Below are 56319 nucleotides of genomic sequence, written 5' to 3'. Positions count from 1 at the left end.
TGAAGGGCAGGTGCAGGCTGGCGAACAGGCCGGTGCGGACGCTGCGCGGCAGGTGGGTGATCCGTCTCAGGCGCACCCAGCGCCAGGCGAGCCAGCGGGTCAGCGTGAAGGCTACGGAGAGCGTGGTGAGGATGCCGATCCCGACGGTGACGGCAAAACCGCGCATCGGCATCGACCCCAGGAAATAGAGGACGAGCACGGCGATCATCGTGGTGACGCCCGCATCGACGACTGTCGAAAACGCGCGCGTGAACCCCGCAGCCAGCGCCTCGGGAAGCGGCTTGCCGCCGGCGGCCTCCTCGCGCATGCGCTCGTAGACCAGGACGTTCGAATCGACCGCCATGCCGATGATCAGCACCAGGCCGGCGATGCCCGGCAGGGTGACGGCGGTTCCGGTGAGGGCGAGCACCGCGACCACCAGCATCAGGTTGAACAGAAGGGCGATGATCGCGATGACGCCGAAGGCGCCGTACCAGAAGATCATGAACAGGGCGACGGCGATGCCGGCCGCCACGACCGCGGTCAGCGCGGCACGGGCCGAGGCGTTGCCGAGCGCGGGCTCGATCGAGCGCTCCTCGACCACGGTCAGCGATGCCGGCAGGGCGCCGCTGCGGAGAACGACGGCCAGGTTCTCGGCGCCGGCCGCATCGAAATCGCCGGAAATCTCGCCGCGACCGTCCACCAGCGGACCGGCGACGATGAAGGCCGCCAGCACCTGATCGTCGAGCAGGAGCGCCAGCGTGCGGCCGACATTGGTCGCCGTCGCCTCGGCAAGACGCCGGGTCGCGTCGGGGCCGAGCTGGTAGACGACGGTCGCGTTGCCGCCATCGCCGCCGGACAGCACTTCGGCAGAGACGACGTCGCGCGAGGTGAAGATGCTGGAGCGGCGGACCAGATAGCCGACCGGCGGCTCGCCCAGCGTATAGACGACCTGCGTGCCCGGCGGCGGGCCCTGTTCGAGCGCCTGCTGGAGGGAGACGCCGGTTTCGACAAGGCTCGCCGAGAACTGGCCGCGCTGGTCGAGGACGTCCTTCAGCCGCTGGGGATCGTCATATCCCGGCACCTGCAGGGCGATGCGGCCGGGGCCGGCCTGTTCGACGACCGCGTTCACCCCGCCGGCGCCGGCGACGCGCTGGCGGACGACCTCGACCGCGGCGGCGGTCGCTTCGATCTCGGCTGCGGCGAGCGATTCGGCGGTGATATCGAGACGGATCTCACTCCCCGCCTCCGGCGCGCCCGAGCGCGTTCCGGCGATCGCGGCAAGGGCTGCGCGCGCATCCTCGACGCGGGCGCCGTCGGTGACGCGCACGACCACGTTCCGTCCGGTCCCGGACAGGCCGGCATAGGGGATCTGGGCACTGCGGAGCGTCTGCCCGACCTCGTTGACGACGGCCAGCAACCGGTCGTCTTCCACGTCGTCGCGCTCGATCTTGACCACGAGCCCGGCGCCGCCGCTGAGATCCAGGCCGGACGTCAGCCGCAGCGAGGAGAGCCAGCCCGGCAGGGCCGACCTCTGCGTATCCGTCAGAACGGTGGGCAACAGAACAAGAAGGCCCGCCACGACGGCGAGCCAGGCAAGCAGGGTTTTCCAGCGGGCGGGTTGCAGCATAGCCATCTCGAAATGCCCGGCACGCTGCCGGCAGACCATCCAGGCGCCATCCGGCGGAAGCCCCAGGGGCCGCCGGATGGCAGGACCATACTATTCCTTGACCGGCTCGCCCTTGACGCGGACCTCGGAGACGCCGCTGCGAACGACGCGGACCTTGATGCCCTCGGCGATCTCGACTTCGAGTTCCTTGTCGTCGATCACCTTCGTCACCTTGCCGACGACACCACCGCCGGTCACGACCTGGTCGCCGCGGCGGATGTTCTTCAAAAGCTCCTCACGGCGCTTCATGGCGGCGCGCTGGGGGCGGATGATGAGGAAATACATCACCACGAAAATCAAAAGGAACGGCAGGACGGACATCAGAAGATCCGCACCACCCGCGGAAGCAGCCGGCGCCGTCTGGGCGAAAGCCTCGGTAATCAACATTCAAAAACTCCTCGAAACTGGAAGCCGGGGGATGCATTTCCACCCGCGACAGTGGGCGCGACTATAGGCAAGACCGGCCTGAATGCAACATTCGAGCCCGGATTCTGCCGGAAATTCAGGGTTTTCTCTCTTTTCGGCCGGACCTCGCCATGCTACCGCCCATAGGGTCAGACAACGGGATGGAGCAGGCACGTGCAGGATGAACAGATTCGGTCGCTGTTGAAGGAAATCACCGGGCTCAGGGCCGCAATCGAGCGGCTGGCCGGACCGGCGCCGGCCGAGAACGACTGGAGTGCCGCCGACTGCTTCGTGTGGGTTCCGGCGCGGCACTATCTCCAGCCGGTGGCGCGGCCCAACCGCGTCGACATCGACCTCATCGTCGGCGTGGACCACGTCCGCGACATCCTGCTGGACAACACGCTGCGCTTCGCCAAGGGGCTGCCGGCCAACAACGTCCTGCTCTGGGGCGCCCGCGGCATGGGGAAATCCTCGCTGGTGAAGGCCGTGCATGCCAGCGCGGCGGCGACCACCGAAACGGCGCTGAAGATCGTCGAGGTGCACCGCGAAGACATCGCGACCCTTCCGGCGCTGATGGAGATCCTCAAGGAAGCGCCCGCCTCCGTCATCGTCTTCTGCGACGACCTCTCCTTCGACCACGACGACACCTCCTACAAGTCGCTGAAGGCGGCGCTCGACGGCGGCGTCGAGGGCCGGCCGGACAACGTGATCCTCTACGCCACGTCGAACCGGCGGCACCTGCTTCCCCGTGACATGATGGAGAACGAACAGTCCACCGCCATCAATCCCTCCGAGGCGGTCGAGGAGAAGGTCTCGCTTTCCGACCGGTTCGGCCTATGGCTGGGTTTCTACAAGTGCAGCCAGGTCGATTATCTGGCGATGGTCGACAGCTATGCCGACCATTTCGGCCTCGAAGGCGACCGCGACGCGATCCATGCCGACGCCCTCGAATGGGCGACGACCCGCGGCTCCCGCTCCGGCCGCGTCGCCTGGCAGTTTATCCAGGACCTCGCCGGCCGCACAGGCAAGACGCTCGGCCGATAGGGATGGCGCGGGCCACGGTGAAACGCCGGGTATCCTTCGTCCCGATTGCCCTGAACGCAGGAAAGCCGCCCCGTTGCCGGCGCGGCTTTTCCTGGCATCAAATATTATTTCCGCCCGGCTATTCGAGATAGGTCATCGGGTTGACGGCGGAGGCGTTCTTGCGGACTTCGAAGTGCAGCTTCGGACGGGTGGCGTTGCCGCTCATGCCCGACGATGCGAGCGTCTGGCCGCGCTGCACCTTCTGGCCGCGCTGGACGTTGAGGCTGGAGGCGTGGCCATAGACGGTCACGGTGCCGTCGTCGTGGCGAACCAGAACGGCGTTTCCGAGTTCCTTCAGGCTGCTGCCGGAGTAGATGACGACGCCGTTTTCGGCAGCCTTGACCGGGGTGCCTTCGGGAACGGAGATATCGATGCCGTCGTTGCGGCTGCCTTCGACATTCGAACCGTAGCCGGCGATCACCGCGCCGCGGACCGGCCAGCGATACTTGCCGATGCCGGTCGATTCGGGGGCTGCCTCGGTGATGTCCGTCTTGGTCTCGATCTCGCTCAGCGTCTGCTTCTTCTCGACCGGCGCATAGGCCTCGGCCTTTTCCGTCACAGGTGCGGCGGTCTTCTTGGGATCGGGGAGCGAAGCGGTCATCGTGCCGTCGGTGGCGGGCCTGGAGGCGGCGGGGATGTGCAATTTCTGGCCGACCCGGATCGAGGCTCCGTTCAGGCCGTTCGCCTGCTTCAGCGCATCGACCGAAACGCCGTTCCTGGCGGCGATCTTGGCGAGCGAATCGCCCGGCTGAACCTCGTAGCCGCCCTCCGGCTTGCCGTCGCCGCCGGCTGCGACCTTGCCCTTGCCGGCCTCGCCGGCCGTCTTGTCGCGGTTCTTGGCGGAATTCGGGAGAATGGCGACTTCGGCGCCGGTGTCCTGCGTGTTGCCGGGCCGCTTGCCGTTCGGGTCCAGAGCCGTGTCGATCGACGCCTTTGCGGCGCTGCGGGCGGTCCCGAAGACGGGAATGGTGATCTTCTGGCCCGGTTCGGCGGCGGCGGCGGTCTTCAGGCCGTTGGCCTTGAGGATCTCCTTCTCCGGCACGCCGTAGCGGGTCGATAGCGTCTTGATGCTCTCGCCCGACCGCAGCATCACGACCGGCGCATTGGCGGTCGACCAGCCATCCGTGCGCTTCGGCGCGGGGGCCGCGGCACGGGCCGGAGACTCGAAAGCATCCGAAAGCGTCGGCGCCGCATTGGCGGGAATCGGCTGGGCCATGGCGACTAGCCCGGCGGACGCGGGGGCCGCAGAGGGCTCCGACAGCGTGTTGCGCTGGACCGACATCGGCGTGCTGGCGCGGCGAACGCCCGAGCCGTCCGCGGTCTCCATGGGCATCGGCGCATTGGACACCGTACCCTGGGAGGCATAGCCCTGATTGGCGGCAACAGCGCCGCTGGCGCCATTGACATCGCCGCGCGGCACATAGCCGACATTTCCCCCGCTGCGCGGGATGGAGCCTGTCGTCATGTCGTCGGAAGAGGAGAACAACCCACCGAAGCGGGTGGCGTCGGAACTGCAGCCGGTTGCCACACCGGCCAGCAACACCGCCACGAGGACCCGTGGTACGGTTCTAGCAAAACGCGGCGATACACTCTTACGCATGTCAAACTACCCAATCGAAACACAACCAACTGCCGTGCAATGATTAAAGCGCGTTAGAGTTACCGCCCGGTTAAGACCGCTCCCGCCGATGCTCATTCTTGAGATGTTGATAACCATGCGATGCCCGCCCGGCTGCAGAAACGGGAGCGATGCAAGGCAGGATTGCGGGCCGACGAGTTCCAAGGCGCATCGCGATCCTTCGGATTCGCTACCGCGCCTTGGCTAGCTGCCTTGAAGCATGTCCTGATCCCGAAACCGGTGCCCACTTTCGGGCGACATGCTCTAGAAACTGGCGAGGTACATCGAGGTGGCGCGGGAGGCGCCGATCGCGTGGAAGGCTTCCGCGCCCCGGAGGCCTGCCGTCGCGGCGGCCATCTGCGGCACGTCGCGGTGCACGGTGTCGACGCTCGCGAGAATCGTGTCGATCACCGCCGGGGCCTCGCCGGCCGTGTCGTCGTCCATCGCCTTTTCGGCATAGGCCAGCGAGCGAAGGGCGGAGACGGCGATCTGCCGGCTTCCGGCGTAGCGCGGACTCGACTGGTCCTGCGGCTGGAGCCTGTCGTAATATTCGATATAGGCGCGGTAGTAGCTCTTCATGTCGCCTTCCTCGCGGAAGTGGCGGAAGGCCTTGTACTCGCGCTCCTCGAGCGCCTGCGATACCACGTTGTTGCGCTCGTCCTCCGACAGGGCGGGAAGGCTCTGGGTGTCCCGCGAGGCGCTGAGGATGAGCAGGGCCTCGACGGACAGCGACACCCGATCGGACGGATCATGATTGCCTGCCGTGAAGGCGCTCGGGCGCGTTGCCTCGACCGCGTCCTCGCTGGTCCGCCCGGCGGCGCGGGCTGCGAGATTTGTGAGGCTGTCCTGTGTCGCCGTCCCGGCGATCCTGTTCGAGATTTGCATGCCCATCTCCCTCGGCGGCGAGATTGCCCAAAGATCCGTGCGTCGACGTGGGTTTCGTCTCGACTATGGGAATATGGCGCGAAGCTTGCGCGAGGCTGACCGTGGTTAACGATTTGTTAACCTTTTGGGCTGGCGCCGCGCAGATTGCCGATGCGGCCGGCGCCCGTCCCGCCGAATTGCGGCCCGCTGGAGCGGACGAATGGCAAACGACGGGCGCGAAGGGACAGCGCACCGGCGGCTTCGCCGGTGCGGGGACGTGATTCTCCTGGTCTTCAGGGTTTCAGAGCGCCTGCGCCAGATGTGGCACGATCGGCAGGTAGGGAACCTCGAAGAGGTCTTCCCGGTCGAAGCGGCTGCCGGTCTTGACCAGCTTCAGCATGCGGCATTCGGTGTCGCTCACCATCACCGGAGCCAGGAGCATGCCGCCGGAGACGAGCTGTTCGGCGAAGAGCCGCGGCATGGCGGGAAAGGCGGCGGTGACGAGGATGCGGTCGAAGGTCCCCTCGCCCGGCATGCCGTTGCTGCCGTCGGCCTGGCGGACGACGACGTTGCGGATGCCGGCCTTCTCGATGCCCTGCTGCGCGCCGGTGACGAGCGTGCGATAGCGGTCGACGGTGAGAACGCGTTCGGTCAGCCGGCCCATGACGGCGGCGGTGAAGCCGCTGCCGGTGCCGATCTCCAGCACCCGCTGGCCGGACTTGAGGTTCAGCAGATGCAGGAGCCGCACGGCCAGGTCCACCCCTTCGACGAAGGAGCCGCAATCGATCGGCAGGAGGCGGCTAGAATAGGCGTCGCCGGCAAATTGCGGCGGCACGAACAGGGTGCGCGGCGTCTGCTCCACGGCCGTCAGCAGGTCGATGTCCTTGATGCCCTGGCCGCGCAACCGGAGCGCCAGTGCGGCGAAACCTTCCTTCTCAACCACCCGTGCCGTGTTCAATCGTCACCTCTTTCAGCCAGCCAGCGCGCGCTGGACGCGGTCCAGAACCGTATAGTCCGTCAGGTCGAGCTTCAGCGGCGTGACGGAGATCGCATTCTCCCGGAGCGCATGGATGTCGGTGCCGGCGCGGAAATCGCCGTGCCGGTCGCCGAAGCGCAGCCAGAAATAGGGAAAGCCGCGCCCGTCCTTGCGCTCCTCGATGGTGATACCGAAATCGAGCTTGCCCTGCGAGGTGACCTCGATGCCGCTGACCGCATCGGCCGGGCAGTTGGGGAAATTCAGGTTGAAGAAGGTGCCGTCCGGCAGTTCGACCTCCATCAGGCGGCGGATCAGGTCCGGCGCGTGGCGCTCCACCACCGCCCACGGCACGGTGTGGCCGTCGGTGTAGCGGAACGCCTGGCTGATGGCGATGGAGCGGATGCCCTGCAGCGTGCCCTCGATGGCGCCGGCGATCGTTCCGGAATAGGTGACGTCGTCGGCCATGTTGGCCCCGGCATTGACGCCCGAGAGCACGAGATCGGCGGGACCCGGCAGGATCTCGCGCACGGCCATGATGACGCAGTCGGTCGGGGTGCCGCGGAGCGCGAAGCGCTTGTCGCCGACCTTGCGCAGCCGCAGCGGCTCGGACAGCGTCAGCGAATGCGCAAGCCCGCTCTGGTCCGTCTCCGGCGCCACGATCCAGACATCGTCCGATAGGGTGCGGGCAATCCGTTCCAGGACCGCAAGCCCCTCGGCATGGACGCCGTCGTCATTGGTCAAAAGGATGCGCATGGGCGCGGTCTTCCCTTCAGTTGGCTTTTTCGATCTTCTTCAGTCCGCCCATGTAGGGCAAGAGCGCGTCCGGGATCGTCACCGATCCGTCCTCGTTGAGGTAGTTTTCCAGGACGGCGATCAGCGCGCGGCCGACGGCGGTGCCGGATCCGTTCAGCGTGTGGACGAACTTCGGGTTCCGGTCGTCCTTGCCGCGGTAGCGCGCATTCATGCGCCGGCCCTGGAAGTCGCCGCAGACCGAGCACGACGAGATCTCGCGATAGGTATCCTGTCCCGGCAGCCAGACCTCGATGTCGTAGGTCTTGCGCGCGCCGAAACCCATGTCGCCGGTGCAGAGCGTGACGACGCGGTAGTGCAGGCCGAGGCGCTTCAGGATTTCTTCGGCGCAGGCGGTCATGCGCTCGTGCTCTTCGATCGAGCTTTCGGCGTCGGTGATCGAGACGAGTTCGCACTTCATGAACTGGTGCTGGCGCAGCATGCCGCGGGTGTCGCGGCCGGCCGAACCGGCCTCGGAACGGAAGCACGGCGTCAGCGCGGTGAAGCGCAGCGGCAGCTTCTCCTGCGCCAGGATTTCCTCGCGGACGAGGTTGGTCAGCGGCACTTCCGCGGTCGGGATCAGCCAGCGGCCGTCCGTCGTCCGGAACAGGTCCTCGGAAAACTTCGGCAACTGTCCGGTACCGTACATTGCATCGTCGCGCACCAGCAGCGGCGGCTGTACTTCGACGTAACCGTGTTCCTGCGTGTGGGTATCGAGCATGAACTGGCCGAGCGCGCGCTCCAGGCGGGCCAATTGCCCCTTCAGGATGGTGAAGCGGGCGCCGGCGATCTTCGCCGCGCCCTCGAAATCCATCCAGCCGAGCGCCTCGCCGATCTCGTAGTGCTCGAGCGGCTTGTGGTTCCAGCCGGGCTTGGCGCCCCACTTGTGCTTTTCGACGTTGTCGTTCTCGTCGCTGCCGACCGGAACGTCATCGAGGGGGATGTTGGGAATGCGCGAGAGCGCGTCGGTGAGCTCGGCGGTGACCCGGCGCTCCTCCTCCTCGGCTGCGGGAAGCTGCGTTTTGAGCTCGGCGACTTCCGCCTTCAGCTTATCGGCGAGCGCCATGTCCTTCTGCGCCATCGCCGCGCCGATCTCCTTGGAGGCGGCGTTGCGGCGCGACTGCATGTCCTGCGCGGTCTGGATGAGCGTGCGGCGGGTCTCGTCGAGCGCGATCAGGCTCGCCGACAGCGGCTCGGCGCCTCGCTTGGCGAGGGCGGCATCGAGTGCCTCGGCGTTGTCGCGGATCCATTTGATGTCAAGCATTGTCGCTCCAGGCGTCGCAGGGTTTCGCCCTCTCCGCCCGACAGCGTCCGCCGGAAACCGACAACCGCTTCAGGCCTTGTCGGCTTCCTGCGATGTCGGCGCCTGCGCCGTATCCTCCGTCTCGGAGTCCGCTTCCGCGGCGGCGCCCGCCCGCTGCCGTTCTATGAGTCGGGCCGTGTAGATGGCAATCTCGTAGAGAAGGATGGTCGGCAGTGCAAGACCGATCTGGGAGACCGGATCCGGCGGCGTCAGGATGGCCGCGGCGACGAAGGCGATCACGATCGCGTACTTGCGCTTTTCGACCAGGGTCTGCGCGGAAATGAAGCCGGCGCGCACCAGAAGCGAGGAGATCACCGGAAGCTGGAACACCAGGCCGAAGGCGAAGATCAGCGACATGATCAGCCCGAGATATTCGGACACCTTCGGCAGGAGCTGGATCGAGACCTCGCCTTCGCCGCCCCCCTGCTCCATCGACAGGAAGAACCACATCACCATCGGTGTGAAGAAGAAGTAGACGAGGGCCGCGCCGATCAGGAACAGGATCGGCGAGGCGATCAGGAACGGCAGGAACGCCGCCCGCTCGTTCTTGTAGAGGCCGGGTGCGACGAACTTGTATATCTGCTGGGCGATGATCGGGAAGGCGATCACCAGCGCGCCAAACATCGCCACCTTGATCTGGGTGAAGAAGAATTCCTGCGGCGCGGTGTAGATGAGCTCGACGTTGCGGTGCGACAGGCCGGCCCACTCGACCGACCACTTGAACGGCTGCACCAGGATGTTGAACAGGGCCTTGGCAAAGTAGAAGCAGATCAGGAAGGCGACGAAGAACGCGCCCACGGCCCACATCAGCCTCCGGCGCAGTTCGATCAGGTGTTCGATCAGCGGCTGGGGCTTGTCTTCGTACTCGCCGCTCATGCCTGATCCTTCTTGGGCTTGCGGGTGGTGGCCTTCTTCGCCGGTGCGGCCGCGGATGCAGCCACCGTCTTCGCCTTCGGCGCCGCCTTGGCAGGCGCCTCGGGCTTGGCCGCAGCCTTGCGCGGCGCCGCCTTCGGCTTCGTCGCCGGAGCCTTTGTCGTATCAGGGGCCTTGGCAGCGGCTGGAGCCTTGGTCGCCGCAGCCTTGGTGGTGGTCTTCCGGGGTGCCCTGGCCGCGGCGGTCTTTTCAGCCGGGGCTGCAGGCTTGGCCGGCTCGACCGGCGCTGCCGTCACCGGCTGCACGGGCGCCGCGGGAAGCGGACTTGCCGCGGCAACCGGGGCCGCCGCAGCCGCAGCAGAGACGACGGGCGCCGGCGGGACGGCGGCAGCCGTCGCAGCTTCGCCCGACGCCGCGGACGTGCTGTCGGCGGCGGCGGTCGTGGAGGTGGAGGATGCCTTCTGCGTCGAGGTGACCTTCGACAAGTCGGCCTTGATCTCGTCGCCCATCTGCCGCAGCGGATTGACCGCATCGCGGATGGTGTTCATCGGGTTGAGCTTCTGCGCATCGCCGATGGTCTTGCGGACGTCGTCGAGATCCGCCTCGCGCAGCGCCTCGTCGAACTGCTGGCGGAACTCGCCCGCCATCGAGCGCATCCGGGTGACGACACGGCCGAACGTTCTCAGCATCTGCGGCAGGTCCTTCGGACCCACCACCAGAATCAGAATGATGGCGATGACAAGAATTTCGCTCCAGCCGACTTCAAGCATTAGGCAATGTCCTTGAGGGATCGCGACCGTGTGCCGCGTCCCGACCGATCACTTGGTCTCGTCAGCCTTGTGCTCGACAGTCTTCGACTGGTCAGCCGCAGCGGCCTCGTCGTCGGACATGCCCTTCTTGAAGTTCTTGATGCCCTTTGCGACATCGCCCATCAGTTCCGGAATCTTGCCGCGGCCAAACAGCAGCAGCACCACTGCCAGAACGATCAGCCAATGCCAGATGCTGAATGAACCCATGTGACTTTACTCCCTCTAGGATTTCGTACCCGATGTAAGACGTTCAGGCGCCTTTTTCAAACACTAGTATGTCGCGCTCGTTAGCCGAAACCGTGACATCGCGCAATCCACCGGGAAGTTGCCCGGCCCTGATTCGTGCACGCACGGGCTGGTCGGTTCCCGGCACGGCGAGTTCCAGCAATTCGACGACGCCAAGAAAACGCCGCGACAGGACCCGGGCGGGGATCGATCCCGCCGTCGCGGAGACGGCGATACCGGACAAACGCACGGCAATCCGCACCCTTGCGCCGTCTGCCAGGTGTCCGGCCGGAACGTTTCCGAGCGGCGTCTCCACCCGTCCCGACAGCACATGGCCGGGAAAGACGTTGATCTCGGAGAAGAAGCCGGCGGCGAAGAGATCGGCCGGTCGCAGGTAGAGTTCCTCGGCGGTGCCCACCTGCACCAGCCGGCCATCACGCAAAAGTGCGATGCGATCGCCCATCCGCATCGCCTCCTCGGCGTCATGGGTGACGACGATGGCGGTTGCGCGGCTATGACGCAGGATCGCCAGCGTATCGGCGCGGATGGAATCCTTCAGCCGCGAATCCAGGCCGGAGAACGGCTCGTCCATCAACAGCACCGCCGGGCGCGGTGCCAGCGCCCGGGCAAGGGCCACGCGCTGCTGCTCGCCGCCGGACAGCGCATGCGGGAATTTCTCGGCATAGTGCGAAAGGCCCACGCGCTCCAGGGCCAGATGCGCCTCGGCGATCGCCTCGGCCTTCGGGATCGCCGTCAGGCCGAAGCGGACGTTGTCGAGCACGGACATATGGGGAAAGAGCGCGAAATCCTGGAACATCAGGCCGACGCCGCGCCGCTCGGGCGGGAGGAACACCTTCGGCCCGGCGATCTCCCGGTCGTTCAGGAGCACGCGGCCGCCGGCCTGCGCCTCGATGCCGGCGGCGATGCGCAGAAGCGTCGTCTTGCCGGAACCGGACGGCCCGAGCAGGCAGAGAACCTCGCCGGGCTGGGCCGACATGGAAATGCCGCGGATCGTCTCCTTGCCGTGATAGCTGTGATGGATGTCCTCGAAGGAGAGCTTTGCCGCGAAGGTCACCGCGGACGCAGCCAGCGCCTCGATCCCGTTCAGATTCGACGAATCCGAAGCCATTCCCTGCCAATCCCCGAGTTCGCCCCCGGCACATGCTGCCCGGCGCTTCTGCCGACACGCCGTGAAGAGCGGCGGCAGTTCAGGGCGCGGCAATTCAAGGCGACGATAAGCTTCCGCTATTCGTCTTCTTTTCCGCCCGGTGTCAAGAGGCCGAGTTCCTCGAGGTCCATCTGCGTGATCGGATCCTCGTCGTCGGCGAGTTCTTCCTCGCCGATCGGCAGGGGGATCTGGAAATTGGACGGGATGCGGCCGGAGAGCAGCCCTGCCCCCTTCAACTCCTCCAGCCCCGGCAGGTCGCGCAGTTCCTCCAGGCCGAAATGGTCGAGGAAATCCTTCGTCGTGCCGAAGGTCACCGGCCGGCCCGGGGTGCGCCGGCGGCCGCGGAACCGCACCCAGCCCGCCTCGAGCAGCACGTCCAGCGTGCCCTTCGAGGTCTGCACGCCGCGGATGTCCTCGATCTCCGCCCGCGTCACCGGCTGGTGGTAGGCGATGATCGACAGCACCTCGAGCGCCGCGCGCGAGAGCTTGCGCACCTCCCCCTCGTCGCTGCGGACGACGAAGGACAGGTCCGGCGCGGTGCGGAACGCCCAATGATCGGCGACCTGGACGAGGTTGACGCCGCGGCCGGCATAGAGCGCCTTCAATTGGCGCATGACATGGCCGACATCGACGCCCGCCGGCAGGCGGTCGGCGATATAGGCTTCGGGAACGGGGCCGGCGGAGGCGAAGACCAGCGCCTCGGCGATCCGCGCCGCCTCGTGCAGCCGGCGAGGGTCGACGACGGTCGCGGCCTCGCTGGCGGCGTCCGCCCCCCCTGCGGCATCATCCTGCGGCCCGTCGACCTCAGACATGGTCGTCAACCCCCTGCTCTTCCCGCTGGCCGCCCGGCCGGGCCGGCGCGCCGCGGCGCAGGTAGATCGGCTGGAACACACCCTCCTGCCGGATCTCCAGTTGCCCCTCGCGCACCATTTCCAGCGTGGCGGCGAAAGCGCTCGCCATCGCCGTCCTGCGCTCGGAGGGTTCGGTCAGGTAGCGCAGCAGAAAGTGATCCAGCGCCGTCCATTCCTCGACCTCGCCCATCAGCCGGTGCAGGATCTCGCGTGCATCGGCGAGCGACCAGACGGTGCGCTTCTCGATCGTCACCTGGGTGATGGCGTGACGCTGGCGCAGCGACGCATAGGCGCTCAACAGATCGTAGAGCGAGGCATCGAAGGCGGAGCGCCTGTGGGTCGGGATATGCTCGGGGGCGCCGCGGGCGAAGAAATCGCGGCCCAGGCGGTTGCGGTTGACAAGCCGCGTCGCCGCATCCCGCATCGCCTCCAGCCGCTTCAGCCGGAAGGCCAGCGTCGCCGCCATCTCCTCGCCAGTCGGCCCGTCATCCTTCGGCTGCCGGGGAATGAGCAGCCGCGACTTCAGGTAGGCGAGCCAGGCGGCCATGACCAGATAGTCGGCCGCAAGCTCGATGCGGATCTGCCGGGCGCGCTCGATGAAGGCCAGATACTGCTCGACCAGCGCCAGAACCGAGATGCGGGACAGATCGACCTTCTGGGTGCGGGCCAGATGCAGGAGCAGGTCGAGCGGGCCTTCGAAGCCGGCAATGTCGACGACGAGGCCTTCCTCATGCAGCCCGCGGTCGCGATCGTCCTGCCACAGCTCCTCCATCGGCGCCGCGTCCGATGCGTCCGTCTTCTGCGGCTTGAACCTCGATCCGTACACCTGCACTCCAAGAGCGGCTTGCCGATGCGGCGCGAGATATCCTCAGGCGACCGCGATCAGCGCATTGAATTCTTCCCGCAGGGCCTGCTCGTCCGCCCCGTCGGCCTCAGGAAACCCGGTTTTCACCGCATCCGCGCGCCGCCGGCTTTCTCCTACCAGCGGTGGCACGTTTTCGGCAACCGCGATCATTTCCTCCATGTTCCCATGGCAATGCAACACCAAATCGAGGCCGGCGGCAATGATCCCGCGCGCACGGGTTGCAATATCGCCTTTCAGGGCGTTCATCGAGACGTCGTCCGACATCAGAAGCCCGTCGAAGCCGATGTGGCCGCGGATGATCTCGCGGACGACCTTCGGCGAGGTGGTGGCGGGATTGCCGGCGTCCAGTTCGGTGAAGACGATATGGGCCGACATGCCCATCAGTTCGTCGCGCAGGTGGCGGAAGGGCACGAAGTCGATCGCCTGCAACTGCTCCAGCGGCGCGTGGACCACCGGCAGGTCATGGTGGGAATCCACCATCGTGCGGCCGTGCCCGGGCATGTGCTTCATCACCGGCAGCAGGCCGCCGGCCTTCAGGCCTTCGGCGGCGGCCTTGCCCATGACGGAGACGATCTGCGGCTCCTGCCCGTAGGCGCGGTTGCCGATCACGTCGTGCACGCCCGGGACGGCGACGTCGAGAACCGGCAGGCAATCGACGTTGACGCCGAGGCGGGAAAGATCGAAGGCGAACAGCCGCGACATCAGCCAGGCCGCGCGCAGCCCCTTGTCCTCGTCCTGCCGATAGATGGCGCCAAGCGCTGCGGCGTTCGGATATTGCGGCACATGCGGCGGCCTGATCCGCTGCACCCGCCCGCCCTCCTGGTCGATGAGGACGGGGATCGCCGGATCGCCGCCGACCGTCTCGCGCAGCGCCGCCGTAAGTTCGGCCACCTGCGACGGCTCGCCGATGTTGCGGCCGAACAGGATGAAGCCCCAGGGGCGCTCGTCCCGGAAGAAGGCCTTTTCGTCATCGGTGAGGACAAGGCCCTTGCAGCCGGAAATGAAGGATTTCGATTCGCTCATGGACCGAATCATAAGCCGTGTGCCGCGAAAGGCGAGAGCGCCGGGCGACTTCTTTCACAGGAAAGCATCGCAGCCGCAGCCATAAGACGAAAATGGCGCGTCAGGGACGCGCCATTGTTCCATTTTCGCGTTCCTCGTTCCTCAGCGGGTGACGAGGCAGCTGCCGCCTGCGGCCTTGTACTTGGCGCAAAGGGCGTTGGCCTCCTCGCGCGAGCCGGCCGGAATGCGGACGCGGTAGTAGGTGCCCTTGTTGGCGATCTCGGCGCGCTTGATGTCGACACCGCGGCCGCCGATGACGCTGCCGAAGCGCGACGACAGGTTGTTGTAGGAGGTCTGGGCCTCAGCCTCGGAGGGAAGCGACGCGATCTGGATCACGTAGCCGCCCGGATTGGCCGCTGCCGGCTGTGCCTGTTCCGGCGCTGCGGCTGCGGGCTGCGCCGCCGGTTCGGATGCAAGCGCCGCCGTCTCGGTCGGGGCCGTCCCGGTCACGCGGCCGCGCTCGGATACGGTGCCGACCACATCGACGGGCTGTTCGGCCGGTCGCGAGACGGGTACCGGCGCGCCGGCCATCACCTCGCCCTGGGGCACAGGTGCTGCGGCAGCATCGGGAGCGGTGATACCGGTTGCGGCGACACTCGTGGCGGCGACCGGCGTGGTCGTCACCGTCCGCACCGGTGCCGTCTCCTCGACGGCTGCACCGGCGAGTTCCTGCAGAGCCCGTTCGTCGCCATTCGGCAAGGGAGCGCCGTTCGACGGCTCGGCCCGCAGGCCGGCCTCGGCGGATGCAGCCGGCTGGGTGGCTTCCGCGAGCGCAGGTCCGGTGGTCTCCGCGGGCGCTGCCGGTTCTTCGCGAGCGACCAGCGTCCCATCCGGCTTGACGATCATCGTCCTGACCTTGCGCGGCGAGACGACCGGGCTGTTGCCCTCGCCTGCGTCCTGCGCCGCCGCCTGGTCGTCCACGCCCGGCAGAAGCCGTTCGTCGTCGCCAGCGGCATTTTCGGCCGGTGCTGTCGCATCGTCCTCGACCGGACCATCATAAGGCAGCGATTCCGGCGTCAGCGTGCGCTGGACGACATCGACGGGCTCCTCGGTCGAGGTGACGAGTTGCTCCTGCTGCGGGCCGCTGTCGGACTTGCCGGCGACGCGGTCGTAGACGGCCTTGTCCTGGTTGGGGACGCTCTTGCCGCCGCGCTCTTCCGGAACGATCTTGACCGGTGTCTTGTCGGCGGCGATGACGCGCGGCTCTCCCGAGCCGGTGCCGACCGCGCCGGTGCCGGCCAGGAACGCGTAGACGCCGGCGCCGCCGAGAACGACAACGGTTGCGGCGGCCGCGGCGAGCATCAGGCCGCGCCCTCGGCGGGCCGGTTCGTCATAGCCGTCACCGACATAGTCGTCGTCATCGGCCTGCTGGGCGTCGAGCGGGATGGCGTGGCGCTCGGGTTGCGACAGCGAACGCCGCAGGTCTTCCTCGAGCGCCTTGTCGAACGCCTCCGCATCGCCCGTCGCGGGCTTGAACTGTACCACGTTGGCGGCGACGGCAGCTTCCGCGGCGCGGCTGGGCGCCGGCGCGGGCGCAGGGTCGCCGAACAGATTGGCCATCTCGGCATCGATGTCGAGATCGTATTCCGGTTGATGGACCGGCGGCTTTTCCCTGTCGACCGCCGGAAGATGCGGCACGTCGAGTTCGCCGACCTGCGCGACGCTGACATCGGTGTCGGCGATCAGCGACGGATCGAAGGGCAGGACGAAATCCACCGGCGCCTGCTCCGGCTCGCGAACCGGCTCGACAGTGCGCGCAAATGCTTGTTCGACCTGCGGGGCGGCGGGGGGAACGACTGCGACCGGGGCCACGACACGAGGCGGCACGGCGGCGACGGGAGCCGGCGCTACGGGCGTCGGGGCAATGGTTGCCGATGCCGGTACGGCCCGCTCGACCTCTATGGGCGTCGCCGGCGGTGCCGCGGGCGCCACCGTTGCCGCCGCCATGGCGGCGACTGCCGGCGCGGACGGCGGCTCGACGGGTGCGGACGGCATCAGTTCCGATGCGTCCAGATCGAATTCGATGTCCGACAGGTCGAGTTCGAAATTCGCAAACGCGTCATCGATATCCGAAGCCTCGCTCTCGACCGCCGGTGCGACGGACGGGAACGGTTCGGCTGCGGGAGCGACGAAGTCCGCCTCGACCATGGCGGGAACGGCGACGTCAACGGTCGGCTCGACGGCAAACGGTTCGGCCGCCGCGGGCTCGACGAAGGCGGTTTCGAAGGACGTCTCTTCGAATGCCGTCTCGGGGAGCGCGGCGGGCTCGGGCGCAGAAACGGGCGGGCGAGCCGCCGCTACCGGGGTCGCACGGCCGAACTTGACGTTCGAGAAGCCCTCGAGCATGCCCGGACGCGGGCGCGGTGCCTCCTGCGCGGCTTCCGGAGACGGTTCCAGTGGGCCAGCGAGGGAAGATTCCAACGGCGCCGGGAGCGGCGGGCGGCTTTCTGGAACGGGGAAGCGCTCGACTTCGGCCAGGAGTTCGTCCAGGTCGAAGCCGTCTGCGGCCCGCGCCGGCGGGGCGACCTCGTAGGGATGCGGGGGCTCGAAGACCGCCGCGTCCTCGGCATGTGGAGACAGGGACTCCTCGGCAGCGGCGAGCGCTGCATCGGCATGCGGGTCGGCGATCCAGTCCGGGACGAAATCGACCGAGCCGATCTCGACCGGCAGTTCCTCCGCTTCGAAATGGGCGCCCTCGCCGAGGGCGGGCGTCACCGGAACCGGATCGGCATAGGTCGGCGCGGCCGCAAATGTGGCTTCCGCATGCGATGCTACGGACGGCAGGGTCTCGACGAACGTCTCCTGCACCAGACCGGCATGGGCGTCGCCGCTATCGACGATGGCATAGCCTGCCGCGGCCGGATCGTAGGCGTGGGTTTCGTGACGGGCGTGGCTCTCTTCCATCGGCCACGCATGGGCCGGGGCTGCGTCGTCCTGCGGCGCGACGAGCAGAGGCTCGGAAGGCTCGGAACGCTCGACAAGGGCCTCGCCCAGCGAAAGCTCGAGTTCCTGATCCAGATCGAGCCCGACCGGCTCCTCGAAGGTTGCCGGATAGTCCGCCGGCTGCAGGCCGAGGAACGTCGGGGCTGCGGGGGCATCGTCATGTTCCGCCGCAGCGTGAACCACGGGCACCTCGACCTGCGGCGCCTCGTAGGCGACGGCCTGCGGGTATTCGTCCTCCAGGTCTTCGCCGGCAGGCTCGACCGCGGACCCTGCCTGCTCGCCTTCATAGGCCGGCTGGGCGTCCCAATCGGATACAGGCGCCACGTCCGCCGGGGGTTCGGCAAATGCGGGTTCGGCTAGTGCGGCTTCGGCAGATGCGTGCTCATCCTGCCAGTCGGATACGGCGTCCGATGCGGGCTGCTCCGCCTGGGGTGATGCAACCTCTTCCTCGTAGGACGGCGCGACATAGGCAGGCTCGACCATCCCGGGCGAATAGGCCTCGACCGCCTCGACGGCGGGAGGCACCTCGCCGAAGGTCTCTTCGAGCGTTTCGCCCCGGTCGAAAGACATGGGCTCCGCGAGCGGTTCGGGCGCACCTTCGAACTCGCCGGCCGGATCGAGTGCCGGGGCGTCGTAGAGCGCGAATTCGCGCAGAAGTTCGCCCTCGAGGTCGAAGACGGGTTCCTGGAGAGGCTCGGGCGGCACCGGGCGGGCCGCCGTGGGCACGTTGCGAGGCTCGTAGCCGACGATGCGTGCGAGTTCCGCCAAGGGATCATCATCCGACAGAAGGTCGGCATCGGCGGGTCCGCTTCGCGCGAGATTCTTGTCTGCCATACTGCTCCACTCACAAGCTTCAAAATCGCGTTTGCCAGCTTATTGTGGGCAAATGGTGACGCTATCGCATCTCGTCCGGGGCGGCCGTGCCTGTAATGGCAAGGCCTGACTTGAGAACGGATGCAACAGCAAACACCAGCCCGAGTCTGGCTATACTCAATTGTCGGTTTTTATCATTAACAAAACGTAAGTCCGGCTGATCCTTGCCTTTGTTCCAATGCGCATGGAAGGCGCTGGCCAGATCGTACAGGTAAAAAGCGATGCGGTGGGGCTCGTGCGCCAGTGCTGCAGCCTCGACGATCCGGGGATACTCTGCAAGCTTGGCAAGCAACTGCAGTTCGGCCGGATCGGATATGCTGCCTTCGACTGCAGCGGCAAGATTGACATCCTTCAGGTCGAGGCCCGGGAATGCTTCCCGCGCCTGCCGGAAGACCGACATGCAGCGCGCATGCGCATATTGCACGTAGAAGACCGGATTGTCCTTCGACTGCTCGGTGACCTTGGCGAAGTCGAAGTCGAGCGGCTCGGAGCTCTTGCGATAGAGCATCATGAACCGGACGGGATCGCGGCCGACCTCGTCGACCACCTCACGCAGGGTGACGAAATCGCCCGAGCGTTTCGACATCTTCACCGGCTCGCCGTCGCGGAACAGCTTGACGAGCTGGCAGAGCAGCACGGTCAGCTTGGCGTTGCCCTCGGAGATTGCCCGGCAGACCGCCTCCAGCCGCTTGACGTAGCCGCCGTGGTCGGCACCGAGGATATAGATCATCTCGTCGAAGCCGCGGTCGAACTTGTCCTTGAAATAGGCGACATCGGCGGCGAAATAGGTATAGCTGCCGTCCGACTTGATCAGCGGCCGGTCGATGTCGTCGCCGACCTCGGTGGAGCGGAACAAGGTCTGCTCGCGGTCCTCCCAGTCCTCCGGCAGCTGGCCCTTCGGCGGCGGCAGCACGCCCTTGTAGACGTGGCCCTTGAAGGTCAGGTCATTGATCGCGGTGCGGATCGGCGCCCCGTTGCCGGCATGCAGCGACCGTTCAGAGAAGAAGACGTCGTGGTGGACGTTCAGCGCGTCGAGATCGGCGCGGATCATCGCCATCATCGCGTCGATGGTCCTGTCCTTGACGATCGGCAGCCACTGGTGCTCCTGCATGATCCGCAGGCTCGAGCCGTATTCGGCGGCGAGCGCCTCGCCGACGGGGACGAGATAGTCGCCGGGATAGAGCCCGGGCGGGATCTCGCCGATCTTCTCGCCGAGCGCCTGGCGGTAGCGCAGGAAGGCGGAGCGCGCGAGCACGTCCACCTGCGAACCAGCGTCGTTGATGTAGTATTCCTTGGTCACTTCATGACCTGAGAAGGCCAGCAGGTTGGCGAGCGCGTCGCCGACCACGGCGCCGCGGCAATGGCCGACATGCATCGGCCCGGTGGGATTGGCGGAGACGTATTCGACGTTGACCTTGCGCCCCGCCCCGATCGCGCTGCGGCCGAAATCGGTACCCTTGCGGATCATGTCGGCCAGCACCTTCTGCCAGTATCCGACCGACAGGCGGACGTTGATGAAGCCGGGGCCGGCGACGGTGACCTCGGCCACTTCCGGATCCTGGCGCAGCTTCTCCACGATCAGTTCGGCCAGCGCGCGCGGATTGGTGCCGAGCGGCTTGGCGAGCACCATCGCGGCATTGGTGGCCACGTCGCCATGGCTGGCGTCGCGCGGCGGTTCGACCCCGACTCGGCCGAAATCGAGATCAGCGCGCTTTTCACGCACGACATCAATTTCCTCAAGTACGTTTTTGATCCTGCTCTCGAAATCAGTAAAGAGGTTCATGTCTTCCATCCGCGCGCCAGAAGCGGCGCAAAGCGCCCAAAGCGCTGAATTTCCAGTCGGCCGGGTGACTATCGCAATTCCGGGGTGTGGTCAAACAGCCGCCTGTGGGTATCGATCGCGTAGTTGTCGGTCATGCCGGCGAGATAGTCGCCGACATGGCGGGCCCTCGCGGCCTGCGGCATCCCGCGGATGTGATCCACCCAGTAGTGCCCCTTCATCAGTTGCGGGTCGTCCATATAGGCCGTGAACAGGTCGGTGACGATGGAGGCGGCATTGGCGCGCACGCGCATCACCTCGGGATGACGGTAGATCCGCGAGAACAGCATCTTCTTGATCTGCCGGTCGGTGACCAGCATTTCTTCGGAAAACGTGGCCATGACCCGGCCGGCCTGGCGCACGTCGTCCGCACGTTTCGGCCGGACTGCGCGCAGCGCCGCCTGCGCATAGGTGATGACGTCCTCGACCATCGCAGTGATCTGCCGGCGCATGATCTCGTGGGTGAAGCGCGCCGGCTCGAGGTTCGGATAGAGCTGCCGCACCTCCGCCATCAGCTTCGCCAGGAACGGGATCTCCTCCAGCATGTCGAAGGAGAGGTAGCCGGAACGCAGGCCGTCGTCGATGTCATGGGTGTTGTAGGCGATGTCGTCGGCGATCGCCGCCACCTGCGCCTCGAGGCTTGCAAAGCTCGCAAGCTCGAGGTCGTGCAGGGCGCAGTAGTCGAGGATCGGCTGCGGGACCGGGCCGCGGGTGCCCTGCCCGTCCGGCGTCAGCAGCGGGCCGTTGTGCTTGACGAGGCCCTCCAGCGTCTCCCAGGTCAGGTTCAGCCCGTCGAACTCGGCATAGCGCCGCTCCAGCTTGGTGACGATGCGCAGCGACTGGGCGTTGTGGTCGAAGCCGCCATAGGGCTCCAGCGCCTCGTGAAGGGCGTCCTCTCCCGTGTGGCCGAAGGGCGTGTGGCCGAAATCGTGCACCAGCGCCACGCCCTCGGCGAGATCCTCGTCCAGCCGCAGCGCGCGGGCGAGCGCGCGGGCGATCTGGGCGACCTCGATCGTATGGGTCAGCCGCGTGCGATAGTGATCGCCATCGGCGGCGATGAAGACCTGGGTCTTGTGCTTCAGGCGGCGGAAGGCGGTGGTATGGACGATCCGGTCACGGTCACGCTGGAAATCCGAACGGGTCGGGCTCCTGCCCTCCTCGAAAAGACGGCCGCGGCTCGTCCAGGGATCGGCCGCATAGATCGCCCGCTGGCCTGCGCCGAAGCCGAGGGCATGTCTGTCCAGTGTCATAGCTCACCCGCATTCGGGCCGCCCATTGACGCGGCCCCGATGCCTTCATACCTATAGTGTGCACAGCGTAAAGCCGCATCGCAAGCGCAATGCCTGTTTACCAGCAATATCATGCGGTTGCGGAACGTGTTACGATGCAGCGCACGGCCGGGGTGGAAGCGCCCGGCACGGAATCGATTCTCGGCGGACCTTGAACCCGCCCGGAGGACCTTGATGAACGACAAGAACGTGACCCTCTCCGATGCCGCCGCAAAGCGCATCGCCAGCATCCTGAGCGCCGATCCGGCCAAGAAGGCCATGCGCGTCTCGGTCGAAGGCGGCGGCTGTTCGGGCTTTTCCTACAAGTTCGATCTCGTCGATGCGCCTGCCGACGACGACATGGTGCTGGAGAAGGGGGACGCCCGCGTCCTGATCGACCAGCTCTCGCTCGTCTACATGGACGGCTCGGAGATCGACTTCGTCGACAATCTGATGGGCCAGTCGTTCCAGATCAAGAACCCCAACGCCGTGGCGAGCTGCGGCTGCGGCACCAGCTTCTCCATCTGACCCGCCAAGGGAGAGGCGGCGCGCCGCCTCCTTCTCGAATCACCGTATCGCAATGACCGCGGTCTAGCCTGCGGCGGAACGGGTCGTGCCGCACTCGCGCGCGTCCACAGTCCGGGCGGGCGATGCGGTTTGTCAGAGGTCCGGTTTGTCAAAGGACAGGCGAGCGGCTAGAAAGGCGGCGGCCCGCCCGGGCACAGCTGGATTCGGAGACTGTCGATGAAGATCGCGACCTGGAACATCAACGGCGTGCGCGCGCGCATCGACAATCTCCTCGCCTGGCTCAAGGAATCGCAGCCCGACATCGTCGCGCTTCAGGAAATCAAATGCCAGGACGAGGCGTTTCCGCGGCTCGAGGTCGAAGCGCTCGGCTATCACGTGGAGACGCACGGGCAGAAGGGTTTCAACGGCGTGGCGCTGCTGTCGAAGATCCGCCCCGACGAGATCAACCGCGGACTGCCGGGCGACGACGGCGACGAGCAGTCGCGCTTCATCGAGGGCGTGTTCTCGGTCGGCGGGCGCGCCTTGCGGGTCTGCTCGATCTACCTGCCGAACGGCAACCCGGCGCAGGACCCGGTGAAATATCCCTACAAACTCGCCTGGATGGAGCGGCTGGCGCGGTTCGCCGAAGACCGCCTCTCGCTCGAGGAGCCGATCGTGCTGGCCGGCGACTACAACGTCATCCCGGAGCCGCACGACTGCTGGGACGTGAAAGTGTGGGAAAACGACGCGCTCTACCTGCCGCCGACCCGTCAGGCGTTCCGCCGGTTGGAAAACCTTGGTTTCACCGACGCCGTGCGCGCCACGACCGACGCCACGCCCCTCTACACCTTCTGGGACTACCAGGGCGGATGCTGGCCGAAGAACTTCGGCATCCGCATCGACCACCTGATGCTGTCGCCGGAAGCCGCCGACAGGCTTTTGAGCACTAATGTGGAAAAGCATGTCCGCAACTGGGAGAAACCGTCGGACCACGTCCCCGTCGTCGCGCATCTGGCGGTGTGAGCGGACCGGACGGCCCGGATTTTCGGATCGCTCTATAGCGGGCCGTCAGACAGTTGCAGCAATGTTGCGCTGGCCGTGGGTCGGATCAGTTGACGCCGGCCTTGGCTTCCTCGGCCATGGAAATAGCCTTGCGCCGGTCCTTCTCGCTTGCCAGCGAGAACGCCTGTTCCTGCATCTCCTGCAGCCAGGGGCGATCCTTCGGGCCGCACCGTTCGAGCGCGGTCGTCAGCATGGCCAGGCCGCGGGCGGACTGGCCCTCCTGGAAGATGATGTTGCCGAGCAGGCCCATGGCGCCGGCATGGCCGTTCTTCTGGGCCCGGTTCAGCCATTTCTTGGCCTGGTGGATGTTGGCCGAACCGCCCTCGCCCGACAGCATCATCCGGGCCAGCTCGAACTGGGCTTCCGGCACGCCGAAGGTGGAGGCAGCCTGGAAATAGAGCTGGCGGGCCTGGCCGAGGTCGATCTGCACCGGGCTGTCGGGGATGCCGCGGCTGTAGTAGCCGGCAAGGGAGATCAGGGCATTGACGAAGAAGCCCGTGTCTTCCGATCCCGGCTCCACGCCCTGGCTGGCGATCTCGCTGTAGATCTTGAACGCCTCTAGATCGTTCTCCGGAACGCCGTCGCCATCCGCATACATGTTGGCGAGCGCCCAGCGCGACCCAGTATGGCCCTTCTCGGCCGCATAGCGGTACGCCTCGATCGCATCTTCCTTGCGGCCTTCCTTGTAGGAGAAGAAGCCGAACTTGAAGAGGTCGAACGGGCGGCTCTCCTTGCTGACGCCGGCAGCCGGATCGAAGGCAAGCGCCCGCGCGGCCAGCATGCCCTGGCCGAAGGAAAGACAAAGGCCGACTGCGAGGCATTTCAGGGAAAGTGACTCAGGCTTGTACATGGGTTACAGCTATCTTCCGCACCGGACCGCATATTGCGGCATACGGATTTCCAGAGTTGGAACAAGGACTTGAACAAGGTCATCCATGTTCCGACTGTGCGCCACGCTGCTTCTGGAAACGGGGGATGCCGACGCCCGGTCAAGGCGTCCTTCTGGCAATCCCGTCACGTATGGCGTCACTCGGTTCATCGGTTCCTTCGGCGCTCGTCCACAAGCGCGCTCTCGAGCCCATCGCTGCTCCCCGTTTGTGGCGGGAAATGGACAAGACGGCTCCTCACTCCTGTGTAGCAAACTATCGCAAAGAATGTGTTGCCAATTCGGCACATGCGCCGAAGGAGAAGAGTTCTCGTCAACCATATCCCCAAGGGGAAATTCAGCTTTGAGCCACTATTGACGACAAAAAAGGCCCGGGTATGGCCCGGGCCTTCATCAATTCGCATAAGGTCAATCAGAATTTAACTTTGAACTCGCCCGAGAGCGCCGAGACGAAGTCGGTTCCGTATTCGTAGCTCGTGGTCGTCATGTTGATCGGGTTCGACTCCCCGCTCGTCAGGACACCGAGCGCGCCGGCGAGGCGGAGCTCGACGTTCTCGGTCGGCGCATAGGCCGCACCGAGGCCGACGGTCCAGCTGTCGGACTGCGAGCCGGTGACGGTGCTGGTGCCGCGATCCCAGGTCAGGCTGACGCCGCCGCTCCACTGCTCGTTGAACTTGTGACCGACACCGCCGGTGACCGTCCAGCCGTCGCGGTAGTAGAGATCGAGCGAGGTGAGCGGGACGCCGTTGGCGGTGCCGCAGAAGGCGGCACTGCCGTTGCAGGTGAATTGCACGCTCTGCAGCAGGCTCCAGTTTGTCCACTTGATCGAACCGAAGGCCAGCCAATCGGGCGCGATCCCCGACTGCAGCTTCAGTTCGAGCGAATCCGGCAGCGTCGCCGAGCCGGTGACGGGCGTGCTGTTGCCGAAGATGCGCGAATAGAGCGCCTGCCTCATCGGATCGAGCTCGAGCAGGGCTGCGGCGGCCGGCACCCCGGTCAGGTCCAGCGTGCCGTCGATGCTGTCGTATTTCACGCGGCTGTTGTAGACGAGGCTCGCGCGCATGGCGTATTCGGGGATCTCATAGCCGATGCCGATCCGCCAGCCGCCGCTGCTGTCCTTCATGCCTTCGAGGCGGCCGAGGCCGCTGTAGTTGGAAAAATCCTGGCCGATGAGCGCGCCCATGCCGGGCAGGATGTCGGGGGAGAAGACTACCGCCTCCTTGTGGCCGCCGATCTCCTGGTAGAAGCCGCCGCCGATGATGCGGAACTGGCCCGGGCCTGCATCGAACTTGTAGGAGCAGGTGCCGCCGTAGTTGCGGCTGTACACATCGATCTCGGTCATGTCCTTGGCGCCCGCCCAGTTCTGGCCGGGATTGGAACTCGCGCCCCAGGGCTCGGAATAGTCCACCATGCAGTCGATGGAATCGCCGATCGCAGCCTTTCCGCCGACATAGGGATCGGCGTAGTTCTCGTATTCGTCTGCTGTCGTCGAGTAACCGAGATTGTTCAGGTTGGTCGGATCATCCGCCGGAACGCTGTGGTCACGCGCATTCTTGATCTTCCGGTTCGGCATGACATAGGTCACCGATCCGTCGAAGAAGAACGGCGAGCTCTCGAACAGGAGGTCCACGTCGTAGCCGTGCCGCTCGAGGCCGCCGGCCAGCGCCGAGGTGGAAACGGCGAGCGCCGCAAGTCCCGCGATCCCCGACGTCAATGTCATTCTTCTCATCAATCCCCCCAGGTATTCTCCGCGGCTGCCCCGTTTTCGTGGATCCGCCGCGATCGCCAAGAGTATCAAAGAGCCGCGAAAGCTTTGCAAACGCCAGTTCGCGGCACCGTCGGTGACATGCGGTTGCCTGAATTACGTAAGTTCGCCTCCGTCCTGCGAAAAATCCGGCGGAGTTAGATCAATTTTTCCCGAATAGCCGAAAACCCTTAAATTTTAGAGTATCGTTTTCCAGTGAAGTGACGGTGTGTCACTTTTCAAACACATTGGGCGAATTGGTCCGCGCACAAACGAAAACCGCGCCGCTGGGGTGCGGCGCGGTCCGAAGTCTTGCTGAAAGGGGCGTCCGAAACCGACTCAGCCGGCCTCGACGACACGGGCAAGTGCAATGCCGAGACTCGACAATTGCTGATCGAGGTCCGCCAGCCGCTCCCGTTCCGCCTCGACGACGTCGGGCTTGGCGTTGGCGACGAACTTCTCGTTCGCGAGCTTGCCGCGGATGCGGTCGGCCTCGCCGTTCGCCTTGGCGATCGCCTTTTCCAGCCGCGCGGCCTCGGCCTTGAGGTCGATGAGCGTGCCGAGCGGCAGGCAGGCGGTGGCCTCGCCGACGACGATCTGCGCCGATCCCTTCGGCGCCTCGCCGGCCAGCACGATCTCGCCCACGCGGGCGAGCCTGCGGATTGCCGCCTCGTGGCGCTCCAGCCGGGTGCGCGTCTGCGCATTGGCCCCGACGATGACGAGGGGCGCGACGGCTGCGGGCGGCACGTTCATCTCGGAGCGGACCGAACGGATGCCGGAGACGAGATCGACCAGCCAGTTGGTCTCGTCGGCGGCAGCCTCGTCGGCATAGGCGGGCGTCGGCCATTCGGCATGGCAGATCAGCCCCTGCCGCTCCTTGCCTTCGGCCGCCGTATGCGCCCACAGCTCCTCGGTCATGAAGGGCATGAAGGGATGCAGGAGCTTGTAGGTCTCCTCCAGCACATAGGCCGCGCAGGCCCGCGATTCGGCCTTGGCGCCCTCGTCCTCGCCGTTGAACACCGGCTTCAGGAGCTCCAGGTACCAGTCGCAGACCTGGTTCCAGACAAAGCGGTAGAGCGCGCCGGCCGCATCGTTGAAGCGGTAGGTCTCGATCGCCTCGGTGACGTCGCGCGCGGCGCGGGCGAGCTCGGTCAGGATCCAGCGGTTGATCGTCAGCGACGCGGCTTCCGGCACGAACTGCGGATCGAGCCGGACGCCGTTCATCTCGGCAAAGCGCGTGGCGTTCCAGAGCTTGGTGCCGAAGTTGCGATAGCCGGCGACGCGGGCGGGATCGAGCTTCACGTCGCGGCCCTGCGCCGCCATGATGGCGAGAGTGAAGCGCAGCGCGTCGGCGCCGTATTCGTCGATCAGGTCGAGCGGGTCGATGACGTTGCCCTTCGACTTCGACATCTTCTGACCGTTCTTGTCGCGCACCAGCGCGTGGACATAGACGGTGTGGAACGGCTCGATCGGATTGCCGAGGTCGTCCTTCATGAAATGCAGGCCCATCATCATCATCCGGGCGACCCAGAAGAAGATGATGTCGAAGCCGGTCACCAGCACGTCGGTCTGGTAGTAGCGATCGAGTTCCGGCGTCTCCTTCGGCCAGCCGAGCGTCGAGAACGGCCAGAGCGCGGACGAGAACCAGGTGTCGAGCACGTCCTCGTCGCGGGTGAGGATCTCGCCGGGCTCGAAGTTCTCCAGCTTCTCCTCGACCCAGGCCTTCCACGGGCCTTCGTGGGAGATGTAGTGCTGGATGGCGGCGTGCAGCGCCTCCTCCTCGGTCTTCTCGACGAAGACCTGCCCGTCCGGGCCGTACCAGGCCGGGATCTGGTGGCCCCACCAGAGCTGGCGGGAGACGCACCAGGGCTGGATGTTCTCCATCCATTCGAAATAGGTCTTCTCCCAGTTCTTCGGGACGAAGTTGGTGCGGCCTTCGCGGACGGACGCGACCGCCGGTTTCGCCAGCGTCTTGGCGTCGACGTACCACTGCTCGGTCAGGCGCGGCTCGATCGGCACGCCGCCGCGGTCGCCGTGGGGGACGGTGTGCTTGTGCGGCTCGATCCGGTCGACGAGGCCCGCCTCCTCCATGATCTCGACGACGATCTTGCGTGCCTCGAAGCGATCCTTGCCCTCAAGCTGGTCCCAGGCACCGTGCAGGGCGGCGGGATGGTCGAGGCCTTCGAGGAAGTCCTCGTTCTCCTTCAGCGTGATGCGGCCCTCGACGGTGAGGATGTTGACGGCGCGCAGGCCCCGGCGCTTGCCGACCTCGAAATCGTTGAAGTCGTGCGCCGGCGTCATCTTGACCGCGCCGGTGCCGGCGGTCGGGTCCGGGTACTCGTCTGCGACAATAGGGATCTTGCGGCCGACGATCGGCAGGATGACGTGCTTGCCGACGATCGCCTTGTAGCGCTCGTCGTCCGGATGGACGGCGACGCCTGTATCGCCCAGCATGGTCTCCGGACGGGTGGTGGCGACGACGAGATAGTCGCGCGTCTCCCACTCCGTCGCCTTGCCGTCATCGTCGAAGGCGATCGGGTGCTGATAGGTGACGCCCGGCTCCAGCGGATAGCGCAGGTGCCAGAGATGGCCGTTGACCTCGACCTGCTCGACCTCCAGATCGGAAATCGCGGTCAAAAGCTTCGGGTCCCAGTTCACAAGGCGCATGTCCTTGTAGATGAGCCCTTCCTTGTAAAGGCTTACGAAGACTTCGAGAACGGCCTCCGAGAGGCCCTCGTCCATGGTGAAGCGCTCGCGCGACCAGTCGGCCGACGCGCCGAGGCGGCGCAACTGATTGAAGATCAGGCCGCCGGATTCGGCTTTCCACTCCCAGACCTTCTCGACGAAGGCGTCGCGGCCCATCTCGCGCCGGTGCTGCTGTTGCTCCATCAGCTTGCGCTCGACGACCATCTGGGTGGCGATGCCGGCATGGTCCATGCCCGGCTGCCAGAGCACGTCCTTGCCGCGCATGCGCTCGAAGCGGACCATGATGTCCTGCAGCGTGTTGTTGAGCGCGTGCCCCATGTGCAGCGAGCCGGTCACGTTCGGCGGCGGGATCACGATCGAGAAGGTCTCGGCGCCCGGCTTTGCGCCGGCGCCGGCGCGAAACGCGTCCGCCTCTTCCCAGATCTTGGCAATTCTCGGTTCTACGGCCGCGGAATCATAGGTTTTCTCAAGCATCTTACTGGCCATACCCAACAGTTTCGGTCACCGGTTCTAAACCGGATGCCTAGATTGAAGTCAACATCCGCAAAAGAAAAGCCGCGCCCGTTCCGGCGCGGCCCATCGCAGCAGAGAAACAGGTCGATTTAACGGCGCGGTCCGCGCGCCACGCGCTCGATCTCCTCGCGCACGAGGCGCTCGACCAGCGTCGGCAGGTTGTCGTCCAGCCATTCCTGCAGCATCGGCCGCAGCATGTCCTCGGCAATCTCATCGAAGGAGCGGCGCGGACCGGCCTCGACCGCCTCGGCAAGCGCGCCGAAGGAATGAGCGACCTTGGCGCCGATGTCGGGCGAGATCAGCGAACCGCGCGAGGGCGCGTCGGCCGACGAAACGGATGCAGGCTCGGCGAACGGAAGCGGCGACGGAAGGGGCTCGCCGGCGTCCTCGGCCGCGACAGGCGATGCCGCGAACGGGTTCTCCGCCTGTGCCGTCTCCGGTTCGGCCTCGGACACCGGACGGGCGGCCTGCTCGCGCAGGAGCATGCCATTGCGCTCCGAGGCGGCCCGCACCCGGGCTGCGACATCGGCGAGCGACATGGCCGGCTGGGCGGCGCGCGTTTCCGGCTCGACTACCGGCGGCTGCACCGGAACGGCCTGCACCGGCGCCTCGACGGGCGAGCGCACGAACGGAGAACGGTCGAAGGGGGAACGATCGAATGACGGGCGATCGGCGGCGATCACCTCCGCGCCGAAGCCGTCGTCGTCGCTTGCGGAATCGTCCTCGGACGCGATCGGGGCGAAGGCGGCCGGCCCGCCGATGGGCGGCTCGTTGCTTTCGATGATCCGTCGGATCGACGCCAGTATCTCGTCCATCGACGGTTCGCGCGCTACGTTCGGCTGAGCCATTTTCATCCCCGTTCATTGCCCCGCCCGACCTTCCGGGCACGCCTCGGCGGCATGCAGGCGGTGCGGATGAGCAAGACCATAGGTCACTCGCGAGGGCAAAAAAATCGTCGCGAATCAACTCTCAACAGTGATGCACAGATTTATCGGCGATGCCAATGGCGGGCAATAGCGCAGCCGCCGGGGCAGGCTCAGCGGCCGTCGACGGTGCGCAGGCCGAACCACTTGTCCTTGACCGCCTGGTAGTGCTCCTCGGCACGGTATTCGGCGACCTTCAGATTCTGGCCGCGGACCGTCAGGCGCGCGATCGAGGCCAGCAGCGAATAGCTGGCGACGACCTCGACCCGGCGGGAAAGGACGAGGCTTTCCTGCGCGTCGAGAACGGTCTGCTGGGCGATCAGCACGTCGAGCGTGGTGCGCTGGCCGACGTTGCGTTCCTCGATGACGCCCTTGAGCGCCATGTCAGCGGCCTCGATCTCGGCGAGGTTCGCCTGGATCGCCGCGCGGGCGGCTTCCAGCTGGGTATGGGCGGAGATGATCGTCTGCTGGATCTCGAGCCTCGCCGAATCGACCAGGATGCGCTGCTGGCCGAGCCGTTCCTTCGCCTGGCGGATCTGACCGTATTCGGCGCCGCCCTGGTAGATCGGCACGGTGACGCGGGCGGAGATGCTGCCTTCGACGTTGTCGTTGGTGCTGCCGCTGCCGTTGACCGACTTGAAGACGTCGCCCTGGATGGAGACGCCGGGCAGCATGGTGCCTTCGGCGGCCTTGACGTTGTAGCCGGCGGCATCGACGCTGCGTTCGGCCGACAGGATCGTCGGATGCTCGCGCATGCCGATCGCGACCGCCTGGTCCAGCGTCGGCGGGATCCCGCGCGTCGCCGGGCCCGGCTGCTTGATGTTCTTCGGCACGTCGCCGACGATCTGGAAATAGACCGCCTCGCTCGTCTTCAGCTGCGCCTCGGCGGACACCAGCAGCGCCTGCGCCTCGGCAAGCTGCGATTCGGACAGGCTGACGTCGGTCTGCGTGCCCTCGCCCACCTCCAGCCGCGCCCGCGACGCATTCAGCTGCTCGCGCAGGAAGGCGAGGTTCTGCTTGCGGATACCGACGATGGCCTGGTCGCGGGCGATGTTCGCGTAGGCCTCGACGGCGGCCAGCAGGATGCTGATCTCCTGGGCCCGCAGCGCTTCGCGGTTGGCGAGCACGTTGGCCTCGGCGGAGCGGACATTGTTCAGGGTCTGGAAGCCGTCGAAGATCTGCTGGCTGACGGAGATGCCGAAGGCGGAGGTGAATGTGTCGGTTCTCTTGATCTCCGGCCCGAACAGGCCCGACGAGATCGGCTTGTCGTAGATCCGCCGCGTCGCGTTCGCTTCCGCCACGCCGTTGATCTGCGGGCGCATCGTCGCCTTGGCGATCGTGACGTTCTCGTCGATGGCGCGGAGTGCTGCGCGGGCGGCGTTCAGGTCGGGATTGTTGGCGTAGGCCTTGGCCATGGCACCGGCCACGGTCTCTGCGGACACCGGCAGCGTCGTCGCCAGAAGAGCGGGAACGAGCACCGCGGCGAGCGCGGACTTTCGCAAGATGGACACCTATGAACTCCAGACTGGACCGGTGGACCGACCCCCTCGGCGGGACAGCGCCGTCTCTGCGCGCGCTGCGCCGCATGTTTCCTGCGAATACGGCGGATTTCCGCCGCCGTATTCCGCGCCATGCGCCGACTTGTGGATATTCCCCGTCGTCAGCATTGCTGCCGAAGCATCATGGTTTCCCACCCTCCATCCGAAACCGCCCTCCGGTCTCCGATGTGTTGCAATCGCCCCGCCCCCGCGTTGCGATCCCGGTGCGGCAGACTCGCCGCATATGCGATCTTGCGCATAAAACCCGGTCGAAATCGACTCGGATTTTACTAAAAGGTTAATCAGAACACGAACTCGGCGGACTTGCGGAAGCCCGGCAGCGGCTTCACGGCGGTGTTGAAGACGCTGCGCTCGGAGGCGATGCCGCGTTCCTTGATGTAGAGGCGGGCCTGCGAAGCGTTGCCGTAGCCCTCGACGACGACCAGGCGACCGCCGTCGCGCAACTGGGCGAAGAAGGCTTCGGGAACGACTTCGACGGCGCCGTGGACGAAGATAGCGTCATAGGGCGCCTCGGCGGCGTAGCCCTTTTCCAGTTCGCCGGTAACGACGGCGACGTTGTCGTAGCCGAGCTCGGCGAGCGTTTCGCCGGCCGTGGCCGCGAGCGCCTCGTCGACCTCCAGGGCAACCACCGAGCCCGCAAGCTTCGACAGGACCGCCGAGGCATAGCCGGTGTTGCAGCCGACCTCGAGGACGACGTCTTCCCTGGTGATCACCGCGAGCTGGATCAGCTTGGCCAGCGGCGACGGCTCCATCAGGTAGCGCCCGGGCGCGACCTCGATGTCGTTGTCGATATAGGCCAGCGGCTTCAGCTGGGCGGGAACGAAGGCCTCGCGGGGAACGGTCAGGAACGCCTCGAGAACCGAATGCGAAGTCACGTCCGTCGTCCGGATCTGGTTGTCGACCATTTTGATGCGCGCTGCGGTGTAGTCCATCATTGCCGTCCTGATTGCTGCCTGCCGGAGCCTCGTGGCCGCCCTGGTCCAGTCGTGATCTGGCGGCGGGGCCCGGCGGCGGAAAAATCCAGCTGTGTCTTAATGCCCTTTCGGCACGGGTGTCCATATGTCGAACGGCCCGCAGGGCGCAAAAAAGTGAAGCGGCTGCGGAGCGTCCCCCGCAAATATCATGACAAAGGCAGTCATGATAACGTTGCCCCCGCGCGCAAAATTGTTGTATGGGACGCTCATGATTAAGCACAACCGGAGTGCGGCGCAGGCTTGCGCCTTGCTCCCTTGGCGCAACGACCAGAGGATCCGGACTTTGCTGACACGGCCCCGAATGGCCGCGGCTTTCGCCGCAATCGGCCTTACACTTTCCATTTCCGCAGCCGCCATTCCCGCGCATGCCCAGGAGAATGCCGCACCGGCCGCAACGACGCAGACGCAGGGGCGGCCGACCGCCGCTTCCGAGCCCGCGCCGGCCACCGGCGAGACGGCTCCTGCGACGGGGCAGGACGGGACGGCCCCGGCGACGGGGCAGGACGGGACAGTCCCGCAGGTGGGCGCCCCCACGGATGCGGCTCCTTCGGCCGATGCGCCAGAAGCCCAGGCCGCACCTTCCGCCGAGATCCAGGCCGCACCCGCTGACGCAACCGACGATGCCACCCTGCCCGGCGACGAGGCGGTGCAGGTGGAAGCGGGCGGGGAACGGCAGGCCGGCCTGCCGCACGACCTTTCGCCCTGGGGCATGTTCATGGCCGCCGACCTTGTGGTGAAGGGCGTGATGGTCGGTCTCGCCTTCGCTTCCTTCGTCACCTGGACGGTGCTGATCGCCAAGCTCATCGAGCTCGGTGCGGTGCAGCGCTCGGTGCGCCGCGCGGTGCGCAGCCTGACGGACGCGCAGGGCCTTGCCGCGGCGGAGGAGATCTTTGCCGGCCGCCGCAGCGTGCCCGCCCGCATGGTGCATGCGGCGCGGCAGGAGATGAACAGCTCGGACGCCGTTCTCGACTACGTCTCCGATTCCGGCGTGAAGGAGCGTGTCGCCTCGCGCCTGCAGCGCGCCGAGGTCCGGGCAGGACGGCAGATCGCCAAGGGAACCGGCATTCTCGCCACAATCGGCTCGACAGCGCCGTTCGTCGGCCTGTTCGGCACGGTCTGGGGCATCATGAACTCCTTCATCGGCATCTCCGAGGCCCAGACCACCAATCTCGCGATCGTGGCGCCCGGCATCGCCGAGGCCCTGCTCGCCACCGCCATCGGCCTCGTCGCCGCCATTCCCGCGGTCGTCTTCTACAATTTCCTCGCCCGCGCCATCACCGCCTACCGGCAGGGCCTGAGCGACACGTCGGCTGCGATCGAACGGCTCGTCAGCCGCGACCTCGACGTACGCCGCGCCGGGCTCGCCGCCAATCGGGCGGCCGGCACGGGCCGCGTCGATCCCGCACGCGTCAGGATGGGCTGAACCATGGCAGGCAAGATCAGAGAAGGCGGCGGCGACGACCTGGAGGAAAACAGCGAGATCAACGTCACGCCGTTCATTGACGTGATGCTGGTGCTGCTGATCATCTTCATGGTGGCCGCTCCGCTTGCGACCGTCGACATCAATGTCGACCTCCCCTCCTCCGTCGCCCGGCCGGCGCCGCGCGAGGACAAGCCGGTGTTCGTGACGCTGAAGCAGGACCTGACGCTGTCGCTCGGCAACGGCACCGTCGCCCGCGAGACCTTCGGCAGCGAACTCGACACCATCACCGGCGGCGACAAGCAGACGCGCATCCTGCTGCGGGCCGACAAGGCGGTCGGCTACGGCGACGTGATGGACGTGATGAACCTCCTGCGCACCGCCGGCTATCCCAAGATCGCCCTCGTCGGGCTCGAGGGCGCGCCCGGCTGAGGCCGAGGGATTGCGCGCGGCGCCCGACGGGCGCCGCTTTAACGAAAGCCCTTCTACCGTGGGGTGCAGATCGCCGGGCGGACGCCCCGCCGACGCCCTTTTTGGCTTTGCAGTCGGGTTCTTCTTGCAAACGGCTGAAAACCGTAGATAAATTGCATCTGCCGCATCCTGCGGCCAGAAGCGCGTCGCGATCCACCGGATCCGCTCCCGCGCTTCGGACCTTTGATTTTGCGCATGTCGTCATTGCAAGACCGCGCCCCACGCCTTTTGCGCGACATGCTTCAGGAGGGACGCCATGAGACATGCAGCATCCTTGACCGCGTTTTTCCTTTCGCTCCTGGTGATCACCGGGTGCACGACCTCTGCCGCGAACAACACGACCTATTCGCAATACCAGGGTCCGTCGCCGGACGCCGAGATCGTCGGCATGCGCACCGGAACGCAGAACGCAAGCTACTAGGGCCAGCGCCCGACCTCCGCGGCGGGACCATCGCGCGCACCGACGGCCGCCTTTTGCGGCCGCGGCCGTGAGGGCACGCATCGATTCATCGCACAATCAGCAGGCAGAAGCGCGCGGTCCCAGGCGGCCTCTTCCGGGACCGCCCCAACGCATTACCAGAACATTCAACAAAGTAGTTGAATATCTATTCGGGCGAGTCTATATTCAACCACATGGTTGAACTAGAAGCATCCCGACTCGATACCGTCTTCCACGCCCTCGGCGACGCCACGCGGCGGAAGATGCTGCGCGAACTGGCGGACGGCGAACGGACGGTCGGCCAGCTGGCCGAACCCTTCTCGATCTCGCTGGCGGCGGCGTCGAAGCACATCAAGGCGCTGGAGCATGCCGGGCTGATCCGCCGCGAGGTGCGGGGCCGTACGCATGTCTGCCGCCTCGCACCCGGCCCGCTCGCCAGCGCCCATTCCTGGCTCAGCTTCTACGAACGGTTCTGGATCGAACGGCTCGACGTTCTCGAACGCCTGTTGCGCGAGGAGGACGCGAAGAAAAACCGCAAGCCCAACGAAGGAGAAGACAGATGACGGAAGTTCTGACACTCGACGCCTACGGCTCTGTGACCGAGCCGGCCACGCTGACGATGCAAAGGCTCCTGCCCGGCCCGATCGAGCGGGTCTGGGCCTATCTGACCGAAAGCGAAATGCGCCGGAAATGGCTGGCGGCGGGCGACATGGAGCTGACGGTCGGCGCGCCGTTCGAATTCGTCTGGCGCAACGACGAACTCAGCGACCCGCCCGGCACGCGACCGGATGGCTTTTCCGAGGAGATGCGGATGCAGAGCCGGATCACCGAACTGGACCCGCCGCGCAGGATCGCCTTTTCCTGGAGCCGCAGCGGCGACGTTTCGATCGATCTCGAGCCGAAGGGGAGCGAGGTCCTGCTGACGCTCGTCCATCGCCGCCTGCCCGACCGCGCGACCATGGAAATGGTGGGTGCGGGATGGCACACCCATCTCGACGTCCTCGTCGAGCGCGTCTCGGGCAAGGACCCCGAGGCGTTCTGGCCCCGCTGGACCCGGCTGCGCGCCGAATACGCCCGCAGGCTCTCGGCCTGACAGGGTCGCTGCAACCACGGCCGATGTGACCACGGCCCCCGCGACCGCCGGCCTCGCCCCTCCCCGGGGCGGGGCCGGCCGGCGGGCGACACGGCCTGCCGGGACGCCGGCGACGAGGAAAACCGCCCGCCGACGACGAATGCCTCTTGCACCGATTTTCAATTCGTTCTAAACGCCCGGCACCACTCGCTTTTAAGCAGACGGACGGCCTCGTGGCGGAGTGGTTACGCAGAGGACTGCAAATCCTTGCACCCCGGTTCGATTCCGGGCGAGGCCTCCACTTTCTTTCCCCAGCAAAAATATTAGGCAGCAACGCTCTGCCCTTTTGTGCCGCGTTTGCAGTCCAATTCCCTTGATTTCCCAGCATTTCCCGTCACACCCGGCAAATCCATGCGACCCAACTCCGGCGCCCTTCTCTCGGAAGGCAAGGCTTACTTGGTGGGCCCTTTGTGCATCCGCAGCGCTTTGTTAGCGAAGAGAGCGCGGACAGCGACATTTTGAACATCAGACAGATCGGCACCGCATCCCTAGGGTCTACACGGTTTGCGCGGCGCTATGGGAGGCATTCCTGTGGTGCACGGGATCATTGCTCACCCGGGTGTCGTCGCGCCCATCCATCAGAAAGCGATACCGGTGATACTGCGCCCAGGCGAAGAAGTCGAAGAATGGCTTACCGTGCTATGGGAGGACGCTAGGCGCCTGCCGCGACTGTTACCGAAGAAGGAACTTGAGCTTCTGATACAGATGCCGGACGCGTGAACCTGTTCGGGAGATTGTAAATGACAGACACACTCAAGCTGATCGTGCTCGCAGCGTTCGAGAATGATGACGAGGAGTCGGCACCAGGGGCCGGCTCATTTGCTCGCGACTATGAAGCACGCTATAGGCCTGGTGCCCCGATAACGATCGGCATTTATGAGTGTGACACGGTATGTGCTAGTGACAGAACAGCGCTTTAAACTGTGCATCTTAGAAGCGCCCCTTAAATGCTATCGAGTAGCAAATCGACGTTCCAAGGTGAAAATATTGCTCTCCATCATCAACAATTTTCTGTTCATCCATATCCCGAAGACAGGAGGCAATTCACTACAAAGCGTACTCTTGCCGTTCAGCGACGACCACATGACTCTTCCGAGTCCCCGTCACGACGGCATCAACCGTTTCGAGGTTCGCTCATCGACACTGGACATTCATAAGCATTCGACACTCGAGGACTATCGAAGGCAAATTGATGCGGAGACGTTCGCTCGGCTCCGAAAAGTAGCCTGTATCCGAAACCCTTGGGATCGATGTGCGTCGTTCTTCTTTTCACCGCATCGTGGATCAGTGCAGTGGTCGCCTGAGGACTTCGAAAACTTCATTGAAACATCAGTGAAGCCGCATAGAGACTACCTTGATATCCAGGGCGGGAATTGTGACCCGTTCCACAATGTCGATATCGTGCTTCGGTTTGAACATCTTGACGAAGATTTCGCAAAACTGTGCGATACGCTTGAAATTCCCCAGCGCAATCTTCCTCGGGTGAACTCGTCAAAGCGTGAGCACTACCGGTCCTATTACACTCGACGTCAGAGCATCGATCTAGTAGCGCGAAAGTTTTCCGACGAAATCGCTCGATTTGGGTACATTTTTTAAATTTGTAGGCAGCTCTGAATGCGTCCGAATATAGTCATCATCAATCCTGACCAGATGCGTTGGGACTACGCCTCATGCTATGGTCACCCGTTCATCGGGACAAAAAATCTTGATCGACTTGCGCGCAAAGGGACGCGCTTCGAGTTCGCCTTCACAGCGTCTCCAATTTGCGGACCAAGCCGCACGAGCTTCCTTACCGGACAGTATCCGATCGAGCATGGTGTCCGCCAATATGGGGGCACCTACGATCAGGCTAAGCCGAATGCTCTGCGGGTCCTTGGTGATGCCGGCTACGTCCGGGGAATTTGGGGAAAGGACCATTGCTTCAGAGGGGACGTCATTGGTAGCCTCTATGATGAAGGCGAAGATATCTGCATCGGGATCATGGACCGACATCCCGAGTACATAAAAGCATGGGATAGCGCGAGTCTTGCAGCCAATTCGGAATGGAATTTGACCAAGCGGCTAACGGATGCGGGACTGGACTTCATACGCCGCCACGCGCACGGCGACCAGCCATTCTTCCTCACGCTGAACTATCAAGACCCGCACCCTTTCTTTGCTTGTCCGGAGCCCTATTCCTCGCTTTTTAACGCTTCGCAATTCGAGCTTTCTCCGAACTACCGCCGGCAGCCGACTGATGGTGAAATCAGGCGCTTGACGCACTGGCGCATCCACAGCGGCGAGACTGAGATGCCTATCGAGGAACTCAAACGGACGATGGCAATCTACGCAGGTCAGATTCGCTATGTCGATGATCAGGTCGGGCGCATTCTGGACACGCTGGAGAGTCTACGGATCCTTGAAAACACCATTGTTCTTTTTTGGAGTGACCACGGCGAGTTCATCGGCGATTTTGGTGTAACACACAAAATCCCCGCGTTTTACGAATGCCTGATACGAGTCCCACTGGTGCTCTGGGATCCAACAGGGAGGGTGCCACGTGGCGTCAATAGCAGCTTGGTCGAACTCATGGACGGTATGGCGACGGTGCTGGATCTCTGTGGTCTGCAACAACCCAGAGGATCTCATGCACTATCGCTGGCCGACAGTGTTGCACGGCGGCGCGATATCTATGCGGATGCGGGCATGATGGTCCGCCAACCACAAGCCCCCATCGCCGGCCTACGCATCAAGGGCGCGCTACCGCCTACACCTTTTGGGCCCGGCGTCATGCTACGGACAAGAGAATGGAAGCTCTGCCTGTATGCCGAGGACCAGGGCGAGTTGTTCGACTTAAACGCTGACCCATACGAGACCCAAAATCGCTTCAACGATCCTGCTTGTGTCAAGGTGTTAACCTCAATGATGCAACGCCTTGCTCAGCGCTCGATGTGTTTTGGACAGATTCCCGAGAATTTACCCGAGCGGGAGGTCAAAACAGGATAGCTCTCCAGGCCCACGCCACCGGAGATATCCTGGCTTTAAGTCCCGCAACCCGGCGCGGCGGGAATTATCCTGAGACTTCAACAGCTTCCGACGCGTTCAGCGCGAAACGATCATCATCGCCAACGCGATCCATACGAGGGCCGAGAACTCTGCGGCTATCAGGTAGCCCATTGCCCTGTCGCTCATGATTTCCTCCCGAATTGCCTCCATCCGAGGCTAACCCTACCGGGAAACGACCGGTTTCACTACCCTGCGATGGGTGTCGTGACGCAGGCCTTGCAACCGGCCGGATCGAGAGGGAGCGCGGCGCTACGGCTTCGGGCGCATCTTGCGGCTCGCCCACCAGACCGAAAACCTGCGGCGCTGGCGGCGCAGAAAGGGGGAATCGTGCGACAGGACGAGGAGGCCGAGCGGTATCATCCAGAAGCCCAGCACCGGCAGGAAGCCGAGGCAGCCGAAGAAGACCAGCAGGACGCCGACCGTCGTGCGCCATGCCCTCGATTGCGGAAGTTTCAGGCGGAAGGAACCGATGACGATCTCATGGGTGGCGTGATCGATGCCGAAACGGGTTCCTTTGGGCTCTTTCGCTTTCATCAACTCTCGTCACAATCCCCGGGGCTGGCTCAAGGCACGTCGCGATCTGTCAGATTCGCTGCCGTGCCTTCGGTCCTTGATCCTGCACATGTCGTCGTCGAAAGCCGATGCACAGTTTTACACGACACGCTTTCGGGCTGGAAATCCAATGCCCGTGCCTGTCATCTGGTTCCTCTCCCGCAATCAATCAAGGAAGAACCGTCTTTTTGCAAAAAAGCGCTTGGCAAATCGGTTCAGCGTTTGTATGACGCGCTCATTCCGCAGCGAGCGGATGATCCCTGGTAGCTCAGCGGTAGAGCATTCGACTGTTAATCGACAGGTCGCCGGTTCGAATCCGGCCCGGGGAGCCAGTTTTTCGCTAGAGCGCGCCATTGGCGCGCTCTAGTCGTTTCAAGCCTCCCGAACGGCGACGGCCCACATCTTCCCTCGACGGCCAATCGGTCGTTGCTGCCGCCTCAGCGTCTCATTGCCCGCCGCTACGTCCGTCCGATGCGGCGGTAGCGGAAATCTTCGGCGTGGGACGGGGCGACGGCGTTGGCCTCTCCGATCAGGGCCGCCATCCGGTCATGCAGCGGGGATTTGATGCAGGCGGGGTCCGTCGCCGCCGCGTTGCCGGCGATCGCCATGGCCTGGCAGCGGCATCCGCCCCAGTCGATCTCCTTGCGATCGCAGCTTCGGCAGGGTTCCAGCATCCAGTCGTCGCCGCGGAAGGCGTTGAAGGCCGGCGAATGCACCCAGATGTCCGTCAGGCTCGCCTCTCCGAACCGTTCGAAATGCAGGGTCGGAATGGTTGCCGCCGCATGGCAGGGAAGGACCTTGCCGTCCGGGGCCACCATGAAGGCGTCGCGCGCCCAACCGCCCATGCAGGGTTTCGGATAGACGGCGAAATAGTCGGGCGCGACGAAGTCGATCGCCATTATGCCCTGCAGCCGCGCCTGCGCCTCCTCGACAATTGCGACCTGGCGCTCCACCGCCTGCCGGTCCGGCATGAGGACGTTGCGGTTGAGAAGCGCCCAGCCGGCATATTGCACGTTGGCGATCTCCAGACGCTGCGCGCCGAGGGAGAGCGCGAGGTCGATGAAGGCCGGCACCTCCTCGATGTTGTGGCGATGGATCGGTGCGTTGATCGTCAGCGGCAGGCCGAGTTCCACGACCTTCCTGGCGACGTCGAGCTTCTTTTCCAGTGCGCCGCGGTGATTGCCGATCTTTTCCGTCGTCGCCGCACGGGCGCCCTGGATGCTGAGCTGTAGGTGGTCGAGGCCGGCATCGCGAAGCCTCTCAAGCCGGCCCTCGGCGATCCCCACGCCGGCGGTGATCAGGTTGGTATAGACGCCGCGGCGGGCCAGACAGCTGACGAACTGCTCGAGATCGGGCCTGAGGGTCGGCTCCCCCCCGGACAGATGGATCTGCAGGACCCCGAGATCGGCCGCTTCCTCGAAAAGCGCGAGCCAGGCGTCCGTCGAAAGCTCCCTGTCGGCCTTCAACAGCTCGAGCGGATTGGAGCAATAGACGCATTGCAGGGGACAGCGATGCGTCAGTTCGGCCAGCATGCCGATCGGCGGCAGGAGTGCGTCGCTCATAGCGTCACCAGAAATCTGTCGGACCATTCCTGCAGGAATTCCTCGACATCGGGCGCGATGTCCTCGCGGGCCGCATCATACTGGCCGGCGAGTTCGGAGACGATCTGCAGGACCGTATGCCGGCCATCGCACAGCCGCAATATATCAAGGCTGACCTCATCCGGCCAGAACACCTTCTCCGGCGACAGCAACGCCCAGGCGCTGCGCACCGGATCGTATTGAAGCCGCGCATAGCGTTTCAGCTGCGGCCGCGACTGGTCCGAGACGATCGCGCGCTGGCGGCTCTCCATCATCGCGCCTCCGGCACGAAGGCGCCGGGCGGGATATGGCCGCCCTCGCCATAGGCGTGGTCCAGAGCGTCGAGCATGGCCCAGAGGATATCGCACTTGAACAGGAGGGCATCGATGACGGCCTGCTGCTTTTCCGGGTCGGTCGCATGCTTGCGGACATAGGCGAGCGCGAAATCGGAATCGCGCGGGGCCTGCTTCAGCCTCGGCATGAAATAGGCGAGCGTGTCCTCGGTGACGTAGCTGTATTTCGCCAGCATGGCCGGCACGCGCTCGCCGATGATAACAGGCGAAAACAGCTCCGTCAGCGACGAGGCGACGGCTTCCAGCAGGCTGCGGCCGGCACAGAAGGACAGGTAGGCCCCGACAGCGAAGCGGGTCGCGGGCAGCGCGAACCGTTCGCTCTTCACCATCTCCTCGTCCAGCCCGAGCCCGGTCGCCAGCTTGACCCAGCGGGCGATGCCGCCGTCCCAGCCGGTCGATCCGTCATGGTCCTCGATCCTGCGGCGCCATTCGACGCGGAACTCCGGGTCTTCCGCCCGGGCGATGATCGTCGCATCCTTGCGCGGGATCATCGCCTGGTAGCAATAGCGGTTCAGCGCCCAGGCCTGGAGCTCGGCCCGGGTCAGGCTGCCCGCCGTCATCCGGTGATGATAGGGATGCCGGTTGTGGTATCGCTCGGCCCCGATCTCGCGCAGCACCTCTTCGAGCGCGGCAGGCGTCAGACCGTTTCGTGCCGCATCCGCAAAATCATTCATAGGCCGATCTCCATCCCGTCATGGCCGATCTCCCAGCCCCCTGCCCGCACGGCGGTCGCCTCGGGCGAATTCTCATCGAGGATCGGATTGGTGTTGTTGATATGGACATAGATGCGGCGCTGCGGGGCGACATCGGCCAAAAGGGCCATGGAGCCGTCGGAGCCGGCGATGTGCAGGTGCCCCATGCGCAGGCCGGTCTTGGTGCCGACGCCGGCCGTCTGCATCTCGTCGTCGGTATAGACCGTGCCGTCGAAAAGCAGGCATTCCGCGGTAGAAATTCGTTGTTTCAGACCGGCGTCGACGGCGGCGCAGCCGGGCACGTACAACGCTGCGGCATCCCGGCCCTCCTGCCGGATGCGGACCCCCACCGTGTCGCCTTCCTGCGTGCCGAACCCCTCCTCCGCCTTGCCGGCGTCCTCCAGGAACAGGGCCACCTTGCCGGGAACAGGGAAGGCCTCGACCACGATCGCGGTCGGCCTGCCGTGACAGTCAAGGATCGGCGTCGGAACGTTCAGCGCAAGTTCGCGGCGCTCGACCAGTTCGCCGTCGAGGACATTGAAGATGCTGTTTTCCGCCAGCACGCGAAGCACCCGGGCGGTCGCATAGATGACGAAACGATGCCGCTCGCGCAGGCTCAGGAGCCCGGCGATATGGTCGACATCCGCATTCGTCAGGACGACGGCCCGGATCGGCGAGGCGCGCAACGGGCCTTCCTCGCCTGGCTGCAGTTCGCGGGTCGCCGCGATCTGCTCGCGAATGTCCGGGGATGCGTTGAAGACAATCCAGTCCCGGCCATCGGCGGATACGCCGAGGCTCGACTGGGTCCGCGCCCTGAAGCCCTGCTCGCCCTTGCGAACGCCGCGGCTCAGCCGATAGTTACAGTTCCACTGGGGAAATCCCCCTCCGGCCGCGGAGCCGAGGACCTTCAGCCGCATGTGACGATGCTTCCTTCCGGCAGCAACCGCTCCATGCGTGTGCGTCGCATGGAGCGGTCGATGCGCCTATTTCTTGGCCTTGAGTTCGGCGGAGTGGTAACGCGACATTTCCATTCCGACCGAAACCGTGCACATCGTAGGCTTCCTCCAGCTTTTCTTCATGGATATCTCCTCTTCGCTCTATGCCCGAGATCAACGATTTGATCTCCTCCCGGCATCGTGCGCCTTCCGGCGCAAGCTCTGGACTGCGAGGGCATTCGCATCCGTCACGCCGGAGCGGTCCAAGAACCGCCGCGAGACAGTCTACACCCCAATGCGATCACCCTCACTCACATCTGGTTCAACGGCGCCCGGCTCCCGTCCGGCGCAGGCCGAAAGAACCGTCACCCCTTGATCTCGTTGCCCGCCTCATCGACCAGAGGCACCTGATATTGCTGGAGAATCCGGTTTATCTCCGGCTGGTTCTCCCGGATCAGCGTGTTCAGCGTGCGCTTCCATTCCTGATCGGAGGGACGGACACCCATGGTGATGCGATAGGCCATCTGGCTGCCGGTCTCCTTGAGGAGCGGCACCACGACGAGATCCGGATTGATCTCCTTGACGTAGTAGCCGGCCATCGGTCCCCAGAGCAGAGCGACGTCGATGACGTCGTTCTGAAGGTCCTTCAGCATCACCTCGGCCATGGACGGCATGGTGCGCGTATCCACCATGAGGGGATAGGTCCTGGCGGTCCGCATCAGGTTGGCCTTGGCCAGGTTGGCGCTCGGCGGCGTTCCAGCCACGACGCCGACCTTCTTGCCCGCAAGCTTCGGGTCCTCGATCGTTTCCACGCCGTCGAGGCCCTTGTCCTTCTTGAACACCATGACGTAGGTCGAACGATAGTAGGCGTTGGTGTTCTGGACGAGTTCATCGCCCTGGGCATAGCCCATGATGATATCGCAGCGGTTCGCCCTCAGCGTGTTGCGGACGAAGCCGGTCGCCATCGGATACCAGGTGTAGGCGACCGACTTGCGGCCGGTCTTCGCCGCCACCAGTTCGGCCAGCTTGTTTTCGAAGCCCTCGCCGCTCTCGTCGGTGAACGGCATGTTGGAGGGATCGGCGCAAACGCGCAGCACGTCCGGATCGACCAGCTCGCCCGCGGCGCCGAGCCCGGCGGTCTGCGGGAGGGCAGCGGTCGGGACCGCGGCCATCATCGCCGCGATCACCGGAAATATGTAACGACGGCATGATCTGCGTGCCGACATCTGTTCAGCTCCCCATGCACGAGGCTTCGTAATCCTTGGCACCCTGCGGCTTGTCCGCCTTCTTGGGAGGCCTGCCGCGCGGGATGCCATCGACCGCACGCGCCCGCAGATAGATGTAGATATCGTCCAGGTAGCAATAGACGTTCTTGTTTTCACCGAAGGCGGGCATGACGTTTTCCTTGCCGCCGCCCACGTTCTTGCGCCCCTCGGCAACGATCGACAGGAAGGTGCCGTAGTCCATCGTCTTCAGCGAATCGGCGAGCGCCGGGGCATAGGTGGAGCCCACGCCATCGGGCCCATGGCAGGTGTGACAGTCGGAATGATAGCGGCGATAGCCGCTGAACGTGTACCAGTCGACGGTCCCGTCCGGCTGGAGCTTGTATGTCGGGGTACCGTCTGCGTCGAAATACTTGCCGTCCTCGTCGGTAACGGCTGCGGCCTTCTGCTTGTCGTCTGTTGCAGATGCGATGCTGGAACCAACGAGGAGAGCGAACGCGATGACTGATACTGCTTTGCGGACTGACATTCCTACCTCTTTCCCATTTCGCCACGGACACAGCTCGGCTGTCGCAATGCGGCGTTGACAGTTGGGTTGTGGGATACGCGACGAAACCGGGAGCCCGGCCCGGATTTCAGGTGATCCGGGCTCCCGTTTCTCTGCTGGCTGGCCGCCGCCTACGAAGGGACGGCGCGCCTGCGGCTCCGGCTCGTTACTCCGGGAGGCCGAAGACGGTGAGCTGACCGCCCAGCGTCGTATAGTCGGCCAGGGCGGCATAGCCACCGACCGCGCCGAGACCTGCCGTGGCGATCGACTGCGCCTGATCGGTCGGAGCGTTCTCGCCGGCAACGGCCGTCTGCCAGGCAGCTGCACCGTCCGCCTGGAGCAGGCCGCCTGCAAGGCCGATGCCTGCCCAGCCGCCAACACCCGACAGCACGGCGATGTACTGCTTGCCCTTGTGCTCGAAGGTGTTGATGTTGCCGATGATGCCGGACGGGGTCTTGAACTTGTAGAGTTCATTGCCGTCGTGATCGACCGCCTTGATGTAGCCCTCCAGCGTGCCGTAGAAGACGACGTCGCCATCGGTCGACAGTGCGCCCGACCAGACCGAGAACTGCTCGGGCTTGGACCAGACGATCTCGCCCTTGGCGGCATCCCAGGCGATGAAGTTGCCCATGCCGCCATGGCTGTTCGGGGTCGGATACATCGACACCGCCGCACCCACATAGGGCTGGCCGGCCGTGTAGCTTACCCGGTAGGGCTCATAGTCCATGCAGACGTGGTTGGTCGGCACGTAGAACAGCCCGGTCTTCGGCGAATAGGAAGCCGGCTGCTGGTCCTTGGTACCAAGCGCCGCCGGGCAGATGCCCGTGGTGTTGGTGTCCTCGCCGTTCTGCTGGGTCGAATACTGGGCCACGACCTGCGGGCGACCATACTGGTCGCTGTTCGGGTCCATCACGACTTCGGTCGCCCAGTTCACCGTCGGATCGTACTTCTTGGCGACGAGCAGTTCGCCCGTGCCGCGATCCATCGTATAGGCAAAGCCGTTGCGATCGAAATGGACCAGCACATCGCGGGGCGAACCGTTGATCTGCATATCGTCGACGAGGATCATCTCGTTGACGCCGTCGAAGTCCCATTCGTCATGCGGGGTCATCTGGTAGACCCACTTCGCCATGCCGGTGTCGGCGTCCCGGGCGAAGATGGTCATCGACCACTTGTTGTCGCCGGGGCGCTGGACCGGGTTCCAGGTCGAGGGGTTGCCGGTTCCGTAGTAGACCAGGTTGAGCTCCGGATCGAAGGCATACCAGCCCCACGTCGTTCCGCCGCCCTGCTTCCACTGTTCGCCTTCCCAGCTGCTGACGCCGGAGTCCTTGCCGACCGGCTTGCCGAGCTGGGTCGTCTTCTCGCCATCCATCAGGGTCTCGGCATCGGGACCCGTCGAATAGGCCTTCCAGGCGACCGTACCGTCCTTCAGGTTATACGCGGTCACATGGCCGCGGACACCGAACTCGCCGCCGGAGATGCCGATCAGCACCTTGTCCTTGAAGACCATCGGAGCGGCCGTACCGCTTTCGCCCTGGCCGCCGGAGATATCCTCGCCGTTCTTCGCCTGCCAGACGACCTTGCCGGTCTTGGCATCGAGAGCGGTCACGGTCGTGTCGGCCTGGTTGAGGATGATCTTGCCGTCGCCATAGGCTACGCCGCGGTTGACCGTGTCGCAGCACATGATCGGGATGACGTTCGGATCCTGCTTGGGCTCGTATTTCCAGAGGATCTTGCCGTCATTGTTGAGATCGAGGGCATAGACGGTGTTGGGGAACGGCGCATGGACGTACATGACGTCGCCGATCACCAGGGGGCCGCCTTCATGGCCGCGCAGGACGCCGGTCGAGAACGTCCACTTGACCTGAAGGTTCTTCACATTGTCCTTGGTGATCTGGTTCAATTTCGAAAAGCGGGTGTTCGCATAGTCACCCGTCGGAATTGCCCAGTTCTTGGAATCGGAAATCAGCTGCTGGACTTCGTCATTGGCAATTGCTCCTCCCGCCAATGACAAGGAGACGGCAGCCGTCACCAATGCCGATTTTAGAAAGTCTGATCGTACACGCATTTAGTCCTCCCGAATTCGACAGGTGACTTTTGCGGCGGCGCCTGTTCCATAACAGGAGCCCGCGTCACCGGTTCAGCATTGTGGGAAGTATTTCCGGCAGCGTGTCACGACCTAAGCCAGGCGTGCGGAGGGCACCGTTACCGCCCACCCGCTTGGCCTACGAAGACTGTCACCACTCCCTTGACGGCAACGTCCTTGAAGCCGGAAACAACGCAACCATAAGAGATAGTTTTCCTTTCGGCAAGCGCGTTTCTCAATCAATACTCGCTGCGCCGCACTATGCTTATATTGCGCCGCAACAACATCCATCCGGAATGTTGTCCTATATTACTGGATATCGATGCGAATTTGAACCTATACTTGCAGCGGTCTTTGCGCGCCCTGCCGGGTCCGCGCCTTCGGAACGAGGATATGTCATGGTTACGCCAGCGAAGATTTCCCTAGCCGTACTCGCGACGGCGGCAGCAGGCCTTGCTCTCCCGGCGGTTGCAGCGATGAGCTATCCGACCAATGCGGTGGCCGAGTATGTCTATGCCTGCATGAAGGCCAATGGCGAGAACAGGGCCAACCTCGATCGCTGCTCCTGCTCGATCGACGTCATCGAATCGATCATCTCCTACGAGCGCTACGAGGCGGCCGCCACCTTCCGGCAGATGGGACTGGTGCCTGGCGAAAACGGCGCGCTGTTTCGCGAGAGCGCTCCTGCCAAGGCCGCGATCGCGGACCTGAAGAGAGCCCAGGCCGAAGCCGACATCCGCTGCTTCTGAGTAGCGACCGGTCCCGGGGCGCATCGGGGTCCTCCGATTCGCGCCTGTGGTCGTCGCAAATCGCGGCGTGGTCTTGTGCCACTGCGTCAAAGCTGCGTCGGGAACCGTTCGTGGAAAGAGCGCAGGATGTCGCTGCGCACCTGCGCGTTGCGGGATTGCCGCGGAACCCGGATCAGGAACGACCCGACGACATGGGAGGGGCGCGGCGACAAGACGATGATCCGGTCGGCCAGCATGATCGCCTCCTGCAGGTTATGCGTCACCATCAGCACCGTCGTCGGACGCTCCGACCATACCTGGAGCAGGAGATGGCGAAGCTGCTGCGCGGTCGCCTCGTCGAGGGAGACGAAGGGCTCGTCGAGCACCAGCAGATCCGGCTCGATCGCCAGCGCCCGGGCCAGGGCGGCGCGACGCGCCAGCCCCAGCGACAGTTCGCCGGGATAGAAGGCGCGCATCTTGCCCAGGCCGAGCGCATCGAACAGGTGATCGAGGCTCCTGCCGTGCAGGGCCTTCGGCAGGGCGAGGCGCACGTTCTCCTCGACGGTCCGCCAGGGCAGCAGGACCGGCTCCTGAAAGACCATGCCGATGCGCGGCTCCCCTGCCCCCGGCAGCTTGATGCGCCCTTCGAAATCGCGGTCCAGGCCGAGAAGCAATCGCAACGTCGTGGTCTTGCCGCAGCCGGAGGGGCCGATGAGGCAGGCGAATTCGTTCTGCTCGACCGCGAAGTCGAGATCGTGCAGGACATCGATGCTGCCGCCCCTGGACGCCTCGAAGGACTTGCGGCGGATTTCGATTTCAAGTCGCGCGTCTGCGCCAACGGGTTGAAGCGTGTTCAAGGGGCTGCACCAGAAGAATTTCGATCAAGAGCATCACGCAGACGAAGGCCAGCGTGTAGGCCAGGATGGCGGCGACATCGAAGAGCTGAAAATAGAGATTGATCTGGAAGCCGACACCGTTCGACCGGCCGAGCAGTTCGACGACGAGCACGATCTTCCAGATCAGCGAAATGCCCGAGCGGGAGGCCGCGGCCAGATAGGGCTGCAATTGCGGCAGCAGGACGTGGCGCAGGCGCGCGAACGCCCCGAACCGGTAGACCTTCGCCATGTCCGCATAGCGCAGGTCGAGCGCACGGGTCCCCTCCCGCATCGTGACGATGACATTGGGAATCTTGTTGAATGCCACGGCGCCGATGGCGGCGACCTCGTTCAGCCCGAACCAGATATAGGCGAGAACGATGACGACCAGTGCGGGAACGTTCAGCGAGAGAATGACCCAGGGGTCGAGAAACCGGTCCGCCCGCGGGTGGCTTCCGAGAAATATGCCGATCGCCGAGCCGATCACGATGGCGAGCAGGAACGCGGCGGCCACGCGGCACAGGGTGATCGCCAGATGATAGGGGATCTCCCCGCTGGCCGTCTCCCGGATCATGACGCGCAGGACGTCGAGGGGCGGCGGGAAGGCACGGCTAGGCCACAGGGTCGCCGTCAGTTGCCAGGCGACGGCCAGGACGACGATCGAGGCTGCGACCGTCAGCAACGGCCCCCAGTTTCGTCCCGGTGCAGCCTTGTCCGTTCGCCCCTGTGACGACGTACCGAGCAAGAACGAACTCACCTACTGCATCCTCCAGAACGTCCCCGGCGCCAGTTCCCTGGAAGGCCCAACCAGCTCCTCGCCGCCGATGCCCGCAAGGACCTTGTAGAGCGCTGCGGCGTCCCTTTCCGCATCCTCCCGGGAGCCCCTGGGGATGCCCTCCCGGTAGCGATCGCGCATGACCCTGCGTTCGGCCTCGTCGCCGGGGATCAACGGGGCAAGCAGGTCCCACTCCTCGTCGGACCTTTCGAGAAGCGCCTTCGCATCGGCGCTGGCCTTGACGAAGCCTCCGATTGCGGCCGGGCTGTCCTTGGCCCAGGCATCGTGGAAGACATATCCGAGGGCGACGATCGGCCCGGCGGCGCCGAGGGCGGCGGCGGCCTCCTGACCGCTGACCAGCCGGCGGAACCCCTTCGCCTCCAGGCGGGCGCAATAGTTCCAGAAATTGAGGACCGCATCGAGTTCGCCCTGCTGCACCTTCTCCGTCAGCAAGGGCGGTGCGCCATAGGCGATCGTGCTGGCCGTCGCCAGATCGGTGGCGTGGTCCTTCTTCGCCATCGCCTGGATCAGCAGCCAGTTCTTGTCGAGGGGGCCGCCGGCGACGCCGATCGTCTTGCCGGCCAGGTCGGCGAGACTGCCGATCGGCGAATCGGGCGGCACCATGATGGCTCCGACCGCGGTCGAATAGGGCACGAAGGTCAGGTCCAGCCCCGTGGCGCGCTGCCGCGAGACCCACAGCCAGTCCGAGACGATCACGTCGACCGATCCGGCCATCAGGGCGACATTCGTCGCGTCCTCGCCGGCGAAGGCCTGCACCTCCAAAGTGATCCCGTGTTTTTCATCGAGCTTGTGCCGCTTGATCGTATCGAGTTCCCAACTCACGGTCCCGAACTTGAGTACGCCGACGCGCACGACCTCGGCGGCCGCGGCCTGCCCTGCCGTCTGCGCGAAAAATGCCACCAACAACAACGATAATGCGATCCGAAACGATCGGCCGATGCAGCCTCCCACCCGTTCCTCCCATGCGATTCGATTTCAGATGTCGCGCCCCTCCGACGCGTATTCGCAGCGCCACTTGACGACGCGCAATTTCGGGTGCTCCGCAGACCATTTCGCAATCCGCGGCGGCGCCTGGAGCATGCAGGTCACCGGGCCTCCCATGTCTTCGAAATGGAGATTTTCCTCGCGGCAGCTCGCAGGCTTGTCCGCAAGGCAGATCGTCAGAACGAGTTCGATGAACGACATAGTGCACCTTTTGACTGGCGGGCTCGCCGCAGCCGTTTCCCCTGCCCCGCGATCGCAGATGCAACCGCCAGTTAATCGCGTCTTCTTCCGGTGCCTGGAAGAGAGCGTCACGAGGTTAGGAGCATCGCGTCTGCCAGTCAATCGCAACTTCCGATTTGTGCCGCCAATGACGAGGCCGGAGGGTGTTCGAGGGTTGACTTGCACTCCCCGGCAGGTCACTTTTTCGAACGGATCGCGCGACTGGATGCCCCGATGCGGAAAGTCGCGCGATCCGAACTGGCCGGCGCCGGAGGAGGAAACCTGGCACCTGCCGTCGTCAAAGGGCACCCTTGGCGAGATGAGGAAAGAATATGAACTGTCGTGTCCTTCTGATCGGCGTATCAGTTGCGATCTTTACTGCCTGCGGGGTCAATGCCCAGGAGGGCGATGCCACCGCGGGTGCAACCGTGTTCAACAAGTGCAAGGCCTGTCATGACGCCGAGACGGACAAGAACAAGATCGGTCCGTCTCTGATGAACGTGATCGACAGGGTCGCCGGCACCCATCCCGGCTTCACCTATTCCAAGGCGATGGTCGAGGCAGGCAAGGCCGGTCTCAAATGGGACGAGGCATCGTTGCGCGAGTACCTTCACAATCCCAAGGCAAAGGTCAAAGGCACCAAGATGGCCTTTGCCGGCCTGAAGAAGGAAGAAGACCTCAGCAATCTCCTGGCCTATCTCGAGCAGTTCTCGACGAAGCAATGAGATGCGGGGCTGCCGGTTTCCCGGCAGCCCCGTCGTCCGTCTGAACCTCCATGATCCGTGTCAGGCCGCCCGACGTGTCAGCGCCTTGTCGGCCTGCCGCCGGATCGCTTCGATATTGCCGGCATAGGCCGACGCGTCGTTTGTCTTGAAGATGGCGGAGCCCGCCACCAGCACGTCGGCACCGGCGGCCGAGACCAGGGGCGCGGTCTCGGGCGTGACGCCGCCGTCGATTTCGATATGGATCGGCCGGTCGCCGATCATCCCCGCCACGCGGCGCACCTTCTCCACGACCGCCGGAATGAAGGCCTGCCCGCCGAAGCCGGGGTTGACGGTCATCAGCAGGATGAGATCGAGGCGGTCGAGCACGTATTCAATGGCGCTTTCGGGCGTCGACGGATTGAGCGAGACGCCCGCCTTCTTGCCGAGATTGCGGATCGCCTGCAGCGTCCGGTCGAGATGCGGTCCGGCTTCCGCGTGAACCGTGATGATATCGCAACCTGCCTCCGCGAAGGCGGCGATATAGGGATCCGCCGGCGCGATCATCAGGTGGCAGTCGAAGACGGCATCCGTCCGGTTGCGGATGGATTTCACCACCGGCGGCCCGAAGGTGATGTTGGGCACGAAATGGCCGTCCATCACGTCGAGGTGGATCCAGTCGCCCCCGGCTGCGACGACGTTTTCGACCTCTTCGCCCAGCCGCGAGAAATCCGCCGACAGGATGGACGGCGCGATGATCGTTCGTCCGCTCATGATGCGCCCTCCAGCTGTCTCGCCTCGCTCTCTTGTCCTGCCTCATTCCGGAAGATGCGGCTGGCCCTGATGTCGGCGGCGACGATGGTGGACAGCGTATCGGCGCCGATCGGCCCGTCGGACGTCTCGAACAGCCGGTTCGCCTGGCGCAGGCGTGCGCGATCGAGCGCGTTGCGGATGGAACGCGCATTGGCGAAATGCGGCTGGCGGCGGCGAAGCGCGATGTATTGCTCCATGGCGGCCCGCCCTTCGGCGTCGAAGCCGTAGTTCTGCTTTTCGAGCATCACGTCTGCGATCGAAAGCAGTTCGTCGTCGGCATAGTCCGGAAAGTCGATGTGGTGGGCGATGCGCGAGCGAAATCCCGGATTGCTCTCGAAGAACCGCTCCATCCGGTCGCCGTATCCCGCCAGGATGACGACGAAATCCTCGCGCTGATGTTCCATCACCTGCAGGAGGATTTCGATGGCCTCCTGGCCGTAGTCGCGCTCGTTCTCCTGCCGGTAGAGATAGTAGGCCTCGTCGATGAAGAGGACGCCGCCCATCGCCTTTTTCAGGATCTCCTTCGTCTTCGGCGCGGTATGGCCGATATACTGGCCCACCAGATCGTCGCGCGTCACCGAGACCAGGTGCCCCTTGCGGATATAGCCGAGGCGGTGGAGCAGATCGGCCATGCGCAGGGCGACGGTCGTCTTTCCCGTTCCCGGATTGCCGCTGAAGCACATGTGCAGCGTCGGCGTTTCATGGGCGAGGCCGAGACGCTTGCGCGCGCGTTCGACCAGGAGCAGCGCCGCCGTCTCCTTGATCCGCTGCTTGACCGGCTTGAGACCGATGAGCGTGCGGTCGAGTTCGTCCAGCACGGCCTCGACACCCGATTCGGCATATTCCGCCCTGAGGTCGATGGCGGAGAGCTTTACGTCATCGACCTCTCGCATGATGGGTTGCGCCTCAGCCATAACGTTCCCCCGCCGGCCGGCCTGCGGCATAGGAACGCGTGGTGTAGCGGATGCCCCTGCCCGCGGTCTCCTGCCGTTCCAGGCGGAAGCCCGGCTCGACCGCGGGCCGGTTGACGATGAAGGAGAGGCGGACGGATTCCCACCCGTGACTGCTGTCGAAGGCGACGAGGCGGATGTACCGGTCGCCATAGACCTTGCGGCAGGCCTTCAGTTCCAGCATCAGCGCGGCGGCGTCGGGATTGTCGAACATCGGGTGGCCCCACATGTCCCAGTAGGTGTTGCGGGGATGCGGGTCGTCGGTGAATTCGAGGCTCACGGCCCAGCCCTTGTCGATGCAGTACTGCACCTGCCTGGCGATCTGTTCGTCCGTCAGCGGCGGCAGGAACGAGAATGCTCCCTGGGTGATGTGCATGTCGCGTCTCCTATTCTGCTGCGGTGGCCGTCGGAACGAAGTCCGGCGTGTCGGTGGAGGTGTAGTCGAAGGTCACGTCCTTCCAGACGTCGAGCGCCTGCTGCAGGGGCTGGCAGTGGCGTGCGGCGTCGCGCAGGATCTGCGGGCCTTCCTGCACGATGTCTCTGCCCTCGTTGCGGGCGAGCACCATGCATTCGAGCGCGACGCGGTTGGCCGTGGCGCCGGCGGCGATCCCCATCGGATGGCCGATCGTGCCACCGCCGAACTGCAGCACGACGTCCTCGCCGAGCAGGTCCAGGAGCTGGTGCATCTGCCCGGCATGGATGCCGCCGGAGGCGACCGGCATCATCCGGTTGAGCGAGGCCCAATGCTGGTCGAAGAAGATGCCGTTCTCCAGCCGCATCGGATTGAAGTCCTCGCGGCAGACGTCGTAGTAGCCGCGGGTCGTGGCGGGATCGCCCTCCAGCTTGCCGACGACGGTGCCGGCATGGATGTGGTCGACGCCGGCAAGGCGCATCCATTTGGCGATGACGCGGAAGGAGACGCCATGCGTCTTCTGCCGGGTATAGGTGGAATGACCGGCGCGATGGAGATGCAGGATCATGTCGTTGCGGCGAGCCCATTTCGCCATCGACTGGATCGCCGTGTAGCCGATCACGAGATCGATCATGACGATGTTCGAGCCGAGCTCCCGGGCGAATTCGGCGCGCTCGTACATGTCCTCCATGGTGGCGGCGGTCACGTTCAGGTAGGTGCCCTTGACCTCGCCGGTCTCGGCCTGCGCCTTGTTCACCGCCTCCATGCAGTAGAGGAAGCGCTCGCGCCAGTGCATGAAGGGCTGCGAGTTGATGTTCTCGTCGTCCTTGGTGAAATCGAGCCCGCCCTTGAGCGCCTCGTAGACGACGCGGCCGTAATTGCGTCCCGAGAGCCCGAGCTTCGGCTTCACCGTCGCCCCGAGCAGCGGACGGCCGAACTTGTCCAGCCGCTCGCGCTCGACAACGATGCCGGTCGCGGGTCCCTGGAAGGTCTTCACATAGGCGACGGGGAAGCGCATGTCCTCCAGCCGCAGCGCCTTCAGCGGCTTGAAGCCGAAGACGTTGCCGATGATCGAGGCGCTGAGGTTGACGATCGAACCCGGCTCGAACAGGTCGAGGTCATAGGCGATGTAGGCAAAGTACTGCCCTTCCGCATTGGGCACGGGATCGAGCCGATAGGCCTTGGCGCGGTACTTCTCGCTCGCCGTCAGCCGGTCGGTCCAGACCACCGTCCAGGTGGCGGTGGAAGATTCGCCAGCGACGGCCGCCGCCGCCTCGACCGGATCGACGCCGTCCTGCGGCGTGATCCGGAAGACTGCGATCACATCGGTGTCCTTCGGCTCGTAGTCGGGCTCCCAATAGCCCATCTTCCGGTATTCCATGACGCCGGATCTGTAGCGCGCCGCACCCTTGACGGTCTGGGATTTGCTGTCCATGGCCTGGTCCTTTCGCTGTCGTTCTGGACCGCCGCTCAGGCGGCTTTCGCGGTTGTGGTCTGCGGATCGAGGTCGCCTTTGGCGTAGCGTCTGGCCATCTCGTCCAGCGGGACGACCTTGATCTTCGAGGCGTTGCCCGCCGCGCCGAACCGCTCGAAGCGGTCGCGGCAGAGATTGCGCATGGCGTCCATCGCCGGTTTCAGGAACTTGCGCGGGTCGAACTCCTCCGGGTGCTCGGCCGCGATCCGGCGGAACTGCCCGGCCATCGCCATGCGGCAGTCGGTATCGATGTTGACCTTGCGGACGCCGTGGCGGATGCCGCGTTCGATTTCATCGACGGGAACACCCCAGGTCTGCGGCATCCTTCCGCCGAAGCGGTTGATGACATCCTGCATCTCCTGCGGCACCGAGGAGGAGCCGTGCATGACGAGATGGGTGTTCGGCAGCTTGCGGTGGATCTCCTCGATCACGTCCATCGCCAGGATGCCGCCGTCCGGCGCCCGGGTGAACTTGTAGGCGCCGTGCGAGGTGCCGCAGGCGATCGCCAGCGCGTCGACGCCGGTGCGGGCGACGAAATCGACGGCCTGATCCGGATCGGTCAGGAGCTGGTCGTGCGAGAGCACGCCCTCGGCACCATGGCCATCCTCCGCGGCGCCGGTTCCGCTCTCCAGCGAACCGAGAACACCAAGCTCGCCTTCGACCGAGACGCCCACCCAATGGGCGATGCGCGCCACCCGCCCGGTGATCTCGACATTGTACTCATAGGAGGCCGGCGTCTTCGCGTCCGCTTCGAGGGAACCGTCCATCATGACGGAGGTGAAGCCGTGGCGGATCGCCGTCATGCAGGTCGCCTCGTCGCTGCCGTGATCCTGATGGATGCAGACGGGAATGGCCGGGTAGATCTCCGTCAGCGCCTCGATCATGCGCGCCAGCATGATGTCCTTCGCATAGGAGCGCGCGCCCTTCGAAGCCTGGAGGATGACGGGCGCGTCGCAGGCGACCGCCGCCTCCATCACCGCGAGGCCCTGCTCCATGTTGTTGATGTTGAAGGCCGGAACGCCATATCCGTATGCCGCTGCGTGATCGAGCAGCTGGCGTAGTGTGATGCGGGCCATGGTTCTGCTCCTTTTCTACCGATCCGTGCGGTCCGAGCCCGACGCCCGGGCGACAAGTTCGAGCGCCGTCTCCACGACGGCCCCGGCGGTGATGCCGAAATGTGCGTAGAGATCGGATGCCGGCGCGCTGGCGCCGAAGCCCGTCATGCCGACGAAGACGCCGTCCTCGCCGAGATAGCGGTCCCAGCCGAGGCGGGCGGCGGCCTCGATACCGATCCTTGGCGCGGTCCCAAGGACCGCCTTGCGATAGGCGGGCGACTGCCGCTCGAAAAGCTCCCAGCAGGGCATGGAGACCACCGCCGCGGCGATGCCGTGTCCGGACGCGAGCGCATCGGCGGCGGCACAGGCGATTTCGACCTCGGAACCGGTCGCGAGGAGGGTGACTGAAGGTGGTTCCGAGGTCGCGCGCAGCAGATAGGCGCCACGCGCAGAAAGGTTTTCCTCGCTATCGGCCTCTCGGCACACCGGCAGGTTCTGGCGCGATAGCACCAGCACGCTCG

General features: G+C 65.0%; 54 protein-coding genes and 2 tRNA genes (2 of these 56 cut by a window edge). 15 read left to right on the top strand and 41 right to left on the bottom strand.

Going from position 1 to position 56319, the window contains the following annotated elements:
- Together secD and yajC are read right to left on the bottom strand one after the other, a co-directional pair.
- Window positions 1-1609, bottom strand: partial view of a protein translocase subunit SecD gene (secD, locus tag LQK81_RS05990; RefSeq protein ID WP_230804298.1) — the 5' portion only. Its footprint begins 893 nt before the window's first position; the window shows 1609 of its 2502 coding nt (coding positions 1-1609); its start codon is at window positions 1607-1609; the stop codon falls past the left edge of the window.
- Between the two features lie 90 nt (window positions 1610-1699).
- A complete protein-coding gene (gene yajC / locus LQK81_RS05985) occupies window positions 1700-2035 on the bottom strand; it encodes a preprotein translocase subunit YajC (protein ID WP_230804296.1) in 336 nt (111 codons plus the stop codon).
- A gap of 192 nt (window positions 2036-2227) precedes the next feature.
- Here yajC and LQK81_RS05980 point away from each other — a divergent pair, with 192 nt between their 5' ends.
- Complete coding sequence (locus LQK81_RS05980; RefSeq protein ID WP_230804294.1) at window positions 2228-3097, top strand: ATP-binding protein; 870 nt, start codon at window positions 2228-2230, stop codon at window positions 3095-3097.
- 118 nt (window positions 3098-3215) lie between these two features.
- Here LQK81_RS05980 and LQK81_RS05975 read toward each other — a convergent pair whose 3' ends face one another.
- Window positions 3216-4736, bottom strand: a complete 1521-nt coding sequence (locus LQK81_RS05975; protein WP_230804292.1) for a peptidoglycan DD-metalloendopeptidase family protein — start codon at window positions 4734-4736, stop codon at window positions 3216-3218.
- Between the two features lie 282 nt (window positions 4737-5018).
- Window positions 5019-5639 carry a biotin biosynthesis protein BioC gene (locus tag LQK81_RS05970; RefSeq protein WP_230804290.1) on the bottom strand — a complete coding sequence of 207 codons (621 nt, stop codon included), beginning with the start codon at window positions 5637-5639 and terminating at the stop codon, window positions 5019-5021.
- A gap of 23 nt (window positions 5640-5662) precedes the next feature.
- On the opposite strand from LQK81_RS05970, the gene LQK81_RS05965 reads away from it, so the two are divergent.
- Entirely contained in the window at window positions 5663-5899 is a 237-nt protein-coding gene (locus tag LQK81_RS05965; protein ID WP_230804288.1) for a hypothetical protein, read from the top strand.
- Between the two features lie 20 nt (window positions 5900-5919).
- Here the strand turns inward: LQK81_RS05965 and LQK81_RS05960 are convergent, their stop codons facing one another.
- The 13 genes from LQK81_RS05960 to LQK81_RS05900 all read right to left on the bottom strand — a co-directional run bounded on the left by LQK81_RS05960 (window position 5920) and on the right by LQK81_RS05900 (window position 21424).
- Window positions 5920-6576 carry a protein-L-isoaspartate(D-aspartate) O-methyltransferase gene (locus LQK81_RS05960; RefSeq protein WP_230804287.1) on the bottom strand — a complete coding sequence of 219 codons (657 nt, stop codon included), beginning with the start codon at window positions 6574-6576 and terminating at the stop codon, window positions 5920-5922.
- 12 nt (window positions 6577-6588) lie between these two features.
- Window positions 6589-7347: a 5'/3'-nucleotidase SurE gene (surE, locus tag LQK81_RS05955; RefSeq protein WP_230804286.1), complete on the bottom strand. Its 759-nt coding sequence runs from the start codon at window positions 7345-7347 to the stop codon at window positions 6589-6591.
- 16 nt (window positions 7348-7363) lie between these two features.
- The gene (serS, locus tag LQK81_RS05950; RefSeq protein WP_230804284.1) at window positions 7364-8647 is read right to left on the bottom strand and encodes a serine--tRNA ligase; all 1284 of its coding nucleotides are present in this window, start codon (window positions 8645-8647) and stop codon (window positions 7364-7366) included.
- Window positions 8648-8716: 69 nt separating this feature from the next.
- A complete protein-coding gene (tatC, locus tag LQK81_RS05945) occupies window positions 8717-9562 on the bottom strand; it encodes a twin-arginine translocase subunit TatC (RefSeq protein WP_230804282.1) in 846 nt (281 codons plus the stop codon).
- The gene (gene tatB, locus LQK81_RS05940; RefSeq protein ID WP_230804280.1) at window positions 9559-10329 is read right to left on the bottom strand and encodes a Sec-independent protein translocase protein TatB; all 771 of its coding nucleotides are present in this window, start codon (window positions 10327-10329) and stop codon (window positions 9559-9561) included. The genes tatC and tatB overlap by 4 nt, the downstream gene beginning before the upstream one ends.
- Before the next feature lie 48 nt (window positions 10330-10377).
- On the bottom strand, window positions 10378-10575 hold the full coding sequence (locus LQK81_RS05935) for a twin-arginine translocase TatA/TatE family subunit (protein ID WP_230804278.1): 198 nt from the start codon (window positions 10573-10575) through the stop codon (window positions 10378-10380).
- A gap of 43 nt (window positions 10576-10618) precedes the next feature.
- On the bottom strand, window positions 10619-11722 hold the full coding sequence (locus LQK81_RS05930; protein ID WP_230804276.1) for an ABC transporter ATP-binding protein: 1104 nt from the start codon (window positions 11720-11722) through the stop codon (window positions 10619-10621).
- A 116-nt stretch (window positions 11723-11838) separates the two neighbouring features.
- Entirely contained in the window at window positions 11839-12573 is a 735-nt protein-coding gene (gene scpB, locus LQK81_RS05925) for an SMC-Scp complex subunit ScpB (protein WP_230804274.1), read from the bottom strand.
- Window positions 12566-13384 carry a segregation and condensation protein A gene (locus LQK81_RS05920; protein ID WP_230804445.1) on the bottom strand — a complete coding sequence of 273 codons (819 nt, stop codon included), beginning with the start codon at window positions 13382-13384 and terminating at the stop codon, window positions 12566-12568. Before LQK81_RS05920 ends, scpB begins: the two co-directional genes overlap by 8 nt.
- A 96-nt stretch (window positions 13385-13480) precedes the next feature.
- Entirely contained in the window at window positions 13481-14500 is a 1020-nt protein-coding gene (nagZ, locus tag LQK81_RS05915) for a beta-N-acetylhexosaminidase (protein WP_230804273.1), read from the bottom strand.
- A gap of 141 nt (window positions 14501-14641) precedes the next feature.
- On the bottom strand, window positions 14642-18316 hold the full coding sequence (locus tag LQK81_RS05910) for an SPOR domain-containing protein (protein WP_230804272.1): 3675 nt from the start codon (window positions 18314-18316) through the stop codon (window positions 14642-14644).
- A gap of 61 nt (window positions 18317-18377) precedes the next feature.
- A complete protein-coding gene (argS, locus tag LQK81_RS05905) occupies window positions 18378-20138 on the bottom strand; it encodes an arginine--tRNA ligase (protein WP_230804271.1) in 1761 nt (586 codons plus the stop codon).
- Window positions 20139-20206: 68 nt separating this feature from the next.
- Complete coding sequence (locus LQK81_RS05900) at window positions 20207-21424, bottom strand: deoxyguanosinetriphosphate triphosphohydrolase (protein ID WP_230804269.1); 1218 nt, start codon at window positions 21422-21424, stop codon at window positions 20207-20209.
- A 213-nt stretch (window positions 21425-21637) separates the two neighbouring features.
- Between LQK81_RS05900 and erpA the strand changes: the two genes are divergently transcribed.
- Window positions 21638-21970, top strand: a complete 333-nt coding sequence (erpA, locus tag LQK81_RS05895) for an iron-sulfur cluster insertion protein ErpA (protein ID WP_230804266.1) — start codon at window positions 21638-21640, stop codon at window positions 21968-21970.
- Between the two features lie 216 nt (window positions 21971-22186).
- On the top strand, window positions 22187-22972 hold the full coding sequence (gene xth, locus LQK81_RS05890; RefSeq protein WP_230804264.1) for an exodeoxyribonuclease III: 786 nt from the start codon (window positions 22187-22189) through the stop codon (window positions 22970-22972).
- Window positions 22973-23057: 85 nt separating this feature from the next.
- Here the strand turns inward: xth and exoR are convergent, their stop codons facing one another.
- The 6 genes from exoR to LQK81_RS05860 form a co-directional block, all read right to left on the bottom strand.
- Window positions 23058-23861: an exopolysaccharide production regulator ExoR gene (exoR, locus tag LQK81_RS05885; protein ID WP_230804262.1), complete on the bottom strand. Its 804-nt coding sequence runs from the start codon at window positions 23859-23861 to the stop codon at window positions 23058-23060.
- A 448-nt stretch (window positions 23862-24309) separates the two neighbouring features.
- Window positions 24310-25626, bottom strand: coding sequence for an outer membrane protein transport protein (locus LQK81_RS05880; protein ID WP_442967067.1), 1317 nt, complete (start codon window positions 25624-25626; stop codon window positions 24310-24312).
- Between the two features lie 354 nt (window positions 25627-25980).
- Entirely contained in the window at window positions 25981-28821 is a 2841-nt protein-coding gene (locus LQK81_RS05875) for a valine--tRNA ligase (RefSeq protein WP_230804258.1), read from the bottom strand.
- Window positions 28822-28949: 128 nt separating this feature from the next.
- Entirely contained in the window at window positions 28950-29708 is a 759-nt protein-coding gene (locus tag LQK81_RS05870; RefSeq protein WP_230804256.1) for a PopZ family protein, read from the bottom strand.
- A 188-nt stretch (window positions 29709-29896) separates the two neighbouring features.
- Window positions 29897-31294 (bottom strand): TolC family outer membrane protein, encoded by a 1398-nt coding sequence (locus tag LQK81_RS05865; protein WP_230804254.1) that lies wholly within the window; start codon window positions 31292-31294, stop codon window positions 29897-29899.
- 329 nt (window positions 31295-31623) lie between these two features.
- Entirely contained in the window at window positions 31624-32274 is a 651-nt protein-coding gene (locus LQK81_RS05860; RefSeq protein WP_230804252.1) for a protein-L-isoaspartate O-methyltransferase family protein, read from the bottom strand.
- A gap of 343 nt (window positions 32275-32617) precedes the next feature.
- On the opposite strand from LQK81_RS05860, the gene exbB reads away from it, so the two are divergent.
- The 8 genes from exbB to LQK81_RS05820 all read left to right on the top strand — a co-directional run bounded on the left by exbB (window position 32618) and on the right by LQK81_RS05820 (window position 38763).
- On the top strand, window positions 32618-33739 hold the full coding sequence (gene exbB, locus LQK81_RS05855) for a tonB-system energizer ExbB (RefSeq protein WP_230804250.1): 1122 nt from the start codon (window positions 32618-32620) through the stop codon (window positions 33737-33739).
- 3 nt (window positions 33740-33742) lie between these two features.
- Complete coding sequence (exbD, locus tag LQK81_RS05850) at window positions 33743-34168, top strand: TonB system transport protein ExbD (RefSeq protein WP_230804248.1); 426 nt, start codon at window positions 33743-33745, stop codon at window positions 34166-34168.
- Window positions 34169-34463: 295 nt separating this feature from the next.
- Window positions 34464-34628, top strand: a complete 165-nt coding sequence (locus LQK81_RS05845) for a hypothetical protein (protein WP_230804247.1) — start codon at window positions 34464-34466, stop codon at window positions 34626-34628.
- A gap of 212 nt (window positions 34629-34840) precedes the next feature.
- The gene (locus tag LQK81_RS05840; RefSeq protein ID WP_230804245.1) at window positions 34841-35209 is read left to right on the top strand and encodes an ArsR/SmtB family transcription factor; all 369 of its coding nucleotides are present in this window, start codon (window positions 34841-34843) and stop codon (window positions 35207-35209) included.
- Complete coding sequence (locus tag LQK81_RS05835) at window positions 35206-35739, top strand: SRPBCC family protein (RefSeq protein WP_230804243.1); 534 nt, start codon at window positions 35206-35208, stop codon at window positions 35737-35739. The genes LQK81_RS05840 and LQK81_RS05835 overlap by 4 nt, the downstream gene beginning before the upstream one ends.
- Window positions 35740-35945: 206 nt before the next feature.
- Window positions 35946-36019: transfer RNA gene (locus LQK81_RS05830), tRNA-Cys, on the top strand.
- A 746-nt stretch (window positions 36020-36765) separates the two neighbouring features.
- A complete protein-coding gene (locus tag LQK81_RS05825) occupies window positions 36766-37374 on the top strand; it encodes a sulfotransferase family 2 domain-containing protein (protein ID WP_230804241.1) in 609 nt (202 codons plus the stop codon).
- Window positions 37375-37392: 18 nt separating this feature from the next.
- On the top strand, window positions 37393-38763 hold the full coding sequence (locus LQK81_RS05820) for a sulfatase family protein (protein WP_230804239.1): 1371 nt from the start codon (window positions 37393-37395) through the stop codon (window positions 38761-38763).
- A 309-nt stretch (window positions 38764-39072) separates the two neighbouring features.
- Here the strand turns inward: LQK81_RS05820 and LQK81_RS05815 are convergent, their stop codons facing one another.
- Window positions 39073-39357: a hypothetical protein gene (locus LQK81_RS05815; RefSeq protein ID WP_230804233.1), complete on the bottom strand. Its 285-nt coding sequence runs from the start codon at window positions 39355-39357 to the stop codon at window positions 39073-39075.
- 275 nt (window positions 39358-39632) lie between these two features.
- Between LQK81_RS05815 and LQK81_RS05810 the strand changes: the two genes are divergently transcribed.
- Window positions 39633-39707, top strand: a tRNA-Asn gene (locus tag LQK81_RS05810).
- A 126-nt stretch (window positions 39708-39833) separates the two neighbouring features.
- On the opposite strand, the gene pqqE is transcribed toward LQK81_RS05810, so the two are convergent.
- The 7 genes from pqqE to LQK81_RS05775 form a co-directional block, all read right to left on the bottom strand.
- The gene (gene pqqE, locus LQK81_RS05805) at window positions 39834-40937 is read right to left on the bottom strand and encodes a pyrroloquinoline quinone biosynthesis protein PqqE (protein ID WP_230804231.1); all 1104 of its coding nucleotides are present in this window, start codon (window positions 40935-40937) and stop codon (window positions 39834-39836) included.
- Entirely contained in the window at window positions 40934-41230 is a 297-nt protein-coding gene (gene pqqD / locus LQK81_RS05800; RefSeq protein WP_230804229.1) for a pyrroloquinoline quinone biosynthesis peptide chaperone PqqD, read from the bottom strand. Before pqqD ends, pqqE begins: the two co-directional genes overlap by 4 nt.
- Window positions 41227-41982 (bottom strand): pyrroloquinoline-quinone synthase PqqC, encoded by a 756-nt coding sequence (gene pqqC / locus LQK81_RS05795; protein ID WP_230804227.1) that lies wholly within the window; start codon window positions 41980-41982, stop codon window positions 41227-41229. Before pqqC ends, pqqD begins: the two co-directional genes overlap by 4 nt.
- A complete protein-coding gene (gene pqqB, locus LQK81_RS05790; protein WP_230804225.1) occupies window positions 41979-42917 on the bottom strand; it encodes a pyrroloquinoline quinone biosynthesis protein PqqB in 939 nt (312 codons plus the stop codon). Before pqqB ends, pqqC begins: the two co-directional genes overlap by 4 nt.
- A gap of 383 nt (window positions 42918-43300) precedes the next feature.
- A complete protein-coding gene (locus LQK81_RS05785; protein ID WP_230804223.1) occupies window positions 43301-44161 on the bottom strand; it encodes a substrate-binding domain-containing protein in 861 nt (286 codons plus the stop codon).
- A gap of 4 nt (window positions 44162-44165) precedes the next feature.
- Entirely contained in the window at window positions 44166-44687 is a 522-nt protein-coding gene (locus LQK81_RS05780) for a c-type cytochrome, methanol metabolism-related (RefSeq protein WP_230804221.1), read from the bottom strand.
- A gap of 184 nt (window positions 44688-44871) precedes the next feature.
- Window positions 44872-46773, bottom strand: coding sequence for a methanol/ethanol family PQQ-dependent dehydrogenase (locus LQK81_RS05775; protein WP_230804219.1), 1902 nt, complete (start codon window positions 46771-46773; stop codon window positions 44872-44874).
- A gap of 416 nt (window positions 46774-47189) precedes the next feature.
- Here LQK81_RS05775 and LQK81_RS05770 point away from each other — a divergent pair, with 416 nt between their 5' ends.
- Window positions 47190-47540 (top strand): hypothetical protein, encoded by a 351-nt coding sequence (locus LQK81_RS05770; RefSeq protein ID WP_230804217.1) that lies wholly within the window; start codon window positions 47190-47192, stop codon window positions 47538-47540.
- Window positions 47541-47626: 86 nt separating this feature from the next.
- Here LQK81_RS05770 and LQK81_RS05765 read toward each other — a convergent pair whose 3' ends face one another.
- The 4 genes from LQK81_RS05765 to LQK81_RS05750 all read right to left on the bottom strand — a co-directional run bounded on the left by LQK81_RS05765 (window position 47627) and on the right by LQK81_RS05750 (window position 50375).
- Window positions 47627-48376, bottom strand: coding sequence for an ABC transporter ATP-binding protein (locus LQK81_RS05765; RefSeq protein ID WP_230804215.1), 750 nt, complete (start codon window positions 48374-48376; stop codon window positions 47627-47629).
- Window positions 48336-49073, bottom strand: coding sequence for an ABC transporter permease (locus tag LQK81_RS05760; protein WP_442967077.1), 738 nt, complete (start codon window positions 49071-49073; stop codon window positions 48336-48338). The genes LQK81_RS05765 and LQK81_RS05760 overlap by 41 nt, the downstream gene beginning before the upstream one ends.
- Before the next feature lie 78 nt (window positions 49074-49151).
- Window positions 49152-50090, bottom strand: coding sequence for an ABC transporter substrate-binding protein (locus LQK81_RS05755; protein WP_230804213.1), 939 nt, complete (start codon window positions 50088-50090; stop codon window positions 49152-49154).
- 75 nt (window positions 50091-50165) lie between these two features.
- Window positions 50166-50375, bottom strand: coding sequence for a hypothetical protein (locus tag LQK81_RS05750; protein WP_230804211.1), 210 nt, complete (start codon window positions 50373-50375; stop codon window positions 50166-50168).
- Window positions 50376-50725: 350 nt separating this feature from the next.
- Between LQK81_RS05750 and LQK81_RS05745 the strand changes: the two genes are divergently transcribed.
- On the top strand, window positions 50726-51118 hold the full coding sequence (locus tag LQK81_RS05745) for a c-type cytochrome (RefSeq protein WP_230804209.1): 393 nt from the start codon (window positions 50726-50728) through the stop codon (window positions 51116-51118).
- 60 nt (window positions 51119-51178) lie between these two features.
- Here the strand turns inward: LQK81_RS05745 and rpe are convergent, their stop codons facing one another.
- The 6 genes in view from rpe to tkt are tightly spaced (at most 35 nt apart) and all read right to left on the bottom strand, a layout consistent with a single transcriptional unit that may run on beyond the window.
- On the bottom strand, window positions 51179-51868 hold the full coding sequence (rpe, locus tag LQK81_RS05740; protein WP_230804207.1) for a ribulose-phosphate 3-epimerase: 690 nt from the start codon (window positions 51866-51868) through the stop codon (window positions 51179-51181).
- Entirely contained in the window at window positions 51865-52800 is a 936-nt protein-coding gene (gene cbbX, locus LQK81_RS05735; protein ID WP_230804205.1) for a CbbX protein, read from the bottom strand. Before cbbX ends, rpe begins: the two co-directional genes overlap by 4 nt.
- A 13-nt stretch (window positions 52801-52813) precedes the next feature.
- Window positions 52814-53233, bottom strand: coding sequence for a ribulose bisphosphate carboxylase small subunit (locus LQK81_RS05730; protein WP_230804203.1), 420 nt, complete (start codon window positions 53231-53233; stop codon window positions 52814-52816).
- Between the two features lie 10 nt (window positions 53234-53243).
- A complete protein-coding gene (locus LQK81_RS05725; RefSeq protein WP_230804202.1) occupies window positions 53244-54704 on the bottom strand; it encodes a form I ribulose bisphosphate carboxylase large subunit in 1461 nt (486 codons plus the stop codon).
- A 35-nt stretch (window positions 54705-54739) separates the two neighbouring features.
- Window positions 54740-55819, bottom strand: coding sequence for a class II fructose-bisphosphate aldolase (gene fba / locus LQK81_RS05720; RefSeq protein ID WP_230804201.1), 1080 nt, complete (start codon window positions 55817-55819; stop codon window positions 54740-54742).
- Window positions 55820-55834: 15 nt separating this feature from the next.
- Window positions 55835-56319, bottom strand: partial view of a transketolase gene (tkt, locus tag LQK81_RS05715; RefSeq protein ID WP_230804200.1) — the final stretch only. Its footprint extends 1558 nt past the window's final position; only the last 485 of its 2043 coding nucleotides appear in the window; its start codon lies off the right edge, out of view; its stop codon occupies window positions 55835-55837.

This window comes from Rhizobium sp. GN54 (assembly GCF_021026345.1).
Taxonomy (GTDB): domain Bacteria; phylum Pseudomonadota; class Alphaproteobacteria; order Rhizobiales; family Rhizobiaceae; genus Mycoplana.
This window is presented reverse-complemented; position numbering and strand designations above follow the sequence as displayed.

Coding starts and splice junctions, on each gene's coding strand:
- yajC (WP_230804296.1), bottom strand. CDS start 2,035: ATGTTGATTACCGAGGCTTTCGCCCAGACGGCGCCGGCTGCTTCCGCG.
- LQK81_RS05975 (WP_230804292.1), bottom strand. CDS start 4,736: ATGCGTAAGAGTGTATCGCCGCGTTTTGCTAGAACCGTACCACGGGTC.
- LQK81_RS05970 (WP_230804290.1), bottom strand. CDS start 5,639: ATGCAAATCTCGAACAGGATCGCCGGGACGGCGACACAGGACAGCCTC.
- surE (WP_230804286.1), bottom strand. CDS start 7,347: ATGCGCATCCTTTTGACCAATGACGACGGCGTCCATGCCGAGGGGCTT.
- serS (WP_230804284.1), bottom strand. CDS start 8,647: ATGCTTGACATCAAATGGATCCGCGACAACGCCGAGGCACTCGATGCC.
- tatC (WP_230804282.1), bottom strand. CDS start 9,562: ATGAGCGGCGAGTACGAAGACAAGCCCCAGCCGCTGATCGAACACCTG.
- tatB (WP_230804280.1), bottom strand. CDS start 10,329: ATGCTTGAAGTCGGCTGGAGCGAAATTCTTGTCATCGCCATCATTCTG.
- LQK81_RS05935 (WP_230804278.1), bottom strand. CDS start 10,575: ATGGGTTCATTCAGCATCTGGCATTGGCTGATCGTTCTGGCAGTGGTG.
- LQK81_RS05930 (WP_230804276.1), bottom strand. CDS start 11,722: ATGGCTTCGGATTCGTCGAATCTGAACGGGATCGAGGCGCTGGCTGCG.
- scpB (WP_230804274.1), bottom strand. CDS start 12,573: ATGTCTGAGGTCGACGGGCCGCAGGATGATGCCGCAGGGGGGGCGGAC.
- LQK81_RS05920 (WP_230804445.1), bottom strand. CDS start 13,384: ATGGAGGAGCTGTGGCAGGACGATCGCGACCGCGGGCTGCATGAGGAA.
- nagZ (WP_230804273.1), bottom strand. CDS start 14,500: ATGAGCGAATCGAAATCCTTCATTTCCGGCTGCAAGGGCCTTGTCCTC.
- LQK81_RS05910 (WP_230804272.1), bottom strand. CDS start 18,316: ATGGCAGACAAGAATCTCGCGCGAAGCGGACCCGCCGATGCCGACCTT.
- argS (WP_230804271.1), bottom strand. CDS start 20,138: ATGAACCTCTTTACTGATTTCGAGAGCAGGATCAAAAACGTACTTGAG.
- LQK81_RS05900 (WP_230804269.1), bottom strand. CDS start 21,424: ATGACACTGGACAGACATGCCCTCGGCTTCGGCGCAGGCCAGCGGGCG.
- erpA (WP_230804266.1), top strand. CDS start 21,638: ATGAACGACAAGAACGTGACCCTCTCCGATGCCGCCGCAAAGCGCATC.
- xth (WP_230804264.1), top strand. CDS start 22,187: ATGAAGATCGCGACCTGGAACATCAACGGCGTGCGCGCGCGCATCGAC.
- exoR (WP_230804262.1), bottom strand. CDS start 23,861: ATGTACAAGCCTGAGTCACTTTCCCTGAAATGCCTCGCAGTCGGCCTT.
- LQK81_RS05880 (WP_442967067.1), bottom strand. CDS start 25,626: ATGAGAAGAATGACATTGACGTCGGGGATCGCGGGACTTGCGGCGCTC.
- LQK81_RS05875 (WP_230804258.1), bottom strand. CDS start 28,821: ATGCTTGAGAAAACCTATGATTCCGCGGCCGTAGAACCGAGAATTGCC.
- LQK81_RS05870 (WP_230804256.1), bottom strand. CDS start 29,708: ATGGCTCAGCCGAACGTAGCGCGCGAACCGTCGATGGACGAGATACTG.
- LQK81_RS05860 (WP_230804252.1), bottom strand. CDS start 32,274: ATGGACTACACCGCAGCGCGCATCAAAATGGTCGACAACCAGATCCGG.
- exbB (WP_230804250.1), top strand. CDS start 32,618: ATGGCCGCGGCTTTCGCCGCAATCGGCCTTACACTTTCCATTTCCGCA.
- exbD (WP_230804248.1), top strand. CDS start 33,743: ATGGCAGGCAAGATCAGAGAAGGCGGCGGCGACGACCTGGAGGAAAAC.
- LQK81_RS05845 (WP_230804247.1), top strand. CDS start 34,464: ATGAGACATGCAGCATCCTTGACCGCGTTTTTCCTTTCGCTCCTGGTG.
- LQK81_RS05840 (WP_230804245.1), top strand. CDS start 34,841: ATGGTTGAACTAGAAGCATCCCGACTCGATACCGTCTTCCACGCCCTC.
- LQK81_RS05835 (WP_230804243.1), top strand. CDS start 35,206: ATGACGGAAGTTCTGACACTCGACGCCTACGGCTCTGTGACCGAGCCG.
- LQK81_RS05820 (WP_230804239.1), top strand. CDS start 37,393: ATGCGTCCGAATATAGTCATCATCAATCCTGACCAGATGCGTTGGGAC.
- LQK81_RS05815 (WP_230804233.1), bottom strand. CDS start 39,357: ATGAAAGCGAAAGAGCCCAAAGGAACCCGTTTCGGCATCGATCACGCC.
- pqqE (WP_230804231.1), bottom strand. CDS start 40,937: ATGAGCGACGCACTCCTGCCGCCGATCGGCATGCTGGCCGAACTGACG.
- pqqD (WP_230804229.1), bottom strand. CDS start 41,230: ATGATGGAGAGCCGCCAGCGCGCGATCGTCTCGGACCAGTCGCGGCCG.
- pqqC (WP_230804227.1), bottom strand. CDS start 41,982: ATGAATGATTTTGCGGATGCGGCACGAAACGGTCTGACGCCTGCCGCG.
- pqqB (WP_230804225.1), bottom strand. CDS start 42,917: ATGCGGCTGAAGGTCCTCGGCTCCGCGGCCGGAGGGGGATTTCCCCAG.
- LQK81_RS05785 (WP_230804223.1), bottom strand. CDS start 44,161: ATGTCGGCACGCAGATCATGCCGTCGTTACATATTTCCGGTGATCGCG.
- LQK81_RS05780 (WP_230804221.1), bottom strand. CDS start 44,687: ATGTCAGTCCGCAAAGCAGTATCAGTCATCGCGTTCGCTCTCCTCGTT.
- LQK81_RS05775 (WP_230804219.1), bottom strand. CDS start 46,773: ATGCGTGTACGATCAGACTTTCTAAAATCGGCATTGGTGACGGCTGCC.
- LQK81_RS05770 (WP_230804217.1), top strand. CDS start 47,190: ATGGTTACGCCAGCGAAGATTTCCCTAGCCGTACTCGCGACGGCGGCA.
- LQK81_RS05750 (WP_230804211.1), bottom strand. CDS start 50,375: ATGTCGTTCATCGAACTCGTTCTGACGATCTGCCTTGCGGACAAGCCT.
- LQK81_RS05745 (WP_230804209.1), top strand. CDS start 50,726: ATGAACTGTCGTGTCCTTCTGATCGGCGTATCAGTTGCGATCTTTACT.
- rpe (WP_230804207.1), bottom strand. CDS start 51,868: ATGAGCGGACGAACGATCATCGCGCCGTCCATCCTGTCGGCGGATTTC.
- cbbX (WP_230804205.1), bottom strand. CDS start 52,800: ATGCGAGAGGTCGATGACGTAAAGCTCTCCGCCATCGACCTCAGGGCG.
- LQK81_RS05730 (WP_230804203.1), bottom strand. CDS start 53,233: ATGCACATCACCCAGGGAGCATTCTCGTTCCTGCCGCCGCTGACGGAC.
- LQK81_RS05725 (WP_230804202.1), bottom strand. CDS start 54,704: ATGGACAGCAAATCCCAGACCGTCAAGGGTGCGGCGCGCTACAGATCC.
- fba (WP_230804201.1), bottom strand. CDS start 55,819: ATGGCCCGCATCACACTACGCCAGCTGCTCGATCACGCAGCGGCATAC.